Annotated in this window: 54 protein-coding genes, 1 tRNA gene and 1 riboswitch (1 of these 56 only partly in view); of the genes, 36 read left to right on the forward strand and 19 right to left on the reverse strand. The window is 72.5% G+C overall.

The window, feature by feature from the left end:
- Both B9S64_RS29955 and B9S64_RS29960 read right to left on the reverse strand, forming a co-directional pair.
- A protein-coding gene (locus B9S64_RS29955; protein WP_109492178.1) for a Tex family protein crosses the window boundary here: on the reverse strand, positions 1–1,624 show its 5' portion. 818 nt of this gene lie to the left of the window's left edge; the window shows 1,624 of its 2,442 coding nt (coding positions 1–1,624); it begins with the start codon at positions 1,622–1,624; its stop codon lies beyond the left edge, outside the window.
- Positions 1,625–1,795: 171 nt separating this feature from the next.
- Positions 1,796–2,659 carry a hypothetical protein gene (locus B9S64_RS29960; RefSeq protein WP_103489643.1) on the reverse strand — a complete coding sequence of 288 codons (864 nt, stop codon included), beginning with the start codon at positions 2,657–2,659 and terminating at the stop codon, positions 1,796–1,798.
- Positions 2,660–2,874: 215 nt separating this feature from the next.
- Between B9S64_RS29960 and B9S64_RS29965 the strand changes: the two genes are divergently transcribed.
- Complete coding sequence (locus B9S64_RS29965) at positions 2,875–3,831, forward strand: GlxA family transcriptional regulator (RefSeq protein WP_103489644.1); 957 nt, start codon at positions 2,875–2,877, stop codon at positions 3,829–3,831.
- A gap of 74 nt (positions 3,832–3,905) precedes the next feature.
- Positions 3,906–4,541, forward strand: a complete 636-nt coding sequence (locus B9S64_RS29970) for a DJ-1/PfpI family protein (protein ID WP_103489645.1) — start codon at positions 3,906–3,908, stop codon at positions 4,539–4,541.
- On the opposite strand, the gene B9S64_RS29975 is transcribed toward B9S64_RS29970, so the two are convergent.
- Positions 4,528–5,349 (reverse strand): enoyl-CoA hydratase/isomerase family protein, encoded by an 822-nt coding sequence (locus B9S64_RS29975; protein WP_103489646.1) that lies wholly within the window; start codon positions 5,347–5,349, stop codon positions 4,528–4,530. The two genes, B9S64_RS29970 and B9S64_RS29975, sit on opposite strands and share 14 nt — an antisense overlap.
- 387 nt (positions 5,350–5,736) lie before the next feature.
- Here B9S64_RS29975 and B9S64_RS29980 point away from each other — a divergent pair, with 387 nt between their 5' ends.
- Complete coding sequence (locus tag B9S64_RS29980) at positions 5,737–6,192, forward strand: ATP-binding protein (protein WP_103489647.1); 456 nt, start codon at positions 5,737–5,739, stop codon at positions 6,190–6,192.
- Positions 6,193–6,214: 22 nt separating this feature from the next.
- Here the strand turns inward: B9S64_RS29980 and idi are convergent, their stop codons facing one another.
- From idi to galE, 3 genes are all read right to left on the reverse strand, one after another.
- Positions 6,215–6,808: an isopentenyl-diphosphate Delta-isomerase gene (gene idi, locus B9S64_RS29985; protein ID WP_037881111.1), complete on the reverse strand. Its 594-nt coding sequence runs from the start codon at positions 6,806–6,808 to the stop codon at positions 6,215–6,217.
- A gap of 403 nt (positions 6,809–7,211) precedes the next feature.
- Entirely contained in the window at positions 7,212–8,153 is a 942-nt protein-coding gene (locus B9S64_RS29990; RefSeq protein WP_037881114.1) for a cation diffusion facilitator family transporter, read from the reverse strand.
- 160 nt (positions 8,154–8,313) lie between these two features.
- Entirely contained in the window at positions 8,314–9,297 is a 984-nt protein-coding gene (gene galE, locus B9S64_RS29995) for a UDP-glucose 4-epimerase GalE (RefSeq protein WP_103489841.1), read from the reverse strand.
- 370 nt (positions 9,298–9,667) lie between these two features.
- Between galE and B9S64_RS30000 the strand changes: the two genes are divergently transcribed.
- The 17 genes from B9S64_RS30000 to B9S64_RS34655 all read left to right on the forward strand — a co-directional run bounded on the left by B9S64_RS30000 (position 9,668) and on the right by B9S64_RS34655 (position 27,937).
- The gene (locus B9S64_RS30000; protein WP_109492179.1) at positions 9,668–11,428 is read left to right on the forward strand and encodes a DUF5941 domain-containing protein; all 1,761 of its coding nucleotides are present in this window, start codon (positions 9,668–9,670) and stop codon (positions 11,426–11,428) included.
- The gene (locus B9S64_RS30005) at positions 11,425–12,162 is read left to right on the forward strand and encodes a sugar phosphate nucleotidyltransferase (protein ID WP_103493249.1); all 738 of its coding nucleotides are present in this window, start codon (positions 11,425–11,427) and stop codon (positions 12,160–12,162) included. Before B9S64_RS30000 ends, B9S64_RS30005 begins: the two co-directional genes overlap by 4 nt.
- The gene (locus tag B9S64_RS30010; RefSeq protein WP_028440796.1) at positions 12,150–13,211 is read left to right on the forward strand and encodes an iron-containing alcohol dehydrogenase family protein; all 1,062 of its coding nucleotides are present in this window, start codon (positions 12,150–12,152) and stop codon (positions 13,209–13,211) included. The genes B9S64_RS30005 and B9S64_RS30010 overlap by 13 nt, the downstream gene beginning before the upstream one ends.
- The gene (locus B9S64_RS30015; RefSeq protein WP_103493248.1) at positions 13,189–13,968 is read left to right on the forward strand and encodes a CDP-alcohol phosphatidyltransferase family protein; all 780 of its coding nucleotides are present in this window, start codon (positions 13,189–13,191) and stop codon (positions 13,966–13,968) included. The genes B9S64_RS30010 and B9S64_RS30015 overlap by 23 nt, the downstream gene beginning before the upstream one ends.
- An 8-nt stretch (positions 13,969–13,976) precedes the next feature.
- The gene (locus B9S64_RS30020) at positions 13,977–14,849 is read left to right on the forward strand and encodes a glycosyltransferase (RefSeq protein WP_203631742.1); all 873 of its coding nucleotides are present in this window, start codon (positions 13,977–13,979) and stop codon (positions 14,847–14,849) included.
- Positions 14,850–14,956: 107 nt separating this feature from the next.
- Complete coding sequence (locus B9S64_RS30025; protein ID WP_103493246.1) at positions 14,957–15,886, forward strand: ABC transporter permease; 930 nt, start codon at positions 14,957–14,959, stop codon at positions 15,884–15,886.
- Entirely contained in the window at positions 15,879–16,664 is a 786-nt protein-coding gene (locus B9S64_RS30030) for an ABC transporter ATP-binding protein (RefSeq protein WP_028440792.1), read from the forward strand. Before B9S64_RS30025 ends, B9S64_RS30030 begins: the two co-directional genes overlap by 8 nt.
- Before the next feature lie 419 nt (positions 16,665–17,083).
- Positions 17,084–18,004, forward strand: a complete 921-nt coding sequence (gene hpnC, locus B9S64_RS30035) for a squalene synthase HpnC (RefSeq protein ID WP_103493245.1) — start codon at positions 17,084–17,086, stop codon at positions 18,002–18,004.
- Between the two features lie 29 nt (positions 18,005–18,033).
- Positions 18,034–18,957 (forward strand): presqualene diphosphate synthase HpnD, encoded by a 924-nt coding sequence (gene hpnD / locus B9S64_RS30040; RefSeq protein WP_181012420.1) that lies wholly within the window; start codon positions 18,034–18,036, stop codon positions 18,955–18,957.
- 97 nt (positions 18,958–19,054) lie between these two features.
- A complete protein-coding gene (gene hpnE / locus B9S64_RS30045; RefSeq protein ID WP_103493243.1) occupies positions 19,055–20,443 on the forward strand; it encodes a hydroxysqualene dehydroxylase HpnE in 1,389 nt (462 codons plus the stop codon).
- Positions 20,440–21,543: a polyprenyl synthetase family protein gene (locus B9S64_RS30050; protein ID WP_103493242.1), complete on the forward strand. Its 1,104-nt coding sequence runs from the start codon at positions 20,440–20,442 to the stop codon at positions 21,541–21,543. The genes hpnE and B9S64_RS30050 overlap by 4 nt, the downstream gene beginning before the upstream one ends.
- Positions 21,544–21,645: 102 nt before the next feature.
- Entirely contained in the window at positions 21,646–23,655 is a 2,010-nt protein-coding gene (gene shc / locus B9S64_RS30055; protein WP_103493241.1) for a squalene--hopene cyclase, read from the forward strand.
- 4 nt (positions 23,656–23,659) lie between these two features.
- Positions 23,660–24,310 (forward strand): 1-hydroxy-2-methyl-2-butenyl 4-diphosphate reductase, encoded by a 651-nt coding sequence (locus B9S64_RS30060; protein ID WP_103493240.1) that lies wholly within the window; start codon positions 23,660–23,662, stop codon positions 24,308–24,310.
- Between the two features lie 6 nt (positions 24,311–24,316).
- The gene (gene hpnH, locus B9S64_RS30065; protein WP_028440785.1) at positions 24,317–25,333 is read left to right on the forward strand and encodes an adenosyl-hopene transferase HpnH; all 1,017 of its coding nucleotides are present in this window, start codon (positions 24,317–24,319) and stop codon (positions 25,331–25,333) included.
- 164 nt (positions 25,334–25,497) lie between these two features.
- The gene (locus B9S64_RS30070) at positions 25,498–26,895 is read left to right on the forward strand and encodes an aspartate aminotransferase family protein (RefSeq protein ID WP_103493239.1); all 1,398 of its coding nucleotides are present in this window, start codon (positions 25,498–25,500) and stop codon (positions 26,893–26,895) included.
- Between the two features lie 153 nt (positions 26,896–27,048).
- Positions 27,049–27,657 (forward strand): helix-turn-helix domain-containing protein, encoded by a 609-nt coding sequence (locus B9S64_RS30075; RefSeq protein ID WP_103493238.1) that lies wholly within the window; start codon positions 27,049–27,051, stop codon positions 27,655–27,657.
- Positions 27,658–27,763: 106 nt separating this feature from the next.
- Complete coding sequence (locus tag B9S64_RS34655; protein ID WP_181012419.1) at positions 27,764–27,937, forward strand: DUF6126 family protein; 174 nt, start codon at positions 27,764–27,766, stop codon at positions 27,935–27,937.
- 242 nt (positions 27,938–28,179) lie between these two features.
- Here B9S64_RS34655 and B9S64_RS30080 read toward each other — a convergent pair whose 3' ends face one another.
- Positions 28,180–28,989 (reverse strand): tyrosine-protein phosphatase, encoded by an 810-nt coding sequence (locus tag B9S64_RS30080; protein ID WP_103493237.1) that lies wholly within the window; start codon positions 28,987–28,989, stop codon positions 28,180–28,182.
- 401 nt (positions 28,990–29,390) lie between these two features.
- Positions 29,391–29,549: riboswitch (cyclic di-AMP (ydaO/yuaA leader) on the forward strand.
- 4 nt (positions 29,550–29,553) lie between these two features.
- Between B9S64_RS30080 and B9S64_RS30085 the strand changes: the two genes are divergently transcribed.
- Together B9S64_RS30085 and B9S64_RS30090 are read left to right on the forward strand one after the other, a co-directional pair.
- Complete coding sequence (locus B9S64_RS30085; protein WP_103493236.1) at positions 29,554–30,519, forward strand: M23 family metallopeptidase; 966 nt, start codon at positions 29,554–29,556, stop codon at positions 30,517–30,519.
- Between the two features lie 187 nt (positions 30,520–30,706).
- Positions 30,707–31,534 carry an SGNH/GDSL hydrolase family protein gene (locus tag B9S64_RS30090; protein ID WP_103493252.1) on the forward strand — a complete coding sequence of 276 codons (828 nt, stop codon included), beginning with the start codon at positions 30,707–30,709 and terminating at the stop codon, positions 31,532–31,534.
- 26 nt (positions 31,535–31,560) lie between these two features.
- Here the strand turns inward: B9S64_RS30090 and B9S64_RS30095 are convergent, their stop codons facing one another.
- From B9S64_RS30095 to B9S64_RS30120, 6 genes are all read right to left on the reverse strand, one after another.
- Positions 31,561–32,478 (reverse strand): STM4011 family radical SAM protein, encoded by a 918-nt coding sequence (locus tag B9S64_RS30095; protein WP_103493251.1) that lies wholly within the window; start codon positions 32,476–32,478, stop codon positions 31,561–31,563.
- A gap of 134 nt (positions 32,479–32,612) precedes the next feature.
- Positions 32,613–33,959: an STM4012 family radical SAM protein gene (locus B9S64_RS30100; RefSeq protein ID WP_103493235.1), complete on the reverse strand. Its 1,347-nt coding sequence runs from the start codon at positions 33,957–33,959 to the stop codon at positions 32,613–32,615.
- A complete protein-coding gene (locus B9S64_RS30105) occupies positions 33,956–34,768 on the reverse strand; it encodes an STM4013/SEN3800 family hydrolase (protein ID WP_103493234.1) in 813 nt (270 codons plus the stop codon). The genes B9S64_RS30100 and B9S64_RS30105 overlap by 4 nt, the downstream gene beginning before the upstream one ends.
- A 37-nt stretch (positions 34,769–34,805) precedes the next feature.
- Positions 34,806–35,999 carry an STM4014 family protein gene (locus tag B9S64_RS30110; RefSeq protein WP_181012418.1) on the reverse strand — a complete coding sequence of 398 codons (1,194 nt, stop codon included), beginning with the start codon at positions 35,997–35,999 and terminating at the stop codon, positions 34,806–34,808.
- A complete protein-coding gene (locus tag B9S64_RS30115; protein ID WP_103493250.1) occupies positions 35,980–36,960 on the reverse strand; it encodes an STM4015 family protein in 981 nt (326 codons plus the stop codon). The genes B9S64_RS30110 and B9S64_RS30115 overlap by 20 nt, the downstream gene beginning before the upstream one ends.
- A 55-nt stretch (positions 36,961–37,015) precedes the next feature.
- Positions 37,016–37,972, reverse strand: a complete 957-nt coding sequence (locus B9S64_RS30120) for an STM4015 family protein (protein ID WP_103493233.1) — start codon at positions 37,970–37,972, stop codon at positions 37,016–37,018.
- A gap of 207 nt (positions 37,973–38,179) precedes the next feature.
- Here B9S64_RS30120 and B9S64_RS30125 point away from each other — a divergent pair, with 207 nt between their 5' ends.
- Positions 38,180–38,506, forward strand: coding sequence for a hypothetical protein (locus B9S64_RS30125; RefSeq protein WP_103493232.1), 327 nt, complete (start codon positions 38,180–38,182; stop codon positions 38,504–38,506).
- 101 nt (positions 38,507–38,607) lie between these two features.
- A complete protein-coding gene (locus B9S64_RS30130; RefSeq protein ID WP_103493231.1) occupies positions 38,608–39,609 on the forward strand; it encodes a DUF6745 domain-containing protein in 1,002 nt (333 codons plus the stop codon).
- Between the two features lie 133 nt (positions 39,610–39,742).
- Here the strand turns inward: B9S64_RS30130 and B9S64_RS30135 are convergent, their stop codons facing one another.
- Entirely contained in the window at positions 39,743–40,354 is a 612-nt protein-coding gene (locus B9S64_RS30135) for a TetR/AcrR family transcriptional regulator (RefSeq protein WP_103493230.1), read from the reverse strand.
- 119 nt (positions 40,355–40,473) lie between these two features.
- Here B9S64_RS30135 and B9S64_RS30140 point away from each other — a divergent pair, with 119 nt between their 5' ends.
- Positions 40,474–40,914 carry a PPOX class F420-dependent oxidoreductase gene (locus tag B9S64_RS30140; RefSeq protein ID WP_103493229.1) on the forward strand — a complete coding sequence of 147 codons (441 nt, stop codon included), beginning with the start codon at positions 40,474–40,476 and terminating at the stop codon, positions 40,912–40,914.
- A gap of 99 nt (positions 40,915–41,013) precedes the next feature.
- On the forward strand, positions 41,014–42,258 hold the full coding sequence (locus B9S64_RS30145) for an MBL fold metallo-hydrolase (protein ID WP_103493228.1): 1,245 nt from the start codon (positions 41,014–41,016) through the stop codon (positions 42,256–42,258).
- A gap of 238 nt (positions 42,259–42,496) precedes the next feature.
- On the opposite strand, the gene B9S64_RS30150 is transcribed toward B9S64_RS30145, so the two are convergent.
- A complete protein-coding gene (locus tag B9S64_RS30150; protein ID WP_103493227.1) occupies positions 42,497–43,591 on the reverse strand; it encodes a galactosyldiacylglycerol synthase in 1,095 nt (364 codons plus the stop codon).
- A gap of 202 nt (positions 43,592–43,793) precedes the next feature.
- On the opposite strand from B9S64_RS30150, the gene B9S64_RS30155 reads away from it, so the two are divergent.
- The 8 genes from B9S64_RS30155 (at position 43,794) to B9S64_RS30190 (ending at position 50,755) form a co-directional block, all read left to right on the forward strand.
- Positions 43,794–44,609, forward strand: a complete 816-nt coding sequence (locus tag B9S64_RS30155) for an SDR family oxidoreductase (protein ID WP_103493226.1) — start codon at positions 43,794–43,796, stop codon at positions 44,607–44,609.
- 7 nt (positions 44,610–44,616) lie between these two features.
- On the forward strand, positions 44,617–45,543 hold the full coding sequence (locus tag B9S64_RS30160; protein ID WP_103493225.1) for a DMT family transporter: 927 nt from the start codon (positions 44,617–44,619) through the stop codon (positions 45,541–45,543).
- Between the two features lie 31 nt (positions 45,544–45,574).
- Positions 45,575–46,396: a polysaccharide deacetylase family protein gene (locus B9S64_RS30165; protein ID WP_103493224.1), complete on the forward strand. Its 822-nt coding sequence runs from the start codon at positions 45,575–45,577 to the stop codon at positions 46,394–46,396.
- Between the two features lie 276 nt (positions 46,397–46,672).
- Complete coding sequence (locus B9S64_RS30170; protein ID WP_109492180.1) at positions 46,673–48,757, forward strand: ATP-binding protein; 2,085 nt, start codon at positions 46,673–46,675, stop codon at positions 48,755–48,757.
- A gap of 7 nt (positions 48,758–48,764) precedes the next feature.
- Positions 48,765–49,199 carry a roadblock/LC7 domain-containing protein gene (locus tag B9S64_RS30175; protein WP_037881153.1) on the forward strand — a complete coding sequence of 145 codons (435 nt, stop codon included), beginning with the start codon at positions 48,765–48,767 and terminating at the stop codon, positions 49,197–49,199.
- Positions 49,200–49,201: 2 nt separating this feature from the next.
- Entirely contained in the window at positions 49,202–49,573 is a 372-nt protein-coding gene (locus B9S64_RS30180; protein WP_103492220.1) for a DUF742 domain-containing protein, read from the forward strand.
- The gene (locus B9S64_RS30185) at positions 49,551–50,177 is read left to right on the forward strand and encodes an ATP/GTP-binding protein (RefSeq protein WP_028440762.1); all 627 of its coding nucleotides are present in this window, start codon (positions 49,551–49,553) and stop codon (positions 50,175–50,177) included. The genes B9S64_RS30180 and B9S64_RS30185 overlap by 23 nt, the downstream gene beginning before the upstream one ends.
- Entirely contained in the window at positions 50,174–50,755 is a 582-nt protein-coding gene (locus tag B9S64_RS30190) for a GAF domain-containing protein (RefSeq protein WP_103492219.1), read from the forward strand. Before B9S64_RS30185 ends, B9S64_RS30190 begins: the two co-directional genes overlap by 4 nt.
- Before the next feature lie 212 nt (positions 50,756–50,967).
- Here the strand turns inward: B9S64_RS30190 and B9S64_RS30195 are convergent, their stop codons facing one another.
- Positions 50,968–51,693 (reverse strand): TetR/AcrR family transcriptional regulator, encoded by a 726-nt coding sequence (locus tag B9S64_RS30195; RefSeq protein WP_103492218.1) that lies wholly within the window; start codon positions 51,691–51,693, stop codon positions 50,968–50,970.
- 196 nt (positions 51,694–51,889) lie between these two features.
- Here B9S64_RS30195 and B9S64_RS30200 point away from each other — a divergent pair, with 196 nt between their 5' ends.
- Positions 51,890–52,897: an NAD-dependent epimerase/dehydratase family protein gene (locus B9S64_RS30200; RefSeq protein ID WP_103492217.1), complete on the forward strand. Its 1,008-nt coding sequence runs from the start codon at positions 51,890–51,892 to the stop codon at positions 52,895–52,897.
- Between the two features lie 96 nt (positions 52,898–52,993).
- On the opposite strand, the gene B9S64_RS30205 is transcribed toward B9S64_RS30200, so the two are convergent.
- Together B9S64_RS30205 and B9S64_RS30210 are read right to left on the reverse strand one after the other, a co-directional pair.
- Positions 52,994–53,893 carry a transketolase family protein gene (locus B9S64_RS30205; RefSeq protein ID WP_103492216.1) on the reverse strand — a complete coding sequence of 300 codons (900 nt, stop codon included), beginning with the start codon at positions 53,891–53,893 and terminating at the stop codon, positions 52,994–52,996.
- Between the two features lie 107 nt (positions 53,894–54,000).
- On the reverse strand, positions 54,001–54,702 hold the full coding sequence (locus tag B9S64_RS30210) for a transketolase (protein ID WP_103492215.1): 702 nt from the start codon (positions 54,700–54,702) through the stop codon (positions 54,001–54,003).
- A 125-nt stretch (positions 54,703–54,827) separates the two neighbouring features.
- On the opposite strand from B9S64_RS30210, the gene B9S64_RS30215 reads away from it, so the two are divergent.
- Positions 54,828–54,901: transfer RNA gene (locus tag B9S64_RS30215), tRNA-Pro, on the forward strand.
- A gap of 110 nt (positions 54,902–55,011) precedes the next feature.
- Here B9S64_RS30215 and B9S64_RS30220 read toward each other — a convergent pair.
- Entirely contained in the window at positions 55,012–55,266 is a 255-nt protein-coding gene (locus B9S64_RS30220) for a site-specific integrase (protein WP_258037930.1), read from the reverse strand.
- Positions 55,267–55,338 lie beyond the last annotated feature (72 nt).

The following is a 55,338-nucleotide window of genomic DNA, read 5'->3' on the forward strand; positions in this document are numbered from 1 at the left end:
CCACGTCCTTCAGCGCCCGGCGCGAGGGGAACGGGCCGTTGGTGTCACGGTGCGCCACGATGTTCTCGGCGAGCGTCGAGCCGATGCCCGACACCCGCGAGAGCAGCGGTGCCGACGCCGTGTTCACATCGACCCCGACGCCGTTCACACAGTCCTCGACCACCGCGTCCAGCGAACGCGACAGCTTCACCTCCGACAGGTCGTGCTGGTACTGGCCGACGCCGATCGACTTCGGGTCGATCTTCACCAGCTCGGCCAACGGGTCCTGGAGCCGCCGGGCGATCGACACGGCCCCGCGCAACGACACGTCCATGTCGGGCAGTTCCTGCGAGGCGAAGGCCGACGCCGAATACACGGAGGCGCCCGCCTCCGACACCATCACCTTGGTGAGCTTCAGCTCCGGGTGTCGCTCGCACAGCTCACCCGCCAGCTTGTCCGTCTCCCGGGACGCCGTGCCGTTGCCGATGGCGATCAGCTCCACCCGGTGCTCCCTGGCCAGCCGCTCCAGGGTGTCCAGGGACTTCTCCCACTTGTTGGCCGGCACATGCGGGTGGATGACGTCGGTGGCGACGACCTTCCCGGTGGCGTCCACCACGGCGACCTTCACGCCCGTACGGAAACCGGGGTCGAGCCCCAGCGTCGCCCGGGTGCCGGCCGGAGCCGCGAGCAGCAGGTCCCGCAGGTTCGACGCGAAGACCCGGACCGCCTCGTCCTCCGCCGCCGTCCGCAGCCGGAGCCGCAGATCGATGCCGAGGTGCACCAGGATCCGGGTGCGCCAGGCCCACCGCACCGTGTCACCGAGCCACGTGTCACCGGGCCGGCCACGGTCCGCCACACCGAAACGGCGGGCGATCATGTTCTCGTAGACCGAGGGGCCGGTCCGCTCGGCGCTCTCCCCGTCCTCGGGCGACAGGACCAGGTCGAGCACGTCCTCCTTCTCGCCCCGGAGCATCGCCAGCACCCGGTGCGAGGGCAGCGCGGTGAACGGCTCCGCGAAGTCGAAGTAGTCCGCGAACTTCGCGCCCGCCTCCTCCTTGCCCTCACGCACCTTCGACACGGCCCGGCCGTGCGACCACATGCGTTCGCGCAGCTCACCGGTGAGGTCCGCGTCCTCCGAGAACCGCTCGGTCAGGATCGCGCGGGCGCCGTCCAGCGCGGCCTGGGGTTCGGCCACGCCCTTGTCCGCGTCGACGAACGCGGCGGCAGCCGCGAGCGGGTCCAGGGACGGGTCGCCGAGCAGCCCGTCCGCCAGCGGTTCCAGACCCGCCTCGCGCGCGATCTGCGCCTTCGTCCGGCGCTTGGGTTTGAAGGGCAGGTAGATGTCTTCGAGCCGCGCCTTGGTGTCGGCCGCCCGGATCCGCGCCTCCAGCTCCTCGTCGAGCTTGCCCTGGTCGCGTACGGAGTCGAGGACCGCCGTACGACGGTCCTCCAGCTCCCGCAGGTACCGCAGCCGTTCCTCGAGCGTGCGCAACTGCGCGTCGTCGAGCATCTCGGTCGCTTCCTTGCGGTAGCGCGCGATGAACGGCACGGTCGACCCGCCGTCGAGCAGCTCGACCGCCGCCCTCACCTGACGCTCCTGTACGCCGAGTTCCTCGGCGATCCTGCCTTCGATGGACGTCGTCACGGTTTTCCCGACTCGCCTTCTCGTACTGGCTGTGCTGGCTGTGCCACGGGGGTGGTCCACACCCGGGTGGTCCCCTTCGCCTGCATTGTGCCGGGTGGCCGGGTGCCGTGTCGCGCGACCTCCTCGAACGCGGTCCGCGGATCCGCGGACCGCGAACGCCTCACGGACCGGTCAGCCCTTCCCCAGCAGGTCGTCCGGGAACGCCCCGGCCGCCGCGGCCGTGAACAGGAAGCCGCGCCCCAGCTCCGTCAGCCGCTCCACCCCCGCCGCTCCCAGGTGCTCGTACGGTGCCGCGTCCATCCGGTCCGTGGCCTCCTCCAGCTCCGCCCTGAGCGCCGTGCCGGCGTCCGTCAGCTCGCCCGCGCCGTCGAGCATCCCGCGCTCGCGCAGCCGTTCCACCGCGGCGTCCCAGTCCGCGCGCTGCCAGCCCCGGGTGGCCAGGACCCACCGGGGCGCCATGCCCTTGCCCGTCGCGGTGTGACTGACCAGGGCCTCGACCGGATCGAGTCCGGCCGCGAGCAGCGCGGCGAGGTGGGCGTCGCCACGGTGCTCCCGCAGGAGCGACGCCGCGTGCCAGTACGCCAGGTGCGGCGCCTCGGGCACCGGCTGGTCGGCGTGCGCCGCGTACAGCGGCTTGGCGTGCCGGGCGCATCCCTCGGCGGCCCGCAGGGCGAGGTGGGCGGCCTCGGCCATCTCCGGGGAGGCGACGACCTCCTCGCCGAGCACCCGGCGCAGCGTGGCGTCGGCGGCGCGCAGCCGCGCGCCGACCGCGGCCGCGGGTGTCACGACCGACCACACGGCCGGCACATGACGGGACACCAGCTCGTGGTTGAAGTTGTAGAAGGCGGCGCTGACCGTGCCGGGCCCGACCGCGCCCAGCACACCGGCGCGGGCGGCGAAGTAGACCGCGGTGGGGTCGTCGAGCCCCAGTTCCCCGAACTCCTTGCCGAGGTCGGGGGAGAAGTAGACGCAGGAGTGCAGCGGGTTGAGCGCGTTGTGACAGCGCCGGCCGGCGCGCGGCGGAAGAGTAGGCATGGCTGCACGTTACCGACTGGTCGGTACGCTCCGTAACCCCGGGGCGGGGATGACCTGCCCCCGCAGGCCGCCCCCACGGCCCCGGCGGTGCGTCGAGGCCGGCCCGCGAACCCCCGGATGCGCACCGCGGCCCGCCTGCGGGCCCGCGCCGATGGCAGGAAAGGTGGGGAATCCGTCATTGCGGCCGCCCCGCCGGCCCGTCCAGGATGGCGGGCATGAAGCAGCGCACCGTGCTCGTCGTCCTCTTCGACGGCGTCCAGAGCCTCGACGTGAGCGGCCCGATGGAGGTCTTCGCCGGAGCCTCCCGGTTTCCCGGCGTCACCTACGCCCTGCGCACCGCCTCACCGGGCGGCGCACCGGTCCGCTGTTCCAACGGACTCACCCTCGTCCCGGACGGGGCGCTCGGGGACGCCGACGTGCCCGACGTCCTGCTCGTGCCGGGTGGCGAGGGCACCCGGACCCCCGCCCCAGGACTCATCGACTGGCTGCGTGAACACGCCCCTCGCGCAGGTCAGTTGGTCTCGGTCTGCTCCGGCGCCCTGCTGCTCGCCGAAGCCGGGCAGCTCGACGGCCACCGGGTGACCACCCACTGGGCGGTCTGCGAGACGCTTGCCCGCAACCACCCGGCGGTGGAGGTGGACCCGGACCCGATCTTCGTCCGCGACGGCCGGCTGGCCACCTCGGCCGGGGTCACCGCCGGCATCGATCTCGCGCTCGCCCTCGTCGAGGAGGACCACGGACGCGAGGTCGCGCTCGGCGTCGCCCGGCACCTCGTGGTCTTCCTGCGCCGTCCGGGGAACCAGGCCCAGTTCAGCGCGCAGCTCACCGCCCAGACCGCCGTGCGCGCGCCCCTGCGGGACGTCCAGCAGTGGATCACCGAACACCCGGACGAGGACCTCTCGGTGGAGGCGCTGGCGGCCAGGGCGGGGTTCTCGCCTCGTCACTTCGCCCGCGCCTTCCAGGCCGAGACCGGACTGACCCCCGGACGCCACGTCGAGCGCGTACGACTGGAGCAGGCCCGCCGCCTCCTGGAGGACACCGGCGACGGCGTCTCCGCGATCTCCCGTGCCAGCGGCTACGGCACCCCGGAGGCCATGCGGCGCGCCTTCGTCAAAGCACTGGGCACGGCGCCCGCCGAGTACCGCCGCCGCTTCCGCCCCCACCCCGGGTGACGGCGCGGGGCCCACGACCGCGCACCGACCGGCACCCGTCCGACCGGCACCACTGCCACGACACGAGGGAACCCATGCAGATCGCCATCGTCCTGTTCGACCGTTTCACCGCACTCGACGCGGTCGGCCCCTACGAGATCCTCAGCCGCGCCCCGGGGGCGGAGACCCTCTTCGTGGCCGAGCGGCCGGGAGCCGTACGCAACGAGGAGGGCAGCCTCGCCCTCGTCGCCGACCGTGCCCTGGCCGACGTACCCGCCCCCGACCTGGTGGTCGTGCCGGGCGGCCCCGGGCAGAGCGCGCAGATGGAGAACGGGGTCCTGCTCGACTGGCTGCGCGCGGCCGACGCCACCAGCACCTGGACCACCTCCGTGTGCACCGGTTCCCTGCTGCTCGCCGCTGCGGGACTGCTCACCGGCCGTCGCGCCACCTCGCACTGGCTGGCCCTGGCCGCCCTGGAGGAGTACGGGGCCGAGCCGACCGGCGAGCGCGTCGTCCTGGACGGCAAGTACGTCACCGCCGCGGGCGTCTCCTCCGGCATCGACATGGGCCTCACCCTGCTCGGCAGGATCGCCGGTGACACACACGCCCAGGCGGTCCAGCTCCTGACCGAGTACGACCCCAGGCCGCCCTACGACGCCGGGTCGCCGGAGAAGGCCCCGGCCGCCCTGGTCGAGGAGGCCCGCTCCAGGAGCCGCTTCATCCTGACGTGACCGCGGGGCTCCCGGGGGCGTCCTCGTCCTGGCCCGTCGTGAAGGTGAAGCGGGGCGCCCGGCGCTCGATGAAGGCGGCGACCCCTTCGGCGGTGTCGCCGCTGCCGCGCGCCCGCGCCTCCCAGTACGCGTCCCGGTCGGTCCGTCCGTCGGCGAACTCCTTCGCGGCGGCCTGGGTCAGCTGCGAGCGTGACGCCAGCACCCGCGCGAAGGCGCCTACCCGCTCCTCCAGCCCGTCCGCCGGCAGCACCTCGTCCACCAGCCCGGTGCGCAGGGCGCGCTCGGCGGCGATCAGCTCGCCGGAGAACAGCAGGTACTTCGCCGTCGCCGGGCCGACCAGTGTCACCAGGCGCCGGGTCGACGAGGCGGGGTAGACGATCCCGAGTTTGGCCGGGGTGACGCCGAACGACGCCTCCTGATCGGCGAACCGCAGGTCGCAGGCGACCGCGAGCTGGCACCCGCCGCCCACGCAGTAGCCGCGCACCGCGGCCAGCGTCGGCCGGGGGAAGGCGGCCAGCGCCTCCTCGGCCCGTACGGCGGCCTCCTGCGCGCGGCCGGCGGGGTCCTGGAGCGAGGTGATGTCCGCACCGGCGCAGAAGGTCCCCCCTGCCCCGGTGAGCACGAGGACGCGCACGGCGGGGTCGGCGGACAGCGAGTCCAGCAGGCCGGGCAGCGCCGCCCACATGTCCGCGGTCATCGCGTTCCGCTTGGCGGGGTTGCTGATGACGACGGTGGCGACGCCGTCCGCCACCTCGTGCTCCAGCCGGGGCCCGGCCGCCGTGCCGCGTTGCGCCTGTCGCCTGTCCATGCGCCGGATGCTATCGGCAGGTACCGGCCCCGTGATCACGAAGGGTCAAGAAGGAGCGCGAAGCGGACAGGACGGTGCGGAGCCTGCGACACCCCGCACGGAGCCGCCGAAGGGCCGTGAGGAGCTTGTCGAAGGGCCGTGAGGAGCTGTCGACAGCCGGACCCGTGACCGAGGGCGCCCTGAACGTGACGGACCGGATGGATCCTGAACATGGCGGAAAGTGGTCCGCTGCCGAACAACTGCGGACGCATTCCTTCGCGTTGCTGTCATGAGCGGGCACTTGTGGTCAGCTGCCGAGTCCGGGCCGTGTCATTCCCGACACTCATTACTCGAAAGTCAGTGGAAGGCGAAGTCAGTGACAGCCGAGCCGAGAGCGGGTGCCGGTCGATGGAGAGCCGCGAGACAGTACCGGCCCGCCCCGTGCCGTTCACCGGGGTGTGGCGCTTCACCGCGCCCGCCGTCGACGCCTCGGTGCCCCAGGCCCGGCGCGCCGTGCGGGACCTGCTGGAGCGGCAGCGGGTGCCCGCCGGGGACGACCTCCTGCACGGACTGCTGCTGATCGTCTCGGAGCTCGTCACCAACGCGGTCAGGCACGCGGCCGTGCTGTCACCGGAACTGGCCGTGGAGGTGGCCGTCGGGGCGGAGTGGATCAGGGTCTCCGTCGAGGACGACCACCCCTACCGCCCCACCGCCCTGGTCACCGACCACGCGCAGACGGGCGGCCGGGGGCTGCTGCTGGTCCGCGAGATCACCGCGGAGGCGGGCGGCACCTGCGACGTGGCGCACACGGCGGGCGGCGGCAAGATCATCTGGGCGGCGATGCCCCTCGGCACCGTGCCCTGACCGTCCCCCGCCCGCCGCCGCCTCACCAGCCGGCCGCCGGACCGGTCAGCTCCCTGATCGCGGGCCGCGCCGCGTCCAGCACCGTCATGAACCACGCCGAGAACGGCGCGGCGGCATGGCGCCCGGCCAGCTCCTCCGCGGTCACGAACGCGGTCTCGCCCACCTCGTCCGCGTCCGGCCGCACCCGCTCCTGCACCATCCCGACGAAGAGGTGGTTGAACTCCTGCTCCACCAGCCCGGAGGCCGGGTCCGGGTGGTTGTAGCGGACCGTGCCCGCCGCCGCGAGCAGCGAGGGCGACACTCCCAGCTCCTCGTACGTACGCCGGGCGGCGGCCGCGAAGGGCGCCTCGCCCGGGTAGGGGTGACCGCAGCAGGTGTTCGACCACACGCCGGGGGAGTGGTACTTGCCGAGCGCCCGGCGTTGCAGCAGCAGCCGTCCCTGCTCGTCGAAGAGGAAGACGGAGAACGCCCGGTGCAACTGACCGGGCGCCTGGTGGGCCGCGAGCTTCTCCGCGGTGCCGATGGTGGTGCCGCTCTCGTCGACCAGTTCGAGCATGATCGCTTCTGCTGTGCCGTTCGACGAGCTGTGCGTCGCGGTGGCTGGTGTGGTCGGCATACCCATCCTTCGCTTTGGTTACCGGCCTCGTGCGCCGGACCCCTGGAGTCCGGTCAAGTCTGCCGTACAAAAGCCGCTTGTCCGCACTGCGGGTGCGGGCATGTCCGTCCCGCCGGACCGGGCGGCGCGGCGGGGCGGGTGCCACCCGGCCCCCGGCGGCGGGCCGGGCTGGTCCGCGCACCGGCGGCGGCACCCCGGGGACCAGCGCCCTCGCCGCCGGGACCGGCCTCCGGGAGCCGGGCCGGGGCGGGGCCCGGACGCCGTGGCGGAGCCGGACGGCGGGCGGCGGCCCGGACGGCCCGGTACCGGAACGAGTGAAGCCCGCCGGCCGCGCCGGGCCCCGTCCTGGTCCGTACCGCGGCTCTCCCGGCCCGGCGCGGCCGTACCGCCGGGCGCCCGGCGGTCAGTGGCAGAGCCTGGCCTCGTGCGCGGCGTGCCCGCTCGGCTCCAGCTGGAAGGTGCAGTGCTCCACGTCGAAGTGGTCGCCCAGGCAGCCCTGGAGGTCGTGCAGCAGCTTCTCGTGCCCGATCGAGTCCAGCACCTCCTGGTGCACCACCACATGGGCGGAGAGGACCGGCATCCCCGAGGTGATCGTCCAGGCGTGCAGGTCGTGGACGTCCAGCACCCCGGGCAGCGCCGTGATGTGGGCCCGGACCTCCGCCACGTCGACGCCCTTCGGCGCCGACTCCAGCAGCACGTCGAGCGTCTCGCGCAGCAGCTTGACCGTGCGCGGCACGATCATCAGACCGATCAGCAGCGAGGCGATCGGGTCGGCGGCCTGCCAGCCGGTCGCCATGATGACGCCGGCCGCCACCAGCACGGTCACCGAGCCGAGGGTGTCCGCGAGGACCTCCAGATAGGCGCCCCGCACATTGAGGCTGTCCCGCTGCCCGCGTACCAGCAGGGAGAGGGAGACCATGTTGGCGACCAGGCCGACCGCGGCGAAGGCCAGGGCCAGCCCGCCCCGGGTGTCGGCCGGGGTGATGAAGCGTTCCACGGCCTCGAAGACCAGGTAGCCGCCGACCCCGAGCAGCAGCAGGCAGTTGGCCAGCGCCGCCAGGATCTCGGCGCGGGCGAACCCGAAGGTGCGGTTGGGGCCCGCCGGACGGTTGGCGAAGTGGATCGCCAGCAGCGCCATCCCCAGGCCCAGCGCGTCGGTCGCCATGTGGGCCGCGTCCGCGATCAGCGCCAGGGAGTCGGCGAGCAGCCCGCCGACGATCTCCATCACCATGACGCCGAGCGTGATGACCAGCGCGACCCGGAGGCGCCCCCGGTACGCGGCCGCCGCCGTCCCCGTCGGCGGCGGCCCCGTGTGCGTGTGCCCGTGGTCGTGACCAGCCCCCATGAGTACGCCTCCCGAGCGCGTGTACGCGTCGGGCGCCCACCGCCCGACGCGGCCAGTGAACTACGGGGAGGGGGTATCCGGCAACACGGCACTGAACACCGTTGTCATGTGCCCTGACCTGCGCAAATGTTCGCAGGTCCACGCGGTGCGGGCGCGGTCGTCAGCGTGTTCGGGCGTCCGGGTGGCGCAGGCACCAGCCCTCCCAGGCCGACTCGACCATGTCCCGCACGCCGAGCCGCGCCGTCCATCCCAGCTCCCGTGTCATCCGCTCCGCCGACGCGACCGCCCGGGGCGCGTCACCGGGGCGGCGCGGTCCGGTCTCGGGCTCGACGGGCCGGCCGGTGACCTCGCCCACCAGCACCGCCAGCTCGCGCACGGACACGCCCTCGCCGCGGCCGACGTTCACCGTCAGGTCCTCGCCGGCCCCCCGGGAGGCCAGGCTCCCGGCCACCGCCAGGTGCGCGTCGGCGAGGTCGGCGACATGGATGTAGTCGCGGACGCAGGTGCCGTCCGGGGTCGGGTAGTCGTCACCGAAGATGAGTGGCGCCTGACCCCGGGTGAGCCGGTCGAAGAACATCGGCACGACGTTGTGGACCCCGGTGTCCGAGAGCCGGGGCTCGGCCGCCCCCGCCACGTTGAAGTACCGCAGGCACGCCGTGGTCAGACCGTGCGCCCGCCCGGTCGCCCGCACCAGCCACTCCCCGGCGAGCTTGGTCTCGCCGTAGGGGTTGATCGGGGCGCACGGGGTCAGCTCCGTGATCCGCTCGACGTCGGGGACGCCGTACACCGCCGCCGACGACGAGAAGAGGAAGCGCCGCACCCCGGCCGCCACCACCGCCTCCAGCAGGACGGTGAGCCCGCCCACATTCTCCCGGTAGTACAGCAGCGGGTCCTCCACGGACTCGCCGACCTGCTTCTTCGCCGCGAGGTGCACCACCCCCGTGACACCGTGCCCGGTCAGCACCCGGTCCAGCAGCCCGCGGTCCGCCGCCGAGCCCCGGACCAGGGTGACGCCCTCGTCCAGCCGCCCCGCGTCGCCCGTGGAGACGTCGTCGAGGACGACGACCCGCTCCCCGGCCCCCGCCATGGCCCTCGCCACGTGCGCCCCGATGTATCCCGCCCCGCCTGTGATCAGCCATGTCATGGGCGTCAGCTTAGGCTTTCGCCCCCGATGCCCAGGATCGCCCCGGGCGCGGGGCCCCGGGGGAGCGCGCGGTTTGTAGGACGGGGCGGTGATCCACGATGATGATCGCGAACGCGCCGCAGGATGGCCGCTTCACTCGAACAAGGATGGCCACTTCACCCGAACGAAGCACAAACGGGCGGTGAACTCGGTCTTCCGTTCATCCGATAGCCTCAGCCGACGAGCCGCCGGCCCCCGCCTCGGGGCCGTACAGTCGCGCGCCGTTCCCGTCACCGCCAAGGAGTGAGTTCGTCTGTCGACCGCCATCCTCACCGGTGCACCGGTACCCGGATCGTCGCTCGCGGACGATCTGCGGTCCCTCGGCTTCGACGTGACCGCAGCCACCGACGCCACCCAGGCCGCCGAGCTGCTCGCCACCGTCCCCACCGACCAGCGCGTCGCCCTGGTGGATCCCCGCTTCATCGGCCACCTCCACGCCCTCAGGCTCGGACTGACCGACCCCCGGTTCGACGCCGCCGCCGTCCCCGGTGCCCTCACCGCGCGGCCCGCGGCCCGCGGCGCGCTGCTCCGCGCCCTGCGCCGGACCGTGGCCGCCGTCGGCGCCGGCAGCCCCGTGGCGCCTCCCGGAGCCGGGGAGGTGGCCGGCACCGAGGACCGTACGGTCCCCGGCCGGCTGGCCACGGCCCTTGACGCCGAGGGCATCCGCGTACAGCGTCCCGAGCTCGGATCGCTCACCGCCGCGGTGCCCACCGGCCCCGAGGAGCGGGTCGCCGCACGGACCTCCGTGGCCGCCGTCGACGACGAGGCGGTCCGGCTGCGCAGCGCGGTCAAGGCCCACGACGGCTTCTTCACCACCTTCTGCATCAGCCCCTACTCCCGTTACCTCGCGCGCTGGTGCGCCCGCCGGGGCCTCACCCCCAACCAGGTCACCACCGCCTCGCTGATCACCGCCCTGATCGCGGCGGGCAGCGCGGCGACCGGCACCCGCGGCGGTTACGTCGCGGCCGGGGTGCTGCTGCTCCTGTCGTTCGTCCTGGACTGCACCGACGGGCAGCTCGCCCGCTACTCGCTCCAGTACTCCACGATGGGCGCCTGGCTGGACGCCACCTTCGACCGGGCCAAGGAGTACGCCTACTACGCGGGCCTCGCCCTCGGCGCGGCGCGCGGCGGCGACGACGTATGGGTCCTCGCGCTGGGGGCGATGGTCCTCCAGGCCTGCCGCCACGTCGTGGACTTCTCCTTCAACGAGGCCAACCACGACGCGGTCTCCAACACCAGCCCCACCGCCGCCCTCTCCGACCGGCTCGACAGCGTCGGCTGGACCGTCTGGGCGCGCCGGATGATAGTCCTGCCGATCGGTGAACGCTGGGCCATGATCGCGGTGCTGACCGCGCTCACCACGCCCCGGATCGTCTTCTACGCCCTGCTGGTGGGCTGCGCGCTGGCCGCCTGCTACACCACGGCGGGCCGGCTGCTGCGCTCGCTGACCCGCAAGGCCCGGCGCACCGACCGCGCCATGCGGGCCCTGGCCGACCTCGCCGACTCCGGACCCCTCGCCCAGGCGGTCGCCGCGGTGCTCAGGCGCCCCGGCGGCGGCTTCACCGCCCCGCTGCTGGCGCTCCTCGCCGCGGCGCTGATGGTCGCGGCGGCCCTCTTCGCGCCCTTCGGCGGATGGCTCACCGTCGGCGCCGCCGTCCTGTACGCCGTCCTCGGCGGCCTCGCGGTCTCCCGTCCGCTGGGCGGCGCGCTCGACTGGCTCGTCCCCCCCGCCTTCCGGGCCGCGGAGTACTGCGTGATCCTGGTGCTCGCGGCCCGCAGCGACAGCCCGCACGCGGTTCCGGCGGCGTTCGGGCTGGTCTCGGCCGTCGCCTACCATCACTACGACACGGTCTACCGCATCCGGGGCGGTACCGGTGCCCCGCCGCGGTGGCTGGTGCGCGCCGTCGGCGGCCACGAGGGCCGGACCCTCGTCGTGGCCCTGCTCGCGGCCCTGCTCACCGCCGGCTCAGATTTCACCACGGCGCTCACCGTGCTCGCGGTCGCCGTGGCTCTCGTGGTGCTCGTGGAGTCCATCCGCTTCTGGGTGTCCTCCTCGGCCCCCGCCGTACACGACGAAGGAGAACTCGCATGATCGGCCTCGTACTGGCAGCAGGTGCCGGACGCCGTCTGCGTCCCTATACGGACACACTGCCCAAGGCCCTGGTGCCCGTGGACGGGGAGAAGACGGTCCTGGACCTGACGCTGGCGAACTTCGCCGAGGTCGGTCTCACCGAGGTCGCGGTCGTCGTCGGCTACCGCAAGGAGGCGGTCTACGCCCGCAAGGCCGAGTTCGAGGCCACGTACGGCGTGAAGCTGACGCTCATCGACAACGACAAGGCCGAGGAGTGGAACAACGCCTACTCCCTGTGGTGCGCCCGTGACGTCCTCAAGCAGGGCGTCATCCTCGCCAACGGCGACACCGTGCACCCGGTCTCCGTCGAGAGGACCCTCCTGGACGCGCGCGGCGAGGGCCGGAAGATCATCCTCGCCCTGGACACCGTGAAGAACCTCGCCGACGAGGAGATGAAGGTCGTCACCGAGGACGGCCGGGGCGTGCGGCGCATCACCAAGCTGATGGACCCCGCCACCGCGACCGGCGAGTACATCGGCGTGACGCTGATCGAGCCGGAGGCGGCCGAGGAGCTCGCCGACGCGCTGAAGACCACCTTCGAGCGGGACCCCGACCTGTACTACGAGGACGGCTACCAGGAGCTCGTCGACCGCGGCTTCACCGTGGACGTCGCGCCCATCGGCGAGGTCACCTGGGTCGAGATCGACAACCACGACGACCTGGCCCGCGGCAGGGAGATCGCGTGCCGGTACTGACCCGCCTCATCCCCTCCCCGGTCGTCGTGGACATCCGGCCCGGCGCCCTGGACGACCTGGCCGGCCTCCTGGCCGACCAGCGGATCTCCGCCTCCGGAAAGCTCGCCGTCGCGATCAGCGAGGGGTCGGGACGGGTGCTGCGCGAACGCCTCGCCCCGGCGCTGGCGGGCGCCGACTGGTACCCGGTCGGCAACGGCACGATAGACGCCGCGGTGCGGCTCGCCGACGGCATCAAGGGCAACCGGTACGACGCCGTCGTCGGCCTCGGCGGCGGCAAGATCATCGACGTGGCGAAGTACGCCGCGGCGCGCGTGGGCCTGCCCATGGTCGCCGTCGCGACGAACCTCTCCCACGACGGCCTCTGCTCCCCGGTCGCGACCCTGGACAACGACAACGGACGCGGCTCCTACGGCGTCCCCACCCCGATCGCCGTGGTCATCGACCTCGACGTGATCCGGGAGGCCCCCGCCCGCTACGTGCGCTCCGGCATCGGCGACGCAGTGTCCAACATCTCCTGCGTCGCCGACTGGGAACTCGCCCACGAGGTGCGCGGCGAGGACATCGACGGGCTCGCGGCCGCCATGGCCCGGCAGGCCGGCGAGGCCGTGCTGCGCCACCCCGGAGGAGTGGGTGACGACGCCTTCCTCAAGGTGCTGGCCGAGGGACTGGTCCTGACCGGCATCTCGATGTCGATCGCCGGGGACTCCCGTCCCGCCTCCGGCGGCTGCCACGAGATCAACCACGCCTTCGACCTGCTGTACCCGAAGCGGGCCGCCAGCCACGGCGAACAGGTCAGCCTCGGTGCCTGCTTCGCCATGCACCTGCGGGGCGCCCGCGAGGAGTCGCGGCACATGGCGTCCGTCCTGCGCGGGCACGGGCTGCCCGTCCTGGCCGAAGAGATCGGCTTCAGTGCCGACGAGTTCGTCCGGGCCGTGGAGTACGCGCCGCAGACGCGCCCGGGACGTTTCACGATCCTGGAACACCTCAACCTGTCCACCGACCAGATCAGGGACGCGTACGCCGACTATGCACAAGCCATCCATAGCTGAACTCCGGCCGGTCGTGCACCCCGCGGGCGTGAAGGACCGGCGCAGCGGGGAGCACTGGGCGGGCCGTCTCTACATGCGCGAGATCTCGCTGCGCATCGACCGGCACCTGGTGAACACCAGGATCACGCCCAACCAGCTGACCTATGTGATGACCGTCGCGGGTGTGCTCGCCGCGCCCGCGCTGCTGGTCCCCGGCGTCTGGGGGGCCCTGCTCGGTGTGCTCATGGTCCAGCTCTACCTGCTGCTCGACTGCGTCGACGGCGAGGTGGCCCGCTGGAAGAAGCAGTTCTCCCTGGGCGGGGTCTACCTGGACCGGGTCGGCGCCTACCTGTGCGACGCGGCCGTGCTGGTCGGCCTCGGGCTGCGCGCCGCCGACCTGTGGGGCAGCGGCCGCATCGACTGGCTGTGGGCGTTCCTGGGCACGCTCGCCGCGCTCGGCGCGATCCTGATCAAGGCCGAGACCGACCTCGTCGGCGTCGCGCGCCACCAGGGCGGGCTGCCGCCGGTCAAGGAGGCCGCCTCCGAGCCCCGCTCCTCCGGCATGGCGTTCGCCCGCCGGGCCGCCGGGGCGCTCAAGTTCCACCGGCTGATCCTGGGCGTCGAGGCCTCGCTGGTCATCCTGGCCGCCGCCGTCGTGGACATGGTCAGGGACGACCTGTTCTTCACCCGTCTCGCGGTCGCGGTGCTGGCCGGCATCGCCCTTCTCCAGACCGTCCTGCACCTCGTCTCGATCCTGGCGTCCAGCAGGCTGAAGTGAGCTCCTCCATGAAACTCGGCGCGGTCATCATCACCATGGGCAACCGCCCCGACGAACTGCGCGCCCTCCTCGACTCGGTCGCCCGGCAGGACGGCGACCGGGTCGAGGTGGTCGTCGTCGGCAACGGTGCCCCGGTCCCCGACGTCCCCGAGGGCGTACGGACGGTGGAGCTGCCCGAGAACCTGGGCATCCCGGGCGGCCGCAACGTCGGTATCGAGGCCTTCGGCCCGTCCGGCTCGGACGTGGACGGGCTGCTCTTCCTCGACGACGACGGGCTCCTGGCGAACACCGACACCGCCGAGCTGTGCCGGCGGGCGTTCGACGCGGATCCTGAGCTGGGCATCATCACCTTCCGCATCGCCGACCCGGACACCGGGATCACCCAGCGCCGGCACGTGCCGCGGCTGCGGGCCTCCGACCCGATGCGCTCGTCGAGGGTGACGACCTTCCTCGGCGGGGCCAACGCGGTCCGCACCCAGGTGCTCGCCGAGGTCGGGGGGCTCCCCGGTGACTTCTTCTACGCGCACGAGGAGACCGACCTCGCCTGGCGGGCCCTCGACGCCGGCTGGATGATCGACTATCGCGCGGACATGGTCCTCAACCACCCCACCACCGCGCCCTCCCGGCACGCGGTCTACCACCGCATGGTGGCCCGCAACCGGGTCTGGCTCGCCCGCCGGAACCTGCCCGCGCCGCTGGTGCCCCTCTACGTCGGGGTCTGGCTGCTGCTCACGCTGGTGCGCAGGCCCTCGGCACCGGCCCTGAAGGCGTGGTTCGGCGGCTTCCGGGAGGGCTGGACCAAGCCCTGCGGGCCGCGGCGTCCCATGAGGTGGCGTACGGTATGGCGGCTGACCAGACTGGGCCGACCACCCGTGATCTGAGAGGCTCTCCTCTGAGAACATGAGCCGTAGACATATGTACGGGGACCCCTGTCCGCCCTGGCCGCGCCCGCTCGCGCCGCGCACTGTGAAGACGAGAGTTCTGACTTGTGAGTGACACGACCCAAGACGGCGGGCTCGCCCTGAGCGCCCCGCCGTCCGCCGACGACGGGCTGAGCGCGTCCCAGCTGGCCGCCAAGTACGGCCTGGCCGTGAGCGGTGCCAGGCCCGGACTCCTCGCGTACATCCGGCAGCTCTGGGGCCGCCGGCACTTCATCCTGGCCTTCTCCCGGGCCAAGCTGACGGCGCAGTACAGCCAGGCCAAGCTCGGCCAGGTGTGGCAGGTGGTCACACCGCTGCTGAACGCCCTGGTCTACTTCCTGATCTTCGGCCTGATCCTGGGCACCAGGAGGGGGATGACCCAGGAGGTCTTCATCCCTTTCCTGGTGACCGGCGTCTTCGTCTTCACCTTCACCCAGAGCTCGGTCATGGCGGGGGTGAAGTCGATCTCCGGCAACATCGGCCTGGTCCGCGCCCTGCACTTCCCGCGCGCCTCCCTGCCGATCTCGTTCTCGCTCCAGCAGCTCCAGCAGCTGATGTTCTCGATGATCGTGCTGCTGGCGATCGCGGTCGGCTTCGGCAGCTATCCGGCGCTGTCCTGGCTGCTGGTCCTGCCCGCGCTGGCCATGCAGTTCCTGTTCAACAGCGGACTCGCGCTGATCATGGCGAGGCTGGGCAGCAAGACCCCTGACCTCGCCCAGCTGATGCCGTTCATCATGCGGACCTGGATGTACGCCTCGGGCGTCATGTACTCCATCCCCGTGATGCTGGCGGACAAGCCGCGGTGGATCGCGGACGTGCTCCAGTACAACCCGGCGGCCATCTACATGGACCTGGTCCGCTTCGCCCTGATCGACGGCTACGGCTCGGAGAACCTGCCGGACCACGTGTGGGCCGTCGCGCTCGCCTGGGCGGTCGTGGTGGGCGTCGTGGGCTTCGTGTACTTCTGGAAGGCAGAGGAACGGTACGGCCGTGGCTGAGGAATCGTCCAAGGGACACATCCCGACCGTGATCGCCGACGACGTGCACATCGTGTACCGCGTCAACGGCACGGGCGGCGGCAAGGGCAGCGCCACCGCGGCGCTGAGCCGGATCCTGCGCCGGGGCAAGGGGGAGCCGCGCGGCGTACGCAAGGTGCACGCGGTGCGCGGGGTCTCCTTCACCGCCTACCGGGGCCAGGCGATCGGGCTCATCGGGACCAACGGCTCCGGCAAGTCCACCCTGCTGCGGGCCATCGCCGGACTCCTCCCGCCGGAGAGCGGCAAGGTCTACACGGACGGCCAGCCGTCCCTGCTGGGTGTCAACGCCGCCCTGATGAGTGACCTGACCGGCGAGCGCAACGTCGTGCTGGGCGGACTCGCGATGGGCATGAGCCGCGAGGAGATCCGCTCCCGCTACCAGAAGATCGTCGACTTCTCCGGGATCAACGAGAAGGGCGACTTCATCACGCTGCCCATGCGGACGTACTCCTCCGGCATGGCGGCCCGGCTGCGCTTCTCCATCGCGGCGGCCAAGAACCACGACGTGCTCATGATCGACGAGGCGCTGGCCACCGGTGACCGCAAGTTCCGGGTGCGCTCCGAGGAGCGGATCCGCGAGCTGCGCAAGGAGGCCGGCACGGTCTTCCTCGTCAGCCACAACAACAAGACGATCCGGGACACCTGCGACCGGGTGCTGTGGCTGGAGAAGGGCGAGCTCCTGATGGACGGCTCCACCGACGAGGTGCTCAAGGCCTACGAGCGGGAGACCGGCAAGTAGTCTCCACGTGTCCGTGGCCCCCGCCGGAGAGGAACCCCCGGCGGGGGCCACGGCGTGTGGCCGCGGATACGGCGGATGCGGCAGAGGCACCTGGGACATCTCCTTCCGGCGGATGACGCCAATCGCGGTCGTTACGGGGAAGGTTGGCGGGGCGGGCGGCGTTGTACCGGGGCGCGCCGCACCCCGGCGCCCCGGTGCGAGTTGTACAACGTAAGCTGTACCGGTGCTGATTCGCGGCCGTTTCGTGGTGATACGCCCCGGTGTATCGATCGTCTCTGTCCGTCGCACAGGAGAGTGTGAGCGGCGTGTCCGAAAAGGGATGTTTTGGGTCGGCAGTGTAGAACGGGAGATATGACGGCAATGATGGGAAATCTCCAGCTCCGACGTGGTTTCGCCGTCCCCGCGTCGGGCGGTACGCGGTGACCCGTACCCCGAAGGCGTACACCGACGCCGCCGCGACCGGCACCCTCGGCAAGGCCGCCGACGAGAACTTCCCCGTCGCCCCCTTCTTCCTGCCGCAGGCCTGGCGCGACGACCTCATGGCCGTGTACGGCTTCGCCCGGCTCGTCGACGACATCGGCGACGGCGATCTCGCGCCCGGCGGCGCCGACGCCCGCCACCTCGGCGTGGAGGCCGGAGGCGACGAGGACCGGCTCGCCCTGCTCGACGCGTTCGAGGCCGACCTGCACCGCGTCTTCGCGACCACCGGCGACGGCCCGCGCCACCCCCTGCTGCGCGCCCTGCGCCCCACCGTGCGGCGCTGCGCGCTCACCCCCGACCCCTTCCTCGGGCTCGTCGAGGCCAACCGGCAGGACCAGAAGGTCCGCCGCTACGCCACCTACGAGGAGCTCCTGGCCTACTGCGAGCTGTCCGCCAACCCCGTCGGCCGCCTCGTCCTCCAGATCACCGGCACCGCCAGCCCCGAGCGCGTCCGCCGCTCCGACGCCGTGTGCACCGCGCTGCAGATCGTCGAGCACCTCCAGGACGTCGCCGAGGACCTCGCCCGGGACCGGATCTACCTGCCCGCCGAGGACATGGCCCGCTTCCACGTCGGCGAGGACGACCTCGCCCTGCCCAGCGCGGGAGCCTCGCTGCGCGCCCTGATCGCCTTCGAGGCGCAGCGCGCCCACGAGCTGCTGGACGAGGGCACCGCACTGGTGGGCAGCGTCCACGGCAGACTCAGACTGCTGCTCGCGGGATTCGTCGGCGGGGGCCGGGCCGCCCTTGGCGCCGTCTCGGCCGCCGGTTTCGACGTACTGCCCGGACCGCCCAAGCCCACCGCGCCCCGACTGCTGCGCGACGTGGGAGCAGTCCTGCGAAGAGCGCACAGAGAGAGGTGAGCCGGACCGTGGAGGGACAGACGACGTACATGTCGGCACCGGTACAGGCCGCGTACAGCTACTGCGAGGCCGTCACCGGACAGCAGGCCCGCAACTTCGCGTACGGCATCAGGCTCCTGCCGTACGAGAAGCGGCAGGCCATGTCGGCGTTGTACGCCTTCTCCCGTCGGGTCGACGACATCGGCGACGGGGTACTGGAGCCGGAGACCAAGCGGTCCCGGCTGGAGGGCACCCGCGCGCTGCTCGACCGGGTCCGGCACGGCGCCGTCGACGAGGACGACACCGACCCGGTGGCCGTCGCGCTCGCCGACGCGGCCCGCCGGTTCCCGCTGCCGCTCGGCGGCCTCGACGAGCTGATCGACGGCGTCCTGATGGACGTGCGCGGCGAGCACTACGAGACCTGGGACGACCTGAAGACCTACTGCCGGTGCGTCGCGGGAGCCATCGGGCGGCTGAGCCTCGGCGTCTTCGGGACGGCACCGGGCGTACCGGGCGCCGACCGCGCCGCCGAGTACGCCGACACCCTCGGCCTCGCCCTCCAGCTCACCAACATCCTGCGCGACGTCAGGGAGGACGCGGGCAACGGCCGCACCTACCTGCCCGCCGACGACCTCGCCAAGTTCGGCTGCTCCGCGGGCTTCCACCGGGCCACCCCGCCCCCCGGCTCCGACTTCGCCGGACTGGTGCACTTCGAGGTCCGGCGGGCCCGCGCCCTGTTCGCCGAGGGCTACCGGCTGCTGCCCATGCTCGACCGGCGCAGCGGAGCGTGCGTGGCCGCGATGGCCGGCATCTACCGCCGCCTCCTGGACCGCATCGAGCGCGACCCCGAGGCCGTCCTGCGCGGACGGGTCTCGCTGCCTGGCCACGAGAAGGCCTATGTCGCGGTCCGCGGGCTCTCGGGTCTCGACGCGCGTCACATCTCGCGCCGTACGACCAGGGGGCGGAGCCGGTGACGGGGCGTATCCTCCTGCCGGACGGCGGGGCGGAGCGGGCAACCCCGCGCCCGGCCCGTGCGTCCCTGACCGCGACGACACTGCGAAAGGGAGACGGATGAACGGCCGGACCCCGCACCCCTCCAGGGCGGTGGTCGTCGGCGGCGGACTCGCCGGAGTCACCGGCGCCCTCCGCCTCGCCGACGCCGGTGTCCGGGTGACCCTGCTCGAAGGACGCCCCCGGCTGGGCGGGCTGGCCTTCTCCTTCCGCCGCGGCGACCTGTCCGTGGACAACGGGCAGCACGTCTACCTGCGGTGCTGCACCGCCTACCGGTGGTTCCTGGACCGCGTCGAGGGCACCGCCCTCGCCCCGTTGCAGACCCGTCTCGACGTGCCCGTCCTGGACGTCGGGCGCTCCGGCGGACCCCGGCTCGGACGGCTGCGCCGCGGCGGGCTGCCCGTACCGCTGCATCTGGCCGGCGGACTCGCCGCCTACCCGCACCTCTCGCTCGCCGAGAAGGCGGGTGTCGCCCGCGCCGCCCTGGCCCTGGGCCGCCTGGACCCCGCCGATCCGGCGCTCGACGGCATCGACTTCGCGACCTGGCTGCGCCGCCACGGCCAGTCCGACCGCACCCTCGCGGCCCTCTGGGACCTCGTCGGCGTCGCCACGCTCAACGCCAGGGCACCGGACGCCTCCATGGCGCTCGCCGCCATGGTCTTCAAGACGGGGCTGCTCTCCGACCCGGGCGCCGCCGACATCGGCTGGGCCGCCGTACCGCTCGGCGACCTCCACGACACGCTCGCCCGCAAGGCCCTCGAATCCGCCGGGGTGGACGTCCGGGTGCGCAGCCGGGCCACCGGTCTGACCCGCACCGAGGACGGCCGCTGGGCGGTGGACACCGACGGCGAGCGCTTCGAGGCGGACAACGTCGTCCTCGCCGTCCCGCAGGGGCAGGCCCACGCGCTGCTGCCCGAGGGCGCCCTGGAGAACCCGGGCCGGCTGCTGGAGATGACCGACTCGCCCATCCTGAACGTCCATGTGATCTACGACCGCAAGGTGCTGCGCAGGCCGTTCTTCGCCGCGCTCGGCTCGCCCGTCCAGTGGGTCTTCGACCGCACCGCCTCCTCCGGGCTCCAGGGCGCGGGCCAGTACCTCGCGGTCTCCCAGTCCGCGGCGCAGGACGAGATCGACCTGCCGGTCGCGGAACTGCGCGCCCGCTATCTGCCCGAACTGGAGCGGCTCCTTCCGGCCGCCCGGGGCGCGGGGATCCGGGACTTCTTCGTCACCCGCGAGCGCACGGCGACCTTCGCGCCCGCTCCCGGGGTGGGACGCCTGAGGCCGGGCGCGCACACCCGTGCCCCCGGGCTCCACCTCGCCGGCGCGTGGACCGCCACCGGCTGGCCCGCCACGATGGAGGGCGCCGTCCGCAGCGGGTTCACCGCCGCGGACGCCGCGCTCCAGGTGCTCGGCAGGCCCCACCGACATCCGCTGCAGGAGGCGGCATGAGCAGTACCACCGGAACAAGAGGAGAGTCTGTGACCCCGGCGAACCCGGCTTTCGACACCGTGGCGGACACCACGGACGTCACCGCGCTTCTGGAGCGCGGAAGGGCCCTGTCAGCGCCGGTACTGCGAGCCGCGGTGGACCGGCTGGCGCCGCCCATGGACACCGTCGCCGCCTACCACTTCGGCTGGATCGACGCACAGGGCCGCCCCGCCGACGGCGACGGCGGCAAGGCCGTACGACCGGCGCTCGCACTGCTGTCCGCCGAGGCGGCCGGCGCTCAGGCGGAGGCCGGGATCCCCGGCGCGGTCGCCGTCGAACTCGTGCACAACTTCTCGCTGCTGCACGACGACCTGATGGACGGCGACGAACAGCGCCGCCACCGCGACACCGTATGGAAGGTGCACGGCCCGGCCCAGGCGATCCTGGTCGGTGACGCCCTGTTCGCCCTGGCCAACGAGGTCCTGCTGGAGCTCGGCACCGCCGAGGCGGGCCGGGCGGCCCGCCGGCTGACCACCGCCACCCGCAAGCTCATCGACGGGCAGGCCCAGGACATCTCCTACGAGCACCGCGAGCGGGTCACCGTCGAGGAGTGCCTGGAGATGGAGGGCAACAAGACGGGCGCCCTGCTCGCCTGCGCGGTCTCCATCGGCGCCGTGCTCGGCGGCGCGAACGACCGCACCGCCGACATCCTGGAGGCGTACGGCTACCACCTCGGCCTCGCCTTCCAGGCCGTCGACGACCTGCTGGGCATCTGGGGCGACCCGGATTCCACGGGCAAGCAGACCTGGAGCGATCTGCGCCAGCGCAAGAAGTCCCTGCCGGTCGTCGCCGCGCTGGCCGCGGGGGGACCGGCCTCCGAGCGTCTGGGTGAACTGCTCGCCGCCGACGCCAAGAGCAGTGACTTCGACAGCTTCTCCGAAGAGGAGTTCGCCGCCCGCGCGGCACTCATCGAGGAGGCGGGCGGCCGCGAGTGGACCGCCCAGGAAGCGCGTCGTCAGCATGCGGTGGCCATCGAGGCCCTGCACGGTGTCGACATGCCGGAAAGGGTGCGGACGCAGCTCACCGCGCTCGCCGACTTCGTCGTCGTACGAAAGAGATGATGACCATTCAGATATGACGCGTCGCCGGCGGGCGCCCACCAAAGGGCGCCCGCCGACGGAGACCCCAGCACAGCAGAGGACCAACTGCACGAAGGGGAAGCCATGACAGCGACGACCGACGGAAGCACCGGGGCCGCGAACCTTCGCGCGGTCACGTTCGGCGATCCGATCGAACCGACTACCGACACGGACGATGTCCTCGCCGCCGCGCGAAGGGCCACGGGGCGCTCGGTGGAGCACCTCCTCGGCAGGCAGGACGAACAAGGCTGGTGGAAGGGGGACCTCGCCACCAACGTCACCATGGACGCCGAGGACCTGCTGCTCCGTCAGTTCCTCGGGATCCAGGACCCGGAGACCGTCCAGGCGGCGGCCCGCTTCATCCGGGGCGAGCAACTCGGCGACGGCACCTGGAACACCTTCCACGGCGGACCGCCCGACATCTCCGCCACCATCGAGGCGTACGTCGCACTCCGGTTGGCCGGAGACCTGCCGGACGACCCGCACATGCTCCGGGCGGCCGGCTGGGTCAGGGAGCAGGGCGGCATCGCGGCCTCACGGGTCTTCACCCGCATCTGGCTGGCCCTCTTCGGCTGGTGGAAGTGGGAGGACCTGCCCGAACTGCCGCCCGAGCTGATGTTCTTCCCCTCGTGGGTCCCGCTCAACATCTACGACTTCGGCTGCTGGGCCCGCCAGACCATCGTGCCGCTCACCATCGTCTCCGCGAAGCGGCCCGTGCGCCCCGCCCCGTTCGCGCTCGACGAACTGCACACCGACCCGGAGCAGCCCGCCCCGCCCCGGCCGCTCGCCCCCGCGGCGAGCTGGGACGGCGTCTTCCAGCGGCTCGACAAGGCGCTGCACGTCTACCACAAGGTCGCCCCGCGCCGGCTGCGCCGCGTCGCGATGAACGCGGCGGCCCGCTGGATCATCGAGCGGCAGGAGAACGACGGCTGCTGGGGCGGCATCCAGCCGCCCGCGGTGTACTCGGTCATCGCCCTCCATCTGCTGGGCTACGACCTCGAACACCCGGTGATGCGGGCCGGTATCGCCTCGCTCGACCGCTTCACCGTCTGGCGCGAGGACGGCTCCCGCATGGTCGAGGCCTGCCAGTCCCCGGTCTGGGACACCTGCCTGGCCACCATCGCGCTCGCCGACGCCGGGGTGCCACCGGATCACCCGGCCCTGGTGAGGGCGGCGGACTGGATGCTCGGCGAGGAGATCGTACGGCCCGGAGACTGGTCCGTACGCCGCCCTCAACTGGCGCCCGGGGGCTGGGCGTTCGAGTTCCACAACGACAACTACCCGGACATCGACGACACCGCCGAGGTCGTGCTCGCCCTGCGCCGGGTCCGCCACCCGGACCAGCCGCTGGTCGACGCCGCCATCGAGCGCGGGGTCCGCTGGAACCTCGGCATGCAGTCCCGCGACGGGGCGTGGGGCGCCTTCGACGCGGACAACACGAGCCCCTTCCCCAACCGGCTGCCGTTCTGCGACTTCGGCGAGGTCATCGACCCGCCGTCCGCGGACGTCACCGGGCACGTGGTGGAGATGCTCGCCGTCGAGGGCCTTGCCACCGACCCGCGTACCCGCCGGGGCATCCAGTGGCTGCTCGACGAACAGGAGGAGTGCGGAGCCTGGTTCGGCCGATGGGGCGTCAACTACATCTACGGGACCGGCTCCGTGGTGCCCGCGCTGATCACCGCCGGACTGCCCGCGTCCCACTCCTCCGTCCGACGGGCCGTCAACTGGCTGGAGTCCGTCCAGAACGACGACGGCGGCTGGGGCGAGGACCTGCGGTCCTACCATGAGGAGAAGTGGATCGGCCACGGCGCCTCGACCGCCTCCCAGACCGCCTGGGCGCTGCTCGCGCTGCTGGCCGCCGGGGAGCGGGAGAGCAGGGTGGTGGAGCGGGGCGTCACCTGGCTGGCCGAGACCCAGCAGGCCGACGGGTCCTGGGACGAGCCGTACTTCACCGGGACCGGCTTCCCCTGGGACTTCTCCATCAACTACCACCTGTACCGGCAGGTGTTCCCGCTCACCGCGCTGGGACGCTATGTGCACGGCGAGCCCTTCGCCGCCGCCGCTACGGGCACGGCCGCCGGCAGGGAGGCCTGACCCGATGGGTGATCCCCGAAGGCCGCCGGCCGCTCCGCCCCTGGTGATCGCCTGCGCCCTGGGCATCGAACTGCTGGCCCTGCGCACCGGGCGGGCGGGCGGCGCCTCGGGCCCCACTACGGTCGTACGGACCGGCATGGGGCCCAAGGCCGCCGAGACGGCCGTCCGGCGCGCGCTCGGCCGCGACGGCACGGGTGACGCGGCCGTCATGGCCTCCGGATTCTGCGCCGGCCTCGGCCCCGGGATGCACCCCGGGGACATCGTCGTCGCCGAGGAGACCCGGGACCACAGCGGCACCACCCCCTGCACGGGCACCGGCGTGCTGGTGGACGCCCTGGTCAGGGCGGTGCCCGGACGCACCGTCCACACCGGTCCGCTGACCGGCTCCGACCACGTCGTCCGGGGAACCGAACGCGCCGGTCTCAGGGCGACCGGCGCCATCGCGGTGGACATGGAGTCCGCCGCCACGCTTCGTACCGCCGTACGGACAGGACCGCGCCCCGTTGCGGCCGTACGGGTGGTCGTGGACGCTCCAGAGCATGAGCTCGTCCGCATCGGCACGGTCCGCGGTGGAATATCGGCATTCCGCGTTCTCCGTGCTGTCCTTCCGGCTTTTCACGAATGGCACCGATCTTTGCTGCTCCCCAGGAGGTGAGCCCAGATGGCCATGCCGCTCCGTCAGTCCATCAAGGTTGCGACGTATCTCGTCGAACAGAAGCTCCGCAAGCGGGACAAGTTCCCGTTGATCGTCGAGCTGGAGCCCTTGTTCGCCTGCAATCTGGCGTGCGAGGGCTGTGGGAAGATCCAGCACCCGGCCGGTGTGCTCAAGCAGCGGATGCCGGTCGCGCAGGCGGTCGGCGCGGTGCTCGAATCAGGTGCCCCGATGGTGTCCATCGCCGGCGGCGAACCCCTGATGCACCCTCAGATCGATGAGATCGTGCGTCAGTTGGTGGCCAAGAAGAAATACGTCTTCCTCTGCACCAACGCCATGCTCATGCGTAAGAAGCTGGAGAAGTTCACCCCCTCGCCCTACTTCGCCTTCGCGGTGCACATCGACGGACTGCGGGAGCGGCACGACGAGTCCGTCGCCAAGGAAGGCGTCTTCGACGAGGCGGTGGCGGCGATGAAGGAGGCCAAGCGGCGCGGCTTCCGGGTCACCACCAACTCCACCTTCTTCAACACCGACACCCCGCAGACCGTCATCGAGGTCCTCAACTACCTCAACGACGAGCTGAAGGTCGACGAGATGATGATCTCGCCCGCCTACGCCTACGAGAAGGCACCCGACCAGGAGCACTTCCTGGGCGTCGAGCAGACCCGCGAGCTCTTCAAAAAGGCCTTCGCGGGAGGCAACCGGGCCCGCTGGCGGCTCAACCACTCGCCGCTCTTCCTGGACTTCCTGGAGGGCAAGGCCGACTTCCCGTGCACGGCCTGGGCGATCCCCAACTACTCCCTCTTCGGGTGGCAGCGGCCCTGCTACCTGATGAGTGACGGATACGTCCCGACGTACCGGCAGCTCATCGAGGAGACCGACTGGGAGAAGTACGGCCGGGGCAAGGACCCGCGCTGCGCCAACTGCATGGCGCACTGCGGCTACGAGCCCACCGCCGTCCTCGCCACCACGGCGTCCCTGAAGGAGTCGCTGCGGGCGATGCGGGAGACGATCGCCCCGAGCTGACGTCCGGGAGGACGCGCGGGGAGGGTGCGCCCTCCCCGCGCGGTGTGACGCCGGGGTACGGGCGGCCGCGCGGGCCCGGCTCCGGTGGGGGCCGCCGCGCGGGCCGAGGCGGCCTGCACGGCCGAGGACAGTGGGGGAGTGGACATGCCGAAGGAGAGCGGGGAATGAAGGACAACCGGCCGGGGGGCTTCGACCTGGCGAAACTCCTGGCGGAGCGCGGCGACGAGAGGTACGAGCTGCACGCCCGGCACCTCAACCACCAACTGCCGCGCATGCTCCGCACCATCGGCTTCGACCGGGTCTACGAGCGGGCCCAGGGCGCCTACTTCTGGGACGCGGACGGGAACGACTACCTCGACATGCTGGCCGGGTTCGGGGTGATGGGGCTCGGTCGGCACCACCCCGTCGTACGCCAGGCCCTGCACGACGTCCTGGACGCCTCGCTGGCCGACCTCACCCGCTTCGACTGCCAGCCGCTGCCGGGGCTCCTGGCCGAGAGACTGCTCGCGCACAGCCCGCATCTGGACCGGGTGTTCTTCGGGAACAGCGGCACCGAGGCGGTCGAGACGGCGCTGAAGTTCGCCAGATACGCCACGGGGAAGCCGAGGATCCTCTACTGCGCCCACGCCTTCCACGGACTGACGACCGGTTCCCTCTCGGTCAACGGCGAGGACGGCTTCCGGGACGGGTTCGCCCCCCTGCTGCCCGACACCGCGATCGAACTGGGCGACCTCGACGCGCTGCGGCGCGAACTCAGGCGCGGAGACGTGGCCGCGCTGATCGTGGAACCCGTCCAGGGCAAGGGCGTCCACGCGGCACCGCCCGGCTTCCTGCGGGAGGCCCAGGAACTGCTGCACCAGCACAAGGCGCTGCTCATCGCCGACGAGGTGCAGACCGGCCTCGGCCGCACCGGCGACTTCTACGCGTACCAGCACGAGGAGGGCGTCGAACCCGACCTGGTCTGCGTGGCCAAGGCGCTCTCCGGCGGGTACGTCCCGGTCGGCGCGACCCTCGGCAAGGAGTCGGTCTTCAAACGCGTCTACTCCTCCATGGACCGCGTCCTCGTCCACTCGGCCAGCTTCGGTTCCAACGCCCAGGCCATGGCCGCGGGACTCGCGGTGCTCGCCGTGATGGAGGACGAGGAGACCGTCGCCAACGCCCGCCGCACCGGGGACCTGCTGCGCGAACGGCTCGCGGGGCTCGTGGACCGCTACGAGCTGCTGCACGAGGTGCGCGGCCGGGGGCTGATGATCGGGATCGAGTTCGGCCGGCCCTCGTCACTGAAGCTCCGGAGCCGGTGGGCGATGCTCCAGGCCGCGCGCAAGGGACTGTTCGCGCAGATGGTCGTCGTACCGCTGTTGCGGAAGCACCGGATCCTGACCCAGGTCTCCGGGGACCACCTGGAAGTGATCAAGCTGATTCCGCCCCTGGTCATCGGTGAGGCGGAGGTGGAGCGGTTCGTCACGGCCTTCACGGCCGTCATGGACGACGCGCACAGCGGAGGCGGGCTGATGTGGGACTTCGGCCGGACCCTGGTGAAGCAGGCCGTCGCCAACCGCTGAACGGGGGCGTGGGGCGCTGTCGGAGAGGCCCTGCCGGACCGGCCGGCCGCCCTCGGGAAGGCCGGCCGCCCTCGGCGGGGCGGCTCGGCCAGCATTCTTGCCTCTCAGGTAAGGAATTTGCCTGGGAGGAAAGATCCTGGCTCAATAGGGGGTATGAACCACCCTGAAGGAGCGGTGACCGACGAGGTGCCGGGCGTCGCGCCCCGCCTGCGGGACCTGCGGCGCGACCGGGGCCTCACCCTGGAGACGGCCGCCGGCCGGGCGGGACTCTCGCCGGCGCACCTCTCCCGGCTGGAGACGGGCCGCAGACAGCCCTCGCTGCCGATGCTGCTGGGCCTCGCCCGGATCTACGGTACGACGGTCTCCGCGCTTCTCGGTGAGGTACCGCCCGAACGTGACGCGATCGTCCGTGGCGGTCCCCTTGGCGCGAGCGAGGCGGACGGGTGGCGCTACCGGCAGGCGGGCGGGTCGGGGCGCGCGATGCAAGCCCTGCGCGTGCGTGTGCCGTACGGCACGGAGGGCGACCTCGTGCGGGTCCATCCGGGCGAGGAATGGCTGTACGTCCTGGAAGGCCGCCTCAGGGTCGCCCTGGGGGAGACGCTGCACGATCTCGGCCCCGGGGACAGCGCGCACTTCGACTCGCTGACCCCGCACCGGATCGCCTCGCTCGACCGGTCCGGCGCCCAGCTGCTCTTCGTCCACACGCTGCTGCAGAGCTCCGCCGCCGAGCTGTGCCTGGGCAACGGGATCCATCGGCTCTGAAGCCGCCCCCGCCGCCCCCGCGCACTCCTCGCCGGGCTCCCCTCCACCTCCTTCGCCATCCTCCTTCGTCATCCTCCGGCCCGTGCGGGCGGAAGAGAGGACTGTCATGTCCGATTCCGAGAACTACGACCCGCTGACTCCGTACCGGCCGGACAAGAAGGAGACGCAGGAGCGGCGGATGCCGCGCGGCGTCGTCATCCGGCTCTTCGCCTACCTGGTGGCCGGACACGTCATCGCCGCGTTCCTCTACATCCTGTTCACCGTCGCCGGGGAAGGCTGACGGGGCCGCCGGGGCCGCCGGGGCCCGCTGGAGCCGGGGCGGCCGGTCCGGTGGGAACGCCGGGCGGGCGGCGGTCGCTCGGGCGGTGCCGGTGCGTTCCGTAGGCCGGCCGGCCGTACGCCCCGCGTCTGGCCGGCCGGTGTGTCCTGCTATGCCCTGAGGCCTCAGGGGCCTGAGATCCTTGGGGTCCGTGCTCCGCGGTCGGTTCGCTGGGGCCCGTGCGCTGGGGCCCGGGTGAGATGTCAGGCGTCCTCGACCAGGTGCTCGCGCAGCTTCTCGCGGGTTTCGGGGGCGAGGCGCAGCCCCTCGGTCAGATAGCGGTCCGTGCTGCCCCAGCTCTCCTCGATCGTGGTGAAGGCCGCGGCGAGGTACTCGGCACGCGCGCCAAAGAGCGGGTTGAGCAGTTCCATCACCTCGTCCGACATGCCGGCCGCCGAGGTGTCGCTGCGCTGCACCTTGTAGCGGCGGTGCGCGTCGTTGGACTTGAGGTAGTCGGCCTCGATGGCCTCCTTCCCGACGCCGACGGCGAGCAGTGCGACCGCGATCGAGAGTCCGGCACGGTCCTTCCCCGCGGCGCAGTGCATCAGCGCGGGCACACTGTCCTCGGCCAGCGCGTGCAGCACCCGGCTGTGCTCGGCGGTGCGGTCGGTGATGATCGACCGGTAGGAGGCGATCATGCGCTCCGTCCCCTTGCCGCCCGCCAGGATCGAACGCAGCTGCTCGATGTTCCCGTCGCGCACCAGCCGCCAGAACTCGGCGCCGTCCGCCGGGTCGGAGAGCGGGATGCTGACATTCCGGACGCCGGGCAGCTCCACGTCGTATCCGTCGAGCTTGTGGTCGGCCGCGTTACGGAAGTCGAAGACGGTGTGCAGGCCGAGGCCGGACAGGAACACGGTGTCGGCCTCGGAGGCGTGGGCCAGGTGGCCGCTGCGGTAGAGGCGCCCGAATCGCACCCTGCGCCCGTCCAGGGTGGGGAGCCCGCCCACGTCACGGAAGTTGCGGACACCGGTCAGCTCGGTGTCGGTCGACGGAACCTCTGGCAGCTGCGTCACAAGCACTCCTGGGGTGTCGGGTGTCGGCGCCGCTCGCCGACGAGAGCACGCTGGCGACCCTACGACATGGGTTCATCAGGCAATCGTTTCGGTCGCCCGGCGAGGGGCGACGATGAGGCCGTGTCCGTATTGGAGCATTTGAAATAACATGCCCCATTTGCTTGGCGGATGGTGGCGGTCAGGTGAGCGGGATCATATCCGTGACGGTGTGTGGCGGAGAGCGTGGCGGCGCTTCCGTACGTCGTGCGGAAAGCCAAGATCCGTAATCCACGGAGTGTGACGGGAATTCCGGCACGGAATTGAATGATGGATTCCGGGGTACGGCCGGTGGCTTGTTCCCGGCCTCCCGGCTCGCTTACGGTCACCGTCAATCCGGACGGAACGCCTAATCCTGCCGCCGCCCGGAATCCGCACCGACCCACGTGTGGCAGGAGCGGGGGAACCAGGTAAGTCGCCGACCGGAGTCATCCGGAACGGCTCGGGGTCAAGTCGCGTCCCACGCGGCCGGGCATCTCCAGTCCGAACCCGACAGCTCACCTCGCAGGCGCCGGAGAGGAAATCCCCATGCCCGCAAAGGGTAAGCACCGCCGTACGACGTCCGGTCCGATAGCCCGTGGCGTCCTCGCCGCGGGAGCCGGCGGCGCCGTCCTGGCCCTTCCGCTGTTCGGCGCCACCGGCGCCCACGCGGCGGAGCCGTCAGCGCCGACCGCCGGGTCCGCGACCACCGCGGCCGGTGCGTCCACCGCCCCGGCCGCCAAGAAGGCCAGTGCCCCGAAGACCTACTCCGTGGTCTCCGGCGACTACCTGTCGAAGATCGCGGCCGACCAGAAGCTCAAGGGCGGCTGGCAGAAGCTGTACCAGGACAACAAGGACGTCGTCGGCGACAACCCGAGCCTGATCTTCCCGGGTATGAAGCTGACCCTCGGCGCCAAGGCGTCCGGCGCGGCCACCCAGACCGCTCCGTCCGAAGCCGCTCCCTCGAAGGCCGCTCCCTCGAAGTCCGCCGCGTCCGAGGCCGCCCCGAAGACGGAGGCCGCCCCGAAGACTTCGGTCCCGGCCCAGAACACGGCCGCCGAGTCGTCCGCGCCGGCGTCCGCCTCCGAGAGCTCCGAGAGCGACAGCTCCGGCTGGACCACCCCCGTGGCCTCCGCCAACGTCACCACCCAGTACCACGCCTCCGGTGCCAGCTGGTCCAGCGGTTACCACACGGGCTCCGACTTCCAGGCCGCCTCGGGCACCAGCGTCCGGGCCATCGGTCCGGGCACCGTGGTCTCGGCCGGGTGGAGCGGTGCGTACGGCAACGAGGTCGTCATCCAGCACAGCGACGGCATGTACTCCCAGTACGCCCACCTGTCCTCGCTCGGCGTCTCGGCCGGCCAGACCGTGACCGGCGGTCAGCAGATCGGCCTCTCGGGCTCCACCGGCAACTCCACCGGTCCGCACCTCCACTTCGAGGTCCGCACCGGCCCGAGCTACGGCTCGGACGTCGACCCGATCGCCTACCTGCGTTCGCACGGCGTCTCCGTCTGACGCGGCCGGGCGGCCACGGCGGTTCTCCCTCCTGATTCGCCCGGAACGGAGGGGCGGTACGCGGTCGCGTACCGCCCCTCCGCTTATTCCAGCTTTACCAAAACCTGACCGGGTGGTCTTTCTCACCACCCGTCAACCCTTTATTACGGTCGCGTAGGTCACATTCAACGGGGCAAGATATGTGCTCGTGGCAGACGATTCGAGAAACAGACAGCACGGCAGCATCGGGTCGTACGCGGCGATAGGCGACAGCTTCACCGAGGGGGTCGGCGATCCCGGCCCCGACGGGACGTTCGTCGGCTGGGCGGACCGTTTCGCGGTCCTCCTCGCGGACCAGCTCCCCGACTCCGAGGGAGCGACGGGCCCGGCGGGCGAAGCGCACGGGCATTTCCGGTACGCCAATCTCGCCGTACGCGGACGCCTCCTCGACCAGATCGTCGAGGAGCAGGTCCCCCGCGCCAAGGAGCTGGCACCGGATCTGGTGAGCTTCTGCGCGGGCGGCAACGACATCATCCGGCCCGGCACCGACCCCGACGACGTGGCCGAACGCTTCGAGCGGGCGGTCGCGGACCTGGCGGGCTCGGTCGGCACGGTCATGGTCACCACCGGCTTCGACACCCGGGGTGTCCCGGTCCTCCGGCACCTGCGCGGCAAGATCGCCACGTACACCGCCCACGTCCGGGCCATCGCCGACCGCTACGACTGCCCGGTGCTGGACCTGTGGTCCCTGCGTTCCGTACAGGACCGGCGGGCCTGGGACGGCGACCGGCTGCACCTCTCGCCCGAGGGGCACACCCGGGTGGCGCTGCGGGCCGCGCAGGTCCTCGGTATCGAGGTGCCCGCCGATCCCGACCAGGCCTGGCCGCCGCAGGCACACCGCGGGGCGCTGGAAGTGCGGCGCGACGACATCCACTGGGCGCGTGAATACCTGGTGCCGTGGATCGGCCGGAGGCTGCGCGGAGAGTCCTCCGGAGACCACGTCGAAGCCAAGCGGCCGGACCTGCTGCCCCTTTGAGGCCTCAGCCGGTCCTCAGCCGGTCCTCAGCCGGTGACGAGAGGCAGCGGCCGCCGGTGAGGCGCCCGGCCGTCCGGCCCGTCCGGAGTGGGTGCCCGCACCGGGCGGGCGGGTATGCGCTCCAGCACCCCTCCGGCGAACACGTCGTACAACGGCAGGGATTCCAGGTGCACATAGCCGATGTGGCAGTCGCACACCGCGAGCGGGCAGCCGCGCGGGCCCAGTGAGCTCCGGTAGCCGCCGTCGTAGAGGTTGCCGAGCTCGGTCCGGACGAAGTGGCAGCGGCGCACCGTGCCGTCACCGTCGACCGAGATCACCGACTCACCGGTCCGGCACGGCAGTCCCGCCGAGGTGTGCGGATGCCTGCTGTAGGGGAACAGCGGGTCCAGCGCGGTCCATCGGTCCGCCTCCGCGTCCGTGTAGGTGTGGCCCTCGGCCGCGTTGACCCAGAGGTACACCTCGGGCGGCAGCGCGGCCCGGAGCCGTCGGGCCTCCTCCAGGTGGCTCTCCAGGCCCACCACTCCGACGCTGAAGCGCACCCCCAGCTCCGACAGCTCCCGGCACCGTCCCAGGAACCGCTCGTACGGGGTCTGGCCCGGGTGGTAGGTGCACCACAGGGCGACCTTGTCCCGGTCGGCGTCGGCCAGCCATCCGGTGCGGCAGCTCAGGTTGGTCTGGATGGCGACCCGGCGGATGTGCGGCAGCCGCGACAGCTCGACCAGCGCCCGTCGGTACCAGGACCGCACGAGACCCTCGCCCCACGGGGTGAACAGCACCGAGAGCCGGTCGCCGGTCTGCGCGCCGGCCCAGCCGGTGAAGCGCTCCAGGGCGGCGCGGTCCGCCCGCAGTTGCTCACCGCTGTCCCGGCGCTTGGCGAACGGACAGTACGGGCAGTCGTAGTCGCAGGACGCCAGCGGACCGCGGTACAGGACGGTCAGGTCGATGCACTCGGCGGCGCCGGAGACGGTCGGGCCGAGGCCGGTGCCGGGGGCCGTCGCGCCGGGGCTGGTGCCGGTGGCCGGCGGACCGCTTCCCGTGCGGGTGCCGGTGGTGGGCGGGTCGGTGCTCATCGGGGTGCTCACTTCGCCTCGTACGCGGACATCGCGGCCCGTACCGCGGGGGAGAACAGCTCCGGGCCCAGCGCGTCGGAGTGCGCCAGACCTTCGGGTGACAGCCGCAGCCGGCCCGGTGCCGCGGACCCGTCCAGCCAGCCGCGGGCCGCGAAGCGGTCCAGCTCGGCGGGGAAGTCGGCGTGCGGATCCGTGCCGAACCGCTCGCGGTACCCGGCCCGCTCCAGTCCCTCGGCCTGGAGCAGCGACTGCAACAGGTGGCGCCTGCGCGCCTCGTCACCGGTGACGTACCTGCCGACCTCCGCCCGGGAGAAGTCCTCGGTGGCCGTGAAGTCGTCGATGATGCCGCGGATCTCCCGCATCTCCACCGCGTAGTCGAAGGAGTAGTGCAGCGAGGAGGTGTACGAACGCGCGCCGCAGCCGAGCCCGATCATGCCGTCGGTCTGGCAGGCGTAGTCGTCGGGGCCGGTCTGCGGGGCCTCCTTGAGACGGAACATGCGCATCGACACCTGTTCGTAGCCGTGGGCGAGCAGATGGTCGCGCCCTGCCCGGTACAACCGCAGCCGCTGCTCGTCCCAGGCCGAGTCCGGGGCGTCCCCGTCGGTCCGGTGCCGGCCCAGACCCGTCAACGGGCGGACGTAGAGGGGGTAGAGGTAGAGCTCCTCCGGGCGCCAGGCCAGGGCGGCGTCCAGCGAGAAGCGCCAGCTCTCCTCCGTCTGCCCGTCGATGCCGTAGATCAGGTCGATGTTGAGGACGGGGACGCGGGCGTCGCGGATCCGGCCCAGTGCGGCCTCCACCTCCGCACGGTGCTGCGGACGGACGGCCGCCCGTGCCTCGGCGTCCACGAAGCTCTGGACACCGATGCTGACGCGGGTCGTGCCCCGCTCGGCGAGCACCGCCAGCCGGTCCGCCGTGGCGGTCGACGGGGAGGTCTCCACCGACAGGGGCACCGACCGCAGATCCGCGCCCATCCGCTTCTCCGCGATGTCACAGAGCCGCTCCAGCTCACCCGCCGTCAGGAAGGTGGGCGTGCCGCCACCGAACGCGGCGGCCGCGAAACGCACCGGTTCCGCGTCGCCCAGCGCGTCCCGGACGGCCGCGGCCTGCCGGTCCAGGGCGTCGAGATAGCGGGTGGTCAGCTCGTCCGGTGCGCCGATCCTGGTGAACAGGTTGCAGAAGCCGCAGCGGACCTCGCAGAACGGTATGTGCAGGTAGAGGGAGAGCGCGTCCTTGGGCTCGGAGGCCCACAGCTCGCTCAGGAGCGGGCGCCCGGCGGGGTGCCCGGCGAGCGGGCGGTAGGCCGTCTTGTGCGGATAGGCGTAGACGTAACCGCGGTACGGGGTGGTGCTGGTCATCGAGATGCCCCCGGGTCGAGGAAGAAGTGTGCGTACGGCACGGTCCAGACGGCCTCGTGCCCCAGCCGGTGACCGGTGTAGCCGCCGTCCCCGTACGCCGTGCCGTGGTCGGAGCAGACGATCGCGAAACACCGGCGGCGGCTGCTCGCGGCGGCGAAGAGGCGTCCGATGTGCCGGTCCACGTACTCCAGGGCGGCGGCGTGCGTCGCCCTGGAGTCGCCCGCCTCGGCGGTGGCGCCGGGCAGATGGAACCAGTTGGGCTGATGCAGGGCCGACACGTTGACGAAGAGGAACAGCCGCTGCTCCGGTGGCAGAGCGGCCACCACCCGCTCGGCACACTCCACCTGGGCCTCGAAGGAGGTGGGGGAGGCGACGCCGAACTCCGGCTCCCAGTGGCTCTCCTGGAACAGGCCGGGCAGCACCGAGCCGAGCGGGGGACGGCGGTTGAAGAAGCCGACCCCGCCGATGCACACCGTGTGGTAACCGGCGCCGACGAGGCCCGAGGGCAGATCGGGCGTCTCGTGGACGAAGGTGCCGTCCGCCGTGGACTCGCTGCCCGCGAAACGCGCCGCGAACAGGCGCGGATGCGGCCCGGGAGAGGCCGGCGTCGGCAGGAATCCCGCGAACATCGCCTGGTGCGAGGCGTAGGTGAAGCTGCCCGGAGCGTGCCTCTTCTCCCAGACGCCACCGGGGAGGTGACGGGCCAGATGAGGGATGCGGCCCGCGGCGGCGAGCTCCTCGGCGACATCGAAACGCAGGGTGTCCAGGGTGACGAAGAGCAGGTCGTGGCTGCCCACCACCGCGTTCATATCGGGGTCAGGGGCGCCTTGGACGCGGGTGACGGGGTCAGGGGGCTGGGGTGGCACGGTCGTTCCTCGCTCGGTCGTTCGTCGGCTGTTCCTCGGGGCGGCGCTCTTCCCTGGCGGCCCGCAGGACCGCGGCGACCTGGGCCGCGTAGGTGTCCTGGGCTTCCGCACCACTGCCCGGCAGGCCGGTCAGACGGGGCAGCAGATCCCCGAAGGCGTTGACCTCACCCACGGCGAAGCGTCGCCAGCCGGTCGCCGGAAGCAGGTCGACCCCCACGCACAGGGTGTCCGGGAAGCACGCGGCGGCCCGCTCGCACACCGCGAGGGCCTGGGCCCAGCCACCGCCCCCCTCCTCGACGGCGGCCCGCACCTCGTCGAGATCGCCGCGCGCCCCGCCCAGGTGCAGATTGGTCATCGGAGAGCGGCTGGTCCGTACGACAGCGTGCGTCGCCCGGCCCGCGACCACCACCACCCGGAGGTCGGCGACCCGGCCGCCGCGCACCGAGGCCTTCGGCAGCCAGCGCTCGACGTGCAGCCCGTCCGGAGCGAGGGCGTCGACGACCGCCGCCACCTCGCGCTCAGTCGTGCACCGGCGCACCCGGAGCGAGTTGAAGAGACGGCCCGCCTCGTCCCGCTCCACGGACGTCGTGGCGCGCACCCGGCCGGGGCCCGCCGCCTCCACGGCCAGCACCCCCGAGGCGGAGGAGCCGTGGGCGAGCTTCACGAACACCCGCGGCATCCGGTGGTCCGCCATCAGCCGGCGTACGTCCGCCCAGTCCCGCACCGGTGGCGCCCCCTGTCCCGAGGTGGGTGACTCCGGCACGGGCACCCCGGCGGCGTCCATGACCCCGTGGCAGAGGCGCTTGTCGAAGAGCACCGCGATGTCGTCCGGGTCGTTCAGCAGAACGGCTTCGGCCGACGCGGCCGTCCGGGCCACGTCCCGCACGGCGGAGGTGAAGCGGGTGTACCAGAGGGCCGAACCCTCCACCCTGGTCGGGTCGTCCACCCCGCGCAGCAGCCGTTCGACCTCGGTGTCCTCGCCGGGCGAGTCGATACGGACCCGCTCGCCCGGAAGGAAGGCGGCCTCACCCCGCAGCACCTGCCGCCAGGACACGGTGCGCGCCTCGGGCAGCCCGGCGGCCCGCACCGCGTCCTGGAAGAGACCGACCCTGCGGTTGCCGGGATTGCCGACGACCGCGAGGCGCGGCGGCGCGCTATTCGCTGACAACGACATAGCGGAACTCGTCGTCCTCGGGATCCGAGTGGTCCGCCTCGTTGAGATCGACGTGGACGTCCGCCCCGGCACACAGGTCACGGAAGCGCGACATCAGCGGCTCGGTGAGGTAGTGGTGGTGCAGGTCCAACGAGACCAGATGGGTGAGCGGCTGGCCGTCCAGGAGGGCACGGGCGCCCATGTCACCGAGCGTCCCCATGGACAGGGCGAGCGATTCCAGCCGGGCGACGACGGGGGCGGAGGCAACCGCCGCCGCGATCTCGTCCTGGATCTCGCTGTTGCACAGGCCCAGATGGCGCAGGCTCGGGAGGGCGGCGCCCGACAGGAGAGGACGCAGGTCCTCGACCGTGGCGTCGCCGCCGTACCCCTGGGTGCCGAGCCACAGCTCCAGCCGCTCCAGAGCGGGCAGGTCGGACGCGCCCAGCGCACGGACCACATGGCCGGGCAGCCCCCCGGACTCGAAGCGCAGCGACTTCAGCGCCCGGTGGTGCACGGGCTCCAGCCGCAGTTCCTCGTCGTCCGACATGGACTCACCACCGCCCCGCACGACCAGCTCCTCCAGCTGGGGGAAGGCCTCGAACACCGGGGTGATGTCGCACAGCTGGATCCACGAGACCTCGCATTCCTCGCCGGTCACATCGGAGAGGAACAGGCCGCGCAGCTCCGGGAACAGGCCGGCGTCGGAGGCGATCAGCCTCAGGGCAGGTCCGAGGGAGATGTAGTCCTCGTGCCACCAGGGGCCGATCAGCAGGGCGCGGACCCGGCGCGTGTCGACCGTGCCGAGGAAGTGCCGCCAGAGCGCGGGGAATCCGCCGTCCTCAGGCGGATAGTGCAGCCTCCACGCGACGGAGCCGGGCTCCGGCAGCGTGGGTGCCGGAAGGGTGTCCGGCTCCGGGAGGGTGAACACCGGCAGGCCGTGGAAGACCTCGGGGTGGTCGATGTCGAGGTGCTCGACGGCCATGTGCCCGATGTCCCCGCGCTCGTCCTTCGTGTGTCCCGTCCGTGTCATCGCGGCATCACTCCGCGACCGTGGTGTAGCGGCCCGCTGCGCCCCGGCCGTCCCAGGGCTCACAGCGCTCGGAGAGGTCGACCCGCACGCCGTGCGGCTCCAGGGCCTCGACGACCCGGCGCTCCATCGGCTCGGTCAGGAAGTGGTGGTGCAGGTCCAGCGCCGTGAGGTGGGTGAGCGGCTGGCCTTCGAGCAGCGCGGCCGCCCCCTCGTCACCGAGGGTGCCGGAGGAGAGGTCCAGGGTCCGCAGCCGGGCGACGACCGGGGCCGAGGCGATCGCGGTGGCGATCTCGTTCTCCAACTCGCTGTTGCGCAGGCCGAGGTGGTGGAGCCGGGGGAAGCGGGTGCCGGAGAGCAGCGGCGCGAGGTCGCGCAGCGCCGCGTCTCCTCCGTACGCGGACACCCCGAGCCAGAGTTCGAGCCTCTCCAGCTCAGGCAGCTCGCTGTCCAGCACCCCGCGCACCACCTCCCTGGGCAGGCCGCCGCTCTCGATCGTCAGCGCCCGCAGGGAGGCGTGTCGGACCGGCGGGAACACCAGGCGGCTGCCGCCACGGACACCGAGTTCGGTCAGGGCCGGGTAGGCGGAGAGGAGAGCGGTGACGTCCGACTGCTCGATCCAGGAGATCTCGGCCTCCTCCATCTCCAGGTCCCCGACGAAGACCGCCTCCAGTGAGGTGAGGCGGTCGGCGGCGGCCACGACGAGGCCGATGGGATACGAGGAGTTCTTCTCGTAGGTCTCCCCCCACTGCCCGATGATCAGCGCCCGCACCCCGGCCGGATCGACGGCTTCGAGGAACGCGTCGAACTGCTGCCCCCAGGCGTCGTCCCTCTCGTCGTCGTACGGATCGACCCGGAGGCGCCAGGCCGCTTCCCCCGCCTCCGGCCGTACGGTCCCACCGGTCTCAAGCTCGAAATCCACGGCCGGGAGGCCGAGCAACTCGTGCAGATGTTCCACACCGGGCATGGCGCTGAGCTCCTGTTGCTGAGGACGATTGATGTCCGCAAGGTCTATCAAGCCCCACTGACAACGACGCGGCCGGGCCGGGCCGGAGCGCGTCGAAGGGGCGTGGACGGCGGCTTCCGGGCCCGGTCCGGGGCCGTTGTCAGACCCTCGCCGTAGCGTTCTGTTCGTGGTCGGCACAGCGGGTGCCGCCGTGGAGGGGAGACGTCTGTGTACCGGCAGGGTGACGTGCTGATCATGGCTCTGGAGGAGTCGGCGGTGCCGGCCCAGTTCCTCGAGGCGCCGGGCGAACTGCGGGACGGGCGGGGGCGGCTGGTGCTCGCACTGGGCGAGGTCACCGGGCACGCGCACGCGGTGCGGGGGCCGGGCAGGCTCCTGCGGGAGGCCGGTCCTTTCGGGCCGATGCTGCTCCATCTCCCCGAGGGCGGCCGCGTGGTGCACGAGGAGCACGCCCCCATACCCCTGCCCAAGGGGTGGTTCAGGGTGGTGCGCCAGCGGGAGTACGCGCCGGGTGCCGTCCGCATCGTCGCCGACTGACGGGGGCGGGCGGTGCGGCGGCGACGGGACGGGACCGGCACGGGTGACGTGCCGTGGGTGATGTGCGGTCAGCGCAGACGAATTGGGGACGGGGAACACTGATGCAGTACGTGAACGACTGGCGGGCCGTGGCGGCGGCGACGGGCGCGGCGGACCGGGGGACCGCGGAGGACGGGGTGCGGCTCGCCTACCGCCGCGCCGGACTCGCGGAACCGGAGCGGATCATCTGGGTGGACTCGCCCCGGGCGGCCGTCGAGGCGGTGGAGAAGCTGACCGACGCGGGACGCTCCGTGCGCGAGGAGGTGCGCACCCGGCCGTGGGCCGAGGAGCGCCGCCGGATGTACGACGAACTGGGACCGGCCGGCTGGTCGGCCCTGTGGTCCGCCACCGGGGCCCAGTTGTGGGAGACCACGGCCGCCCTGGCCGAGCGGATACGGGCGGGCGTGGTCGCGGAGCTCGCAGACGTGCCCGAGGACGAGTCCGATGTGCGGCTCGTCCTGCTCGACGCGGTCCTCGGCCAGCACGACGCGGCCTGGCTCGCCGCCTTCGACGGCCGAGGCGACCGGCTGAACGGCCTGGCGGAGGTCGCCAGGAACGCCGGCTGGTGGTGGCCCTACGAGCGGGCCGTGGTGATCAGCGAACGTCCGGTCGCCCTCCACCGCGACGAGGCGGGACGGCTCGATCGGGGCGACGGCCCCGCGCTCGCCTACCGCGACGGCTTCGCGCTGCACGCCTGGCGGGGCATGCCCGTACCGGCCGAATTCCTCGACGGACTCGCGGATCTGACGCCCGAGCGGATACGCGCCGAGGAGAACGCCGAGCTGCGCCGCGTGATGCTGGAGTACTACGGCTACGACCGCTACCTGGCGGAATCGGACGCCGAGCCCGTGCATCGGGACGAGACCGGCATCCTCTGGCGGATCGCGCTGGAGGGCGACGAGGACGTCGTCATGGTCGAGGTCGTCAACTCGACGCCGGAGCCGGACGGCACCCACCGCACGTACTGGTTGCGGGTGCCGCCCGGCACGAGGACGGCGAAGGACGGCGTCGCCTGGACGTTCGGGATCGAGGGAGATGCCTACGCCCCGCTGCGTCAGACCTGACCTGGACCACCGGGACGGCGATGGCCGGCGGTCTGGCAGGGACACGGCCAGGGGCAGGGAGCGGCGGGGCGTGCGCCGTGGGCCAGGGGCGGGCGATGGCGTCCCCTGGCCCTCCGCCTGCCGCCGGGCGTGGTCAGGCGGTCAGGACCGCGTGTTCGATGCCCAGTTCGTGGGCGAGCGCTTCCTCGGTCCACCGGAGCATGGTGGCCCGCGAGAGCGGGCCCGCGTACGACGTCATCTGGAGGGCCAGGCCGTCCAGCAGGGCGGTGAGCCGCCAGGCCACCGAGACCGGGTCCTCGCAGCGGAACTCCCCGGCCGCCGCTCCCTCCTCGATGACCTCGGCCAGCTCGGCCTTCCACTGCTGGTCGAGATCGCCGGCGACCTCGCGCAGCGCCGGATCGCGCAGGGAGGCGGCCCAGCCCTCGATCCACAGGCGCCAGCCCTTGGCCCGCCCGGTCGGGGCGTACCAGCGGACGGCGGCCCGCAGCCGCCGCACGGCACTCGTACGGCGCGCCAGGATCCCGCGCAGATGGGCCAGGTCGGCCTCGGCCGCGTAGGCGAAGGCCGAGGCGACCAATTTCTCCTTGGACGAGAAGTGGTAGAGCACCAGGGCGTTGCTGACGCCCAGGACGGAGGCGACATCGGCGATCCTCAGCGAGGACACACCCCGCACCTCGATCTGCTCGACGGCGGCGCGCAGGAGCTCCTCACGCCGCTCCGCCACGCTCAGCCGCACTCTCGCCATCCGGCCACCCTAACCAATGCCCGGCCGCGTCACCGCCCCGCCCGTGTCCGCCGGAGCGGGACCCGGATCCGGAGTCCTGGATGCGGAATCCTGCGGCACGCACGGACGTTGGAGTCGGCATGACCGACAACGAATCCGCGCGCGAAGCGCTGCTCCGTCTCCTCGGCGAACACGACGGAGGGGTGCTCGTCACCCTCAAGCGCGACGGCAGGCCTCAGCTGTCCAACGTGAACCACGCCTATTACCCCGAGGAGGGAGTGATCCGGGTGTCGGTCACCGAGGACCGGGCCAAGACGCGCAACCTGCGCCGGGACCCACGCGCGAGCTACCACGTGACCAGCGACGACCGGTGGGCGTGGACCGTCGTCGACGCCACGGCCGAACTCGGTCCGCCGGCCGCCGACCCGCATGACGAGACGGTGGAGCAGCTGATCACCCTCTTCCGGGACGTCCAGGGCGAACACCCCGACTGGGACGACTACCGACGGGCCATGGTGCGGGACGGCAGGGTCGTCCTCACCCTGCGGATCGAGCACGTGTACGGGCAGCCGCGTGCCTGACGCGCGCCCGTACGGGGGCGGGCCCCGGCGTACCGCCCACCGGGCCCCGGCGTACCGCCCGCCTCTGACGATGACCTACCGACTGCCCCAGGAGATCTTGTGACCGGTGCCGACAAGCGGCCTTCCCTCCGAGCGAGAGTCCGCTCGCTGCGTCCCGTGGCCTTCGGCGCGGAACCGGACGGCGCCCGGATGGAGCGCATCCGTAACTCGCCTCATTTCGCCGACGGTGTGTTCCAGAACCCGTTGGAGGCACGGACCGTCCCGTCCGGCTCCATGACCGATTTCGCCAAGGCCTACTTCCGCAAGGAGGAGCGGGTCCGCAGAGCACCGACCGGGACCGTGCCGGTCCACGCGACCACGGTGGCCGATCTCGCCGGCCCGCCCGCCTCGGGCCTGCGTCTGACCTGGCTCGGGCACTCCAGTGTGCTCGCCGAGATCGACGGCGCACGGGTGCTGTTCGACCCGGTCTGGGGCGAGCGCTGCTCACCGTTCTCCTTCGCGGGACCCAAGCGCTTGCACCCGGTGCCCGTACCTCTGGCCGCGCTGGGCTCCGTCGACGTCGTCGTCATCTCGCACGACCACTACGACCATCTGGACCTCCCCACGATCAGGGCCCTGGCCAAGAGCTCCACGGTCTTCGCGGTGCCGCTGGGCGTCGGCGCCCATCTGGAGTACTGGGGCGTGGCCCCCGACCGGATCCACGAACTGGACTGGAACGAGACCGTGCGGGTCGCGGGAATCGCTCTGACCGCCACACCGGCCCGGCACTTCTGCGGGCGCGCGCTGCGTAACCAGCAGCACACCCTCTGGGCCTCCTGGGTCGCCGCGGGGCCGGAACACCGCGTCTACCACAGTGGCGACACCGGGTACTTCTCCGGCTTCCACGACATCGGCGCGGAGCACGGCCCCTTCGACGCCACCATGATCCAGATCGGCGCCTACTCCAACCACTGGCCGGACGACCGCAGGCACGGCGAGCCCGACCCGGGCGCCTGGCCCGACATCCACATGACCCCCGACCAGGGGGTCCGGGCGCATCTCGACCTCCAGGGCGGCGATCCGGCCGAGGGGGTCATGCTGCCGATCCACTGGGGCACGTTCAATCTCGCGATGCACCCGTGGGCCGAGCCCGCCGAGTGGTCCATGCGCGCCATGGAGTCCGTCGGGGCGACGATGGCGGCGCCACGGCCGGGCCAGCCCTTCGAGCCCGCGGACCCCCGGCCGGTCGAGCCGTGGTGGCGAGCGGTCGCGCAGGAGCCGGCCGCGGGCTGGGGCAACTGGCCCCCGGTCCACGTACCGCTCGCCCGTCACCTCGCGCGCGGCGATCTGGTGGCGGATGCCTGACGGACAGGGCGGCCGCCCACCACCGGGTGGCCGCCGAAGGCCCGCCGGACGACGCTGACCGGACGGCGGCGGGCGGTACCGGACCCGGACGCACCGTCGCGGACCGGACCGGGGCTCCGCCGCGCCGACCTGGACCACACCGACCACCGGGTCGGTCGGGACCAGGCCCACGCCGCGCCGAGCCGGTCCGTAGCCCCCAGGCGACGGACCGGACAGCGGATCAGGCCGGGGCGTGTGGTCAGGGCGTCCGCAGCAGTGCCTCCAGCGGCCGTACGCCTTCGCCCGTGAGGAGGGCGCGGGCCGTCGCGATCCGCTGTTCCCGCGCCGGTCCCGGACGGGTCAGGACGTCCAGGGACCGGGTCAGCGCCACGGCGTCCGGCGCGTGGTCGGTGAGGCCGTCCGCCGCCATCCTCCTGGCGCCCTCGCGTCCGTGCCCCGGAATGGTGCGGTAGCTGACGACCGGTACACCGACGGCCATCGCCTCCAGTGCCGTCTGGCCCGCGGCGTTGTCGACGAGCGCGTGGGACGCCGACAGAAGCCCCGGCATGTCATCCACCCAGCCCACGGCGTGCTCGGGCGCGCCGCGCGAGGCCTCCCTGAACAGCCGGGTGTTCCTGCCGCAGAGCACGACGGGCCGGTAGCCGGCCGACGCCACCAGCCGCGCCGTTCCCGCGACGTCCGCCCCCGCCCCCCAGGCGCCCGTCGAGATCAGTACCGGCGGGCGGTCCGGGGGCCCCAGGCGCCGACGCCAGTCCGGCGCCGTGGGCGCCGGGCCGTGGAACCGGGGCGCGACCAGGGCGCCGGAGGCCACCGCCGGGCGGTCGAGCGCGCTACCGACCTCACGGGCGAGCTGGGGGGTGAGACACAGATGCGTGTCGTTACCCGGATGCAGCCATTGGCGGTGGACGGCGAAATCGGTGACGACCACGGCGCTCGGGACGGTGAGCTCCCCCCGGGCGCGGAGCCGGCCGGTGAGCTGCGCGGCCAGGTGGAAGACCGGCACGACCACGTCCGGTCGTAAGCGCGCGACGAGGTCCAGGAACCGGCGCTCGGCGAGGGCGGCCAGCGGGGCGCTCCCCGGTCTGGGTCCGTCACCGGTGCGGAAGAACGCCGCGTACAGCCCCGCGTAGACGGCCGGAGCATGGCAGATGACTGTTCGGTAGAACGTGCTCAGCCCGTGCCCGACACCGGGCGGCAGCAGGTCGAGGACGTCGACGGTCCTCGTGAGCCCGCCGCCGGCCTCCAGACGGCGGGCCAGCTCGTCCGCCACCGCGTGATGACCCGAGCCCATGCCGGCGCTCAGGATCAGGAAACGTCCCTGTACTGCGTTCATCGGTTGCGTGCTCCCGGGCGTCGGCAGAGAGTGGATCCAACTGTGAGGTCGGTCGGCGGTGGTGGCCGGCGCATGCGATCACCTCGGACAAGGGCTCGGCGGGTCCTGGGGTACTTCCCTACCCGCCTCCCGGCGTTATGTCCCGCATGTCCGGCCTCCGGGCGGCGGGCCGTGCCGCGCAGAACGGACGCAGGGAGAGGACATGTCACGTGCACCGGGCATCGCCCACCGCGAGGCGCGCGGCGGCGGATCGGTCGGCGGCGGGAAGGGCCTGGCAGGCGTGGCGCTGGTGACGGGGGCCTCCTCCGGTATCGGGGCCGCCGTCTGCCACCGGATCGCGGCCGAGGAGGGCTGGCGGCTCCTGGCCAGCGGGCGCGACGGGGACCGGCTCGCACAGGTCGCCACCTCGACGGGCTCCACGGCTCTGCACGCCGAGCTGACGTCCCCCGACAGCATGGAACGCCTGGTCCGTGAGGCCCTGGAGGCGGCGGGCCGGATCGATCTGGTGGTGGCTTCGGCGGGGGTCGGCTGGGCGGGGCCGTTCCTCTCGATGTCCCCGGCGGCCGTCGACCGGGTCCTCGGCGTCGATCTGGCGTCCGTCGTGCACCTCGTACGGCTGCTGCTGCCGCACATGGTCGCGGCGGGCCGCGGCCACATCGTGCTGGTCGGATCGGTGGCGGGAGCGACGGCCGTCCGGGGCGAGGCGGTCTACTCGGCGGCGAAGGCCGCGGTCGCCGCCTTCGCGGACGCGCTGCGCCAGGAACTCAGAGGAACGGGCGTACGGGTCACGCTGGTGGTCCCGGGGGTGGTCGACACGCCGTTCTTCGCGACCCGGGGGATGTCGTACGCGCGTTCGTGGCCCCGGCCGATGGCGCCGGAGCGGGTGGCGGACGCCGTCTGGGAGGCGGTGGTCTCCGGGCGCGACGACGTCTACGTGCCGCGCTGGCTGCGGGTGCCCGGCATGGTGCGGGCCGTGGCCCCCGGGCTCTACCGCCGGCTCGCCGTCCGCTTCGGCTGACGCGCAGATGATCTCACCGGCCGTGGTGCTGGCCCTCCTGGCAGCCCTGGCCAACGGCGCCGCGTCCGTCCTGCAACGGCGGGCCGTCATGGAACAGGCGGAGGCACAGGACCTACCGCCGAGCCGGTGGTGGCAGGTGCGGCGGGCGGCCGCCTGGCTGGTACGTCTCCTGCGGCGGCCGTTCTGGCTGGCCGGGGCGGCGGCGCTGGGGCTCTCCGCCGCGTTCCAGGCGGGGGCGCTGGCGCTGGGGAGCCTGTCCGTCGTCCAGCCGCTGATGGCCACCGAACTGCTGTTCACCCTGCTGCTGGGGACGATCGTGTTCCGGCACCGTCCCGGCACTCTCACCTGGCTCTCCTTCCTCATGCTCGCGGTGGGGCTGGGCCTCTTCCTCGGCGCCGCCGGCCCGTCGACCGGTGACGCGACGGGGAAGGCGGGCACCTGGCTGCCGACCGGCGTCTGCGCCGCCGCCGCGGTGGCCGGGCTGGTCGCGCTGGGCAAGGTGCTCGGCGGCGCGGTGTCCGCGGCGGTGCTCGGCATGGCGACCGCCACCTGCTTCGCCTGCACCGCCGCCCTGGTCAAAGAGGTGACCGGCCGGATCCCGGAGGGAATGACCGCTCTCCTGGCCACGGGGTACCTGTACGCCGCGTGTGCCACCGGACTGCTGAGCCTCCTGCTGCTCCAGAGCACCCTGCGCGCCGGTTCCCTGGCCGCCTCGCAGCCGGCGCTCACCCTGGGGGACGCGCTGGTGAGCGTGGGGCTGGGGAAGGTGCTCTTCGACGAGCACGTCGCCCTGGGAGCCCACCCCGTGCAGGCCGTGTTCGGTGTCTGCCTGCTGGCCGCCGGCACCGTGGGCCTCTCGCTCTCCCCGGCCGTCGCGGGCGACTGGGACGCGAAGACACCGCCGAGGCGCCGTGCCCGCGGCGGCCACCGATGACGGACGACGACGAAGGCGAGAGACGATCCAGATGCACCCCGGAACCCCGATCACCCTCCCGGTACTCCGCGCCTCCCTGGCCGCCACCGCCCTGGCGGCCACCGCGCACATCGCCCCGGCCGGCACCTGGCTGCCGGGACTGCGCCGGACCTTCCTGCCCGCCCTGACGGGCCTGGGCGACCCCGACCACGTGGCCCTGACGTTCGACGACGGCCCGGACCCCCGCTCCACCCCGCACTTCCTGGACGCGCTCGACGGGCTGGACACACGTGCCACCTTCTTCGTGATGGGGGAGAGGCTGGCGGAGCACCCCGAGCTCGGCCGCGACATCGTCCGGCGCGGTCACGAACTCGCCGTACACGGCTGGACGCACAGCCGCCCGTGGCTGCCCGCTCCCGGCCGGGACCTGCGGGAGGTCTCGGGAGCCGCCGAGGAGGTACGCCGGATCTCAGGCGTCCGCCCGCGGTGGTACCGGCCGCCCTACGGGATCCTGACCGGCGGCCGCTGGGCCGCCGCGCTCCGCTGCGGGCTGCGGCCGGTGCTGTGGTCGGCCTGGGGAAAGGACTGGACGGCCGACGCGACCCCCAAGGGGGTCCTGGAGACCGTGCGCGGTCAGCTGTACGGCGTGGGCGACACGATCCTGCTGCACGACGCCGACCTGTCGGGCTCGGACCGCTGGCGCCCGGCCCTGGCGATGCTCCCGGAACTCGTCGGCGGCCTCAGGGCGAGTGGTCTGACCGTCGGTCCGCTGGCCGACCACGGCCTGGTGCCGCACGCGGGAGCGCGGAAGGCGCCGGGGCCCTCGGAGCGTCCGGGCCCCGCGGCGGACACGGCCGACGCCGCACCCGCCTGATGCGTACACCTGACGGCATGCCGAGCGGGTGGTCGAACACGGCCCCAGGGGTAATCGGCAGCCCGTGCGAGGTGTCATACCAGAGCGGGACGCCTGGCGGGCAAGTTCGACAACTGCGCATCGGGGCCCGGGGATTCGTGACTACCGTGTGTGGTCGGTGATCAACGGTGGGCTCCTATCGGTCGAGTCCGCGCCGCCGTTGGCCCCGGCCTGACCGACCACCGTGGGTGTCACCACACGAATGCCGATTCCTGGTGCCCCGTACCGAGGACGATGATGTCTCAACTTCGCGCACCCACCGCGCGACCGGAACGCCGAGAAGGCGGGCGGCACGGCCGCCCGGGTGGCCGTTCGCAGTCGGCCGCGAGCCGGCCGCGCGCCGGGCAGCCCGCCCCCGAGGTCCCGCTGCGCCGCCAACTGCTCCGCACGGCGGTGCTGCCCGCCGTCGCCGCCGCGCTGAGCGGGGCCGCTGCCGTGCTCTTCGCCGTCCGGGCCTCCGGAGTACGCCCGTCCGGAAGCCTCCTGGCGGCGCTCGGCGGCTCCGGCGCCCTGGCCGTCGCGGCCGTGGCGGCGGCGTTCCTCGGTGCGCACCGCGTCTCCGCCGGCGTACAGGACCGCTCCCTCGCCCTGCGGCGCACCCAGGCCGAGCAGCAGACCGAACTGCGCGCGGTCGTGGAGCGGCTGCGCGGAGGCGACCCCGTGACGCCCCCGTGCCCGGCGCCGCCCACCGGCCCCACCGCGGACGCCTTCGACCTGCTCGCCCAGGAGATGGGCCGGGCGCACGAAGGAGCCGTCGCCGCCGTCGTCGAGGCCTCACAGCTCTTCAGCGGCACCGGGAACGAACAGAAGGTCGAGGTGTTCGTCAACCTCGCGCGACGGCTCCAGTCTCTCGTGCACCGGGAGATCCAGATCCTGGACGAACTCGAACACGAGGTGGAGGACCCCGACCTCCTCAAGGGCCTCTTCCACGTCGACCACCTCGCCACCCGTATCCGCCGGCACGCCGAGAACCTCGCGGTGCTCGGCGGAGCCGTCTCGAGGAGGCAGTGGAGCAACCCGGTCAGCATGACCGAGGTGCTCCGCTCGGCGGTCGCGGAGGTCGAGCACTACCCCCGGGTCAAGCTGGTGCCTCCCGTCGACGGGACCCTGCGCGGGCACGCCGTCGCCGACGTCATCCATCTGCTGGCCGAACTCGTCGAGAACGCCACCGTGTTCTCCGCCCCGCACACCCAGGTCCTGCTCCGCGCCCAGCGGGTGACCGCCGGGCTCGCCCTGGAGGTCGAGGACCGGGGGCTCGGCATGCCCGCCCCCGAGCAGCAGCGGATGAACACCCTGCTAGCCGACCCCGACCAGGTCAACGTCGCCCACCTGCTCCAGGACGGCCGTATCGGTCTGTTCGTCGTCGCCTCCCTGGCTCGCCGGCACGGCATCGCCGTACGACTGCAGAGCAACATCTACGGCGGCACGCAGGCGGTACTCGTGCTGCCGCAGGTCCTTCTCGGCATCGACTGCGACACCGGGGAGGTGCCCGGCGCGGCGGCCGTACAGCCCACGGGAACCACACCCCGGAACACCGGTGCCGTACCCCGGGACCCGGACCGGGTGGCCGCTCCGCAGACCCCGCCCCCGCCCTCCCCGGCCGAGGCGCCGCCGCCTCCCGACCGCGCCGGTCCCGTGCTGTCGCGGCCCGCCCCCGCGCCGCAGTCACCGCCCTCGTCCACGGGGCAGTCGGAGCCCCGTCCCGACCGGATGCCCCCTCCCGACCGGATGCCCCGGCAGACCCCGCGCGTGCGGGAGACGCCACCGCCGCACCACGAGCGGACCGGCATCCCGAGCGCCGCCGCACCCCCGCCGGGCGCCCGGCCGGTCTCCCACACCGCGCCTCCGCCCGGCGGTGACGGCCCGGCGGCCCCGCCGGAGGCTCCCGGACGCCCCCAACTGCCCCGGCGCAGCAACCAGGAGCACCTGGTCCCGCAGCTCAGGGAGGCACCCGCACCCCGGATGGAGGGCACCGACATCCTGCACGACCCGGGGCTGATGGCCGCCTTCCGCCGTGGGGTCGATCTCGCGGACGCCCAGACCCCGGAGGATCCCGCGCCCACCGGGTACGCCGCCGGGGCGCGGGCACAGGCACCGGGGCCCGCGGTGGCCGTCGGTGGCCGGCCGGCCGGCCACGGCCTCGCGCCCCTGCCGGTCCGCGGCCACACCGCCACCGAGTCCGGCGCGCTGCCCGACCCCGGCGACGGCATCCCGCGGGCGACCGGTACCGGATACGGCGGCCCGGGAGCGGCCGGATCCGGCTACGGCGGCCCGCTGTCGCCCCAGGCCGGCCCACGAACCGAGAACACGTTCAAGGAGTAGATGCACCATGACGAGCGATATGCCGTCCGGTCAGGTCGCCGACCTCGACTGGCTGTTGAGCGGGCTGGTACAGCGCGTGCCCTATACACGCAGCGCCGTGCTGCTCTCGGCCGACGGCCTGGTGAAATCCGTCCACGGCATGGACGCCGACAGCGCCGACCACATGGCGGCCCTCGCCGCCGGTCTGTACTCGCTGGGCCGCAGCGCCGGTGCCCGTTTCGGGGACAACGGCGATGTGCGCCAGGTCGTGGTCGAGCTCGACTCGACGCTCCTGTTCGTCTCCACCGCCGGGTCCGGGACGTGTCTCGCCGTGCTCGCCGGCCGGGAGGCGGACGCCGCCGTGCTGGGGTACGAGATGGCCATGCTGGTCAAGAGCGTCCGGCCGTACCTGATGACACCCGTCCGGCAGACGGCCGGAGCGCCGTTCGCCCCGGGGCTGTGAGGATGCCGGCCCCGCAGGACGGGCCCCTGCTCGACGACGCGGCCGGCCGGCTCATCCGCCCGTACACCGTCAGCAACGGCCGGACCCGGCCGACCGCCGAACTCGACCTGCTCTCCTTGGTGATGGCCACGGGCATCGAGCCCGACCCTCCGCCGGGACCGGAACACACGGTGGCCCTGGACCTGTGCGAGGGCCCGACCTCGGTGGCCGAGATCGCCGCCCATCTCCGGCTCCCCGCGGCGATCACCAAGATCATTCTGTGTGACCTGGTCGACTGCGGCGCGGTCACCGCGCACGCCCCCGCCTTCCATGACATGCCCACCGACCGATCCCTGCTGGAGGCAGTGCTCGATGGTCTACGACGACAGCTCTGACAGCACCGGAAGCTCCGGATACTTTCCCGTGGCCCTCAAGGTCCTGGTCGCGGGCGGCTTCGGCGTCGGCAAAACGACATTCGTGGGCGCCGTGAGCGAGATCGCGCCGCTGAGTACCGAGGAGTTGCTGACCCAGGTCAGTGTGGCGACCGACAACCTGGACGGCATCGAGTCCAAGACGGCCACCACGGTGGCCATGGACTTCGGCCGGATCACCCTCTCCGAGCAGCATGTGCTCTACCTGTTCGGGACGCCGGGGCAGGAACGCTTCTGGTTCATGTGGGACGAACTCTCCAAGGGGGCTCTGGGGGCCGTCATCCTGGCCGACACCCGGCGGCTCGCCGAGTGCTTCGCCGCGGTGGACTACTTCGAACGGCGCGGCATCGGGTTCATCGTCGCGGTCAACGAGTTCGACGGCGCCTATCGCTACGAACCCGACGAGGTGCGTGCGGCACTCGACCTCGGTCCCGCGGTGCCGGTGGTGCTGTGCGACGCCCGGATCGCCAGCTCGGGCACGGGTGCGCTGGTCACCCTGGTGCAGCACCTCATCAACGCCACGGCCGAAGTCCCGGCGCCGTTCTCCGGTTTCGGGGCCCGTTCGTGAGCCCTGGGGGGACGGACCGGCCGCTCCTCACCCCGGTGGACCGGGACGCGTCGGTCCGTGGCGCGCGGTTGCGCGGACTCGGCCTGGGGCGGCGGCCCGACGCCTCGTTCGAGAGCTTCGACGACTTCGCCGACCGGGTGGCCGCGGTGACCTCGGCCCCGTACTCGATGGTCAACTTCATCGACGAGAACCGGCAGTTCTTCGCCGGGCTGCACACCCCGGCCGGAACCGGCAGCGGACACGACCTGGGTGTCGCGGCAGCGGGCAGCGGCGGCCGGCTGCGCCAACTCGCCCGGGACCACGGCTACTGCCCGCACGTCCTCGCGCGGCGCAAGGCCCTCGTGCTGGAGGACGTCTGCGACTACCCCCGGTTCGCCGGGAACCCCGTGGTCGACGGCATAGGGATCCGCTCCTACCTCGGAGCCCCGCTCATCGACGGTACGGGGGTCGCACTCGGCACCGTCTGCGCGGTGGACACCGTGCCACGCGCCTGGGGCCGGGAAGGGCTGCACGCCATCAAGGTGCTGGCGGGGGAACTCGTCGGGCACATCGACGGGCGGGCGCCGCACCTCTGGTGACGGGGCGGACGGCGCGGGAAGGGGAGCGGGGGACGGGGCAGCACGGCGACGGCGCACGGGTGGACGGGTGCGGGGCGGGAGCGGCCGACCCGGGGCCCCGGGCCTGGGCGCTCGCCCGGGCGCCCGGGCCTGGGCGCCCGGGTCGGTCCTCGATGACGCCCGGTGGGCCCACGGTCGGTCCGTCGTCCTGAGGGCCCGGGTGGGGCACCCGCTCAGTCCAGCGCGAACGCGTCCGCCAACAGGTTCAGTTGAGCGACGAGCAGGGTGCCCCCACCGTGCCCCATCCCGGTGAAGTTCCCCGCCGCCTCCAGCCCGACCGAGCCGTGCAGCTGCGCCCATACGAGGACCGCGCCGGCCAGCGCGTACGACGGGGCACGCAGGTCGCCGAGTACGTCGGGCGCGTACTCCGCCACCCAGGCGCCCACGCTCTCGTCCTCCGCGAGCCAGTCCGTCATCTCCACCACCAGCGCGGCCAGCCCGGCTTCCGGTGTGCCGTTGGCGAAGACCGGCAGGAACGGCCCGAGCACCGCGCGGGCGCGGCCCCGAGTGTCGTCCGGGGCGACATAACCGGGCACGGGTGCCCCCTGGATCAACAGATAGCGGTGCGGCTCGTTGATCGCCCAGGCGCGGTAGGCACCGGCCAGTTCCTCCAGCCGCTCACGCGGACTTCGGCCACGCGTCTCGGCTTCGGCGGCCGCCTGCCCGACGGCTGCCGCCGCGTCGTCGTAGGCGTCCCTGATCAGGGCGCTCAGCAGGTCGTCCCGATTGGCGAAGTAGCGGTAGAGCGCCGGGCCCGAGAGCCCCATCTCCTTGGCGACGCGGGTCAGTGCCAGGGCGCCGACCCCCGACTCGGCCAGTTGTCCGAGCGCCGTCTGCTTGATCTCCGACCGGGTCTGCTCCCGATACCTGGCGCGCGGGCTCTCCTGGGCTCGGACCATCGTCGGCTCCTTCATCCGTGGGTGAGGGGTGAGCCCTGCGAGGACGACTCACTTCCGTTACGGAGCTTAACAAGCACTCTTGCGACGACCTCTCACTCGAGTTATGCTCCGTAACTGTTGATAGAGAGTGTGTCGAAAGCGACACCGCAACACGTCCGCTGGCTTCCAGTCGGCATTCAGCGAAGGAGCACCCACCATGACCGCCGCATCCACTCCCGCGTCCTCGCCTGCTCCCGGGTCCTCGTCCACTCCCGGTTCCTCGCCCGTACCCGCGCCGCACGCCGTGCTCGGCGCCGGGCCGGCCGGTACCTCCCTCGCTCGGGAGCTCGCGAGCCGGGGGCACGACGTACGCCTCGTCGACCGGCAGGGGAAGGGGCCCGCGATCGACGGCGTCACCAGGTTCACGGCCGACGTGTCCACCGTGGACGGCGCCCGCGCGGCCGTGGCGGGAGCAGCGGTCGTCCACCACTGCGTGAACGTCGGCTACCACCTCCAGGTGGAGGTGATGCCGCTGATCCAGAAGGCCGTGCTGGCCGCGTCCGAAGAGGCCGGTGCCCGTCTGGTCGTCCTCGACACGCTCTACCCGTACGGCGAGACGCACGGCGCCGTGATGACCGAGGACACGCCCTGGAGGGCGACCACCCGCAAAGGTGTGATGCGCGCGGAGCTGGACGCCCTCTACCTCGCCGCGCACGCCGAGGGGCGCGTCCGTGTGGTGCTCGGCCGCTCCGCGGACTTCTTCGGCCCCGGCGTCCTCAACTCCACGCTCGGCGGCGCGGTCTTCCCCGCGGCGCTGACCGGCGGGGAGGTCCCGGGCTTCGGCGACATCGACCTTCCGCACAGTTACACGTACATCCGTGACGTGGCGCGCGGGCTCGCCACTCTCGCCGAGCACCCGGACGGGGACGGGCGCGTCTGGCACCTGCCGACGGCCCCGGCGCTCACCACGCGTCAGATCCTCGGCATGATCGAGGAGCGCACCGGGCGGCCCTTGGACGTCACGGTGATGAGCGAACCCCGCCCGTTCGGTCCGTTCGACGACGTCTTCATGGCGGAGTACGCCGAGATGTTCTACCAGCACACCGAGGGTCAGACGGTCGACTCCTCCGCCATACGGGAGGCGTACGGTCTCGCCCCCACCCCGCTCGCGGACGCCCTGGACGAGACGCTCGCCTGGTACCGCGGCTTCCTCGCGGCCCGCTGACGCCGCCTGCCCGGTGCCGTCTGTCCACTGCCCGTCTGCCCGGCCTCCCGGCACCGGGCAGTTGCCCGCGGCACCCGTGAGTGCTCGCGGCGGGCGTCAGCCGCGCAGGAACCCGGTGATCCGCCGGCGCAGTCCGTCCGGGTCCAGGCCGTGCGCCGCGACGTGCTCCTCCAGCTGCCCGTACCGGCGCAGCTCCTCACGGGACACTCCGAGGCCGAGCACCCGGTGGGGAAGGTCGACCAGGGCGTCGTTGGCCGCGGCCGTCGACGTAGCGGCCAGGTAGGGCTCGACGATCACCACGTCGGCCGCAGGACCCGCGCCGACCGCACTCCGCAGCCCCGGGGCGTCGAAGGGGCGGACGGTGGTCGCGTACAGCACCGTCACATCCAGTCCCTCGGTCGCGGCGAGCACGTTGTCGAGCGTCGGGCCGACGGCCACCACCACCCCGGCGGACCCCTGCCGCAGGGGTGTGAACCCGTCCCCGGTCACCGGATGCGCCACACGGTTCGACTGGAGGGAGAGGCGTACGTAGACGCGGTCGTCCCCCGTGACGGCGTGCCTCAGCAGTGCCTCCGCCTCGTCGGGGTGCCCGGGGACGTGCACCGTCCAGCCGTCGAGGGTGTCCAGGAGGGCGACGTCGCCCGGTGCCATGTGGGTGAACCCGCCGGCCGGCCAGTCGTAGGACGCCCCGGCGCTGACGAGTACGCCGCCCACTCCCTGGTGGCCCAGGTCCAGCTTCACCTGCTCGAACGGCCGCTCCACCAGGAAGCTGGCGAACGTGTGCACCACGGGGCGCATCCCGGTCAGTGCCATCCCGGCCCCGGCGCCGATCAGCAGTTGCTCCCTGATGCCGACGTTGACCACCCGGTCGGGATGGGCCCGCGCGGCACCCTCGAAGCCGTCGCGGCTGATCTCGGCGAGCACCAGGGCGAGGCGGGGGTCCTCGTCCAGCAACCGTGAGGTGGTGGTGATGAAGCGGTCGCGCATCGTGTCCATGGGTGTCCTCCGTGTGTCCTGGGTCTTGTGTCCCGGGTCCTGTGTCCCGGGCCCTGGCTTGTTCCGCGCCCCCGCGCCGTCAGCCACGGGGGCCGGGGGTGCGACGCTCAGCGCTTGGGGTCGACGCGGGCGATCACGGCGTGCGGGCGGCCGGGATGCGGGGCGGTGAAGGCGTCGTACAGTGCGTCGTGGTCCCGGCCGTCCACCGTCCGGGCCGACCAGCCGGCGGCCTCGAACCGGGCGGCGATCCCGCCCGGCCGGGAGTGCGACGCGGAGGCGTTGTCGATCACCACGGTGTGCAGCTGCTCCAGGCCCGCCGGGCCGGCGTACGCGATCGCCTCGTGGTTGCTGCCCTCGTCCAGTTCGGCGTCCCCCGTCAGCACCCAGACGCGGGGCCCGGTCAACCCCTGGGCCCGCAGTCCCAGCACGCTCCCCACGGCCAGCGGGAGCCCGTGCCCGAGCGAGCCGCTGCCGATCTCCGCACCCGGCACGAGCAGCCGGTCCGGATGGTGACCGAGCGGCGAGTCGTACGCCCCGAACCCGGGCAGCAGCTCCTCTCCGAAGAAGCCGCGCGCGGCCAGTACGGCGTAGTAGGCCATCGGGCCGTGTCCCTTGGACAGGAGGAAGCGGTCTCGGTCGGGGGCGCCGGCCGTGGCGGGGGAGACCCGCAGGACCCGGTCGTAGAGCACCCACAGGGTGTCCAGCGTGGAGGTGGCCGCGGGTCCGTGCTTCTCGTCGCCCGTCATCAGGCTCATCAGCCGGTGCAGGTCGTCGTATCCGTACACCGGCGCGGCGGTCGTGTTCGTCATGTGGCTCAGCGTTCAACATCAACCAAGGTTGAGGTCAAGCGCCGAAAGGGTTCGTGACCACCCGCCCGAGTGCGGTATTGTTCTCATGCGCGTTCGGCCAGGGGAAACCCCAGGTCAGACGGCAGCGGGACGTGGCGCAGCTTGGTAGCGCACTTGACTGGGGGTCAAGGGGTCGCAGGTTCAAATCCTGTCGTCCCGACTGGAGACAGTCGCAGATCAGGGCCGGTTTCGGAGTAATCCGAAACCGGCCCTTGATCATTTTTGGGGACCAGTTGGGGACCAGCTGGAGGTCCGGCGTCCTTGACCGGGTCAGCGGGTCATGACGATGGGGCTCGGCAGCGAGCGTGGTGCGCGCAGCGCGTTGAAGTGGGCCGAGAGCGCCGCCCCGGCGGCCGTGATCTTGTGGACGTCCGGGTGCAGATAGCGCTGGGTGGTGGTCAGTGAACCGTGGCCGGGGATTCTGCGGAGGACGTGCACTTGGACCCCGGCGTCGGCGAACCGGGTCAGTCCCGTGTGTCGGAGGTCGTGGCGGCGCAGATGCCCGTAGCGGAGCCTGGTGACCACGTCGTCCCGGTGTGCGGCGTCGCGCGGGACGGCGGTGGAGTTGTGTCCGCCTCGCGGGCCCGTGAACAGGGG

Origin of the sequence: Streptomyces sp. SM18 (genome assembly GCF_002910775.2) — a bacterium.
In the GTDB taxonomy this organism is placed as follows: domain Bacteria; phylum Actinomycetota; class Actinomycetes; order Streptomycetales; family Streptomycetaceae; genus Streptomyces; species Streptomyces halstedii.

What these genes read in the sequence shown, in the direction of transcription:
- B9S64_RS30155 (WP_103493226.1), top strand. Translation starts at nt 43,794, where the DNA reads ATGTCACGTGCACCGGGCATCGCCCACCGCGAGGCGCGCGGCGGCGGA.
- B9S64_RS30135 (WP_103493230.1), bottom strand. Translation starts at nt 40,354, where the DNA reads ATGGCGAGAGTGCGGCTGAGCGTGGCGGAGCGGCGTGAGGAGCTCCTG.
- B9S64_RS30100 (WP_103493235.1), bottom strand. Translation starts at nt 33,959, where the DNA reads ATGACCAGCACCACCCCGTACCGCGGTTACGTCTACGCCTATCCGCAC.
- B9S64_RS30205 (WP_103492216.1), bottom strand. Translation starts at nt 53,893, where the DNA reads ATGGACACGATGCGCGACCGCTTCATCACCACCACCTCACGGTTGCTG.
- hpnD (WP_181012420.1), top strand. Translation starts at nt 18,034, where the DNA reads ATGTCGGCACCGGTACAGGCCGCGTACAGCTACTGCGAGGCCGTCACC.
- B9S64_RS29970 (WP_103489645.1), top strand. Translation starts at nt 3,906, where the DNA reads ATGCAGATCGCCATCGTCCTGTTCGACCGTTTCACCGCACTCGACGCG.
- B9S64_RS30015 (WP_103493248.1), top strand. Translation starts at nt 13,189, where the DNA reads ATGCACAAGCCATCCATAGCTGAACTCCGGCCGGTCGTGCACCCCGCG.
- B9S64_RS34655 (WP_181012419.1), top strand. Translation starts at nt 27,764, where the DNA reads ATGTCCGATTCCGAGAACTACGACCCGCTGACTCCGTACCGGCCGGAC.
- B9S64_RS29965 (WP_103489644.1), top strand. Translation starts at nt 2,875, where the DNA reads ATGAAGCAGCGCACCGTGCTCGTCGTCCTCTTCGACGGCGTCCAGAGC.
- B9S64_RS30115 (WP_103493250.1), bottom strand. Translation starts at nt 36,960, where the DNA reads ATGGCCGTCGAGCACCTCGACATCGACCACCCCGAGGTCTTCCACGGC.
- B9S64_RS30005 (WP_103493249.1), top strand. Translation starts at nt 11,425, where the DNA reads ATGATCGGCCTCGTACTGGCAGCAGGTGCCGGACGCCGTCTGCGTCCC.
- B9S64_RS30165 (WP_103493224.1), top strand. Translation starts at nt 45,575, where the DNA reads ATGCACCCCGGAACCCCGATCACCCTCCCGGTACTCCGCGCCTCCCTG.
- B9S64_RS30185 (WP_028440762.1), top strand. Translation starts at nt 49,551, where the DNA reads ATGGTCTACGACGACAGCTCTGACAGCACCGGAAGCTCCGGATACTTT.
- B9S64_RS30140 (WP_103493229.1), top strand. Translation starts at nt 40,474, where the DNA reads ATGACCGACAACGAATCCGCGCGCGAAGCGCTGCTCCGTCTCCTCGGC.
- B9S64_RS29975 (WP_103489646.1), bottom strand. Translation starts at nt 5,349, where the DNA reads ATGGACAGGCGACAGGCGCAACGCGGCACGGCGGCCGGGCCCCGGCTG.
- B9S64_RS30110 (WP_181012418.1), bottom strand. Translation starts at nt 35,999, where the DNA reads ATGTCGTTGTCAGCGAATAGCGCGCCGCCGCGCCTCGCGGTCGTCGGC.
- B9S64_RS30175 (WP_037881153.1), top strand. Translation starts at nt 48,765, where the DNA reads ATGACGAGCGATATGCCGTCCGGTCAGGTCGCCGACCTCGACTGGCTG.
- B9S64_RS29990 (WP_037881114.1), bottom strand. Translation starts at nt 8,153, where the DNA reads ATGGGGGCTGGTCACGACCACGGGCACACGCACACGGGGCCGCCGCCG.
- B9S64_RS30150 (WP_103493227.1), bottom strand. Translation starts at nt 43,591, where the DNA reads ATGAACGCAGTACAGGGACGTTTCCTGATCCTGAGCGCCGGCATGGGC.
- B9S64_RS30105 (WP_103493234.1), bottom strand. Translation starts at nt 34,768, where the DNA reads ATGAACGCGGTGGTGGGCAGCCACGACCTGCTCTTCGTCACCCTGGAC.
- hpnH (WP_028440785.1), top strand. Translation starts at nt 24,317, where the DNA reads ATGGCCATGCCGCTCCGTCAGTCCATCAAGGTTGCGACGTATCTCGTC.
- B9S64_RS30170 (WP_109492180.1), top strand. Translation starts at nt 46,673, where the DNA reads ATGTCTCAACTTCGCGCACCCACCGCGCGACCGGAACGCCGAGAAGGC.
- B9S64_RS30180 (WP_103492220.1), top strand. Translation starts at nt 49,202, where the DNA reads ATGCCGGCCCCGCAGGACGGGCCCCTGCTCGACGACGCGGCCGGCCGG.
- B9S64_RS30085 (WP_103493236.1), top strand. Translation starts at nt 29,554, where the DNA reads ATGCCCGCAAAGGGTAAGCACCGCCGTACGACGTCCGGTCCGATAGCC.
- B9S64_RS30210 (WP_103492215.1), bottom strand. Translation starts at nt 54,702, where the DNA reads ATGACGAACACGACCGCCGCGCCGGTGTACGGATACGACGACCTGCAC.
- B9S64_RS29980 (WP_103489647.1), top strand. Translation starts at nt 5,737, where the DNA reads ATGGAGAGCCGCGAGACAGTACCGGCCCGCCCCGTGCCGTTCACCGGG.
- shc (WP_103493241.1), top strand. Translation starts at nt 21,646, where the DNA reads ATGACAGCGACGACCGACGGAAGCACCGGGGCCGCGAACCTTCGCGCG.
- hpnE (WP_103493243.1), top strand. Translation starts at nt 19,055, where the DNA reads ATGAACGGCCGGACCCCGCACCCCTCCAGGGCGGTGGTCGTCGGCGGC.
- B9S64_RS30075 (WP_103493238.1), top strand. Translation starts at nt 27,049, where the DNA reads ATGAACCACCCTGAAGGAGCGGTGACCGACGAGGTGCCGGGCGTCGCG.
- B9S64_RS30060 (WP_103493240.1), top strand. Translation starts at nt 23,660, where the DNA reads ATGGGTGATCCCCGAAGGCCGCCGGCCGCTCCGCCCCTGGTGATCGCC.
- B9S64_RS30160 (WP_103493225.1), top strand. Translation starts at nt 44,617, where the DNA reads ATGATCTCACCGGCCGTGGTGCTGGCCCTCCTGGCAGCCCTGGCCAAC.
- B9S64_RS30120 (WP_103493233.1), bottom strand. Translation starts at nt 37,972, where the DNA reads ATGCCCGGTGTGGAACATCTGCACGAGTTGCTCGGCCTCCCGGCCGTG.
- B9S64_RS30020 (WP_203631742.1), top strand. Translation starts at nt 13,977, where the DNA reads ATGAAACTCGGCGCGGTCATCATCACCATGGGCAACCGCCCCGACGAA.
- idi (WP_037881111.1), bottom strand. Translation starts at nt 6,808, where the DNA reads ATGCCGACCACACCAGCCACCGCGACGCACAGCTCGTCGAACGGCACA.
- galE (WP_103489841.1), bottom strand. Translation starts at nt 9,297, where the DNA reads ATGACATGGCTGATCACAGGCGGGGCGGGATACATCGGGGCGCACGTG.
- B9S64_RS30130 (WP_103493231.1), top strand. Translation starts at nt 38,608, where the DNA reads ATGCAGTACGTGAACGACTGGCGGGCCGTGGCGGCGGCGACGGGCGCG.
- B9S64_RS29960 (WP_103489643.1), bottom strand. Translation starts at nt 2,659, where the DNA reads ATGCCTACTCTTCCGCCGCGCGCCGGCCGGCGCTGTCACAACGCGCTC.
- B9S64_RS30195 (WP_103492218.1), bottom strand. Translation starts at nt 51,693, where the DNA reads ATGGTCCGAGCCCAGGAGAGCCCGCGCGCCAGGTATCGGGAGCAGACC.
- B9S64_RS30070 (WP_103493239.1), top strand. Translation starts at nt 25,498, where the DNA reads ATGAAGGACAACCGGCCGGGGGGCTTCGACCTGGCGAAACTCCTGGCG.
- B9S64_RS30200 (WP_103492217.1), top strand. Translation starts at nt 51,890, where the DNA reads ATGACCGCCGCATCCACTCCCGCGTCCTCGCCTGCTCCCGGGTCCTCG.
- B9S64_RS30050 (WP_103493242.1), top strand. Translation starts at nt 20,440, where the DNA reads ATGAGCAGTACCACCGGAACAAGAGGAGAGTCTGTGACCCCGGCGAAC.